54 protein-coding genes and 1 tRNA gene (1 of these 55 cut by a window edge) are annotated in these 55,282 nt (G+C 67.1%); 36 read left to right on the forward strand and 19 right to left on the reverse strand.

Annotated elements, in window-relative coordinates:
* Window positions 1-1,200: DNA mismatch repair endonuclease MutL (mutL, locus tag QQK43_RS08415; RefSeq protein WP_284307405.1), on the reverse strand; the 1,200-nt coding region annotated here is incomplete at its 3' end.
* A gap of 26 nt (window positions 1,201-1,226) precedes the next feature.
* On the opposite strand from mutL, the gene QQK43_RS08420 reads away from it, so the two are divergent.
* Both QQK43_RS08420 and QQK43_RS08425 read left to right on the forward strand, forming a co-directional pair.
* Entirely contained in the window at window positions 1,227-1,874 is a 648-nt protein-coding gene (locus QQK43_RS08420; protein WP_284307406.1) for a DedA family protein, read from the forward strand.
* Window positions 1,874-2,734, forward strand: coding sequence for a hypothetical protein (locus QQK43_RS08425; protein ID WP_284307407.1), 861 nt, complete (start codon window positions 1,874-1,876; stop codon window positions 2,732-2,734). The genes QQK43_RS08420 and QQK43_RS08425 overlap by 1 nt, the downstream gene beginning before the upstream one ends.
* Window positions 2,735-2,803: 69 nt before the next feature.
* Here the strand turns inward: QQK43_RS08425 and QQK43_RS08430 are convergent, their stop codons facing one another.
* Window positions 2,804-4,225 carry an N-acetylmuramoyl-L-alanine amidase gene (locus tag QQK43_RS08430; RefSeq protein ID WP_284307408.1) on the reverse strand — a complete coding sequence of 474 codons (1,422 nt, stop codon included), beginning with the start codon at window positions 4,223-4,225 and terminating at the stop codon, window positions 2,804-2,806.
* Entirely contained in the window at window positions 4,222-4,785 is a 564-nt protein-coding gene (tsaE, locus tag QQK43_RS08435; RefSeq protein WP_370465244.1) for a tRNA (adenosine(37)-N6)-threonylcarbamoyltransferase complex ATPase subunit type 1 TsaE, read from the reverse strand. The genes QQK43_RS08430 and tsaE overlap by 4 nt, the downstream gene beginning before the upstream one ends.
* On the opposite strand from tsaE, the gene queG reads away from it, so the two are divergent.
* The 4 genes from queG to QQK43_RS08455 all read left to right on the forward strand — a co-directional run bounded on the left by queG (window position 4,768) and on the right by QQK43_RS08455 (window position 8,489).
* Entirely contained in the window at window positions 4,768-5,856 is a 1,089-nt protein-coding gene (queG, locus tag QQK43_RS08440; RefSeq protein ID WP_284307409.1) for a tRNA epoxyqueuosine(34) reductase QueG, read from the forward strand. The genes tsaE and queG overlap by 18 nt on opposite strands.
* An 89-nt stretch (window positions 5,857-5,945) precedes the next feature.
* Window positions 5,946-6,752 carry an MlaE family ABC transporter permease gene (locus tag QQK43_RS08445; RefSeq protein WP_284307410.1) on the forward strand — a complete coding sequence of 269 codons (807 nt, stop codon included), beginning with the start codon at window positions 5,946-5,948 and terminating at the stop codon, window positions 6,750-6,752.
* A 13-nt stretch (window positions 6,753-6,765) separates the two neighbouring features.
* Window positions 6,766-7,788 (forward strand): MlaD family protein, encoded by a 1,023-nt coding sequence (locus QQK43_RS08450; RefSeq protein WP_234266006.1) that lies wholly within the window; start codon window positions 6,766-6,768, stop codon window positions 7,786-7,788.
* Window positions 7,785-8,489 (forward strand): hypothetical protein, encoded by a 705-nt coding sequence (locus QQK43_RS08455; protein WP_348533526.1) that lies wholly within the window; start codon window positions 7,785-7,787, stop codon window positions 8,487-8,489. Before QQK43_RS08450 ends, QQK43_RS08455 begins: the two co-directional genes overlap by 4 nt.
* 99 nt (window positions 8,490-8,588) lie before the next feature.
* Here the strand turns inward: QQK43_RS08455 and QQK43_RS08460 are convergent, their stop codons facing one another.
* The 6 genes from QQK43_RS08460 to QQK43_RS08485 form a co-directional block, all read right to left on the reverse strand.
* On the reverse strand, window positions 8,589-8,972 hold the full coding sequence (locus tag QQK43_RS08460) for a DUF4189 domain-containing protein (protein WP_234266005.1): 384 nt from the start codon (window positions 8,970-8,972) through the stop codon (window positions 8,589-8,591).
* 152 nt (window positions 8,973-9,124) lie between these two features.
* On the reverse strand, window positions 9,125-9,679 hold the full coding sequence (locus tag QQK43_RS08465; protein WP_234266004.1) for an NUDIX hydrolase: 555 nt from the start codon (window positions 9,677-9,679) through the stop codon (window positions 9,125-9,127).
* Window positions 9,680-9,741: 62 nt separating this feature from the next.
* Window positions 9,742-10,788, reverse strand: coding sequence for a TRAP transporter substrate-binding protein (locus tag QQK43_RS08470; RefSeq protein ID WP_234266003.1), 1,047 nt, complete (start codon window positions 10,786-10,788; stop codon window positions 9,742-9,744).
* A gap of 176 nt (window positions 10,789-10,964) precedes the next feature.
* Window positions 10,965-11,660: a fumarylacetoacetate hydrolase family protein gene (locus tag QQK43_RS08475; protein ID WP_234266002.1), complete on the reverse strand. Its 696-nt coding sequence runs from the start codon at window positions 11,658-11,660 to the stop codon at window positions 10,965-10,967.
* Between the two features lie 118 nt (window positions 11,661-11,778).
* Window positions 11,779-13,263 (reverse strand): glutamine synthetase family protein, encoded by a 1,485-nt coding sequence (locus tag QQK43_RS08480; protein WP_284307412.1) that lies wholly within the window; start codon window positions 13,261-13,263, stop codon window positions 11,779-11,781.
* Window positions 13,260-14,648, reverse strand: coding sequence for a Rieske 2Fe-2S domain-containing protein (locus QQK43_RS08485; protein WP_284307413.1), 1,389 nt, complete (start codon window positions 14,646-14,648; stop codon window positions 13,260-13,262). The genes QQK43_RS08480 and QQK43_RS08485 overlap by 4 nt, the downstream gene beginning before the upstream one ends.
* Window positions 14,649-14,744: 96 nt before the next feature.
* On the opposite strand from QQK43_RS08485, the gene maiA reads away from it, so the two are divergent.
* Both maiA and pgeF read left to right on the forward strand, forming a co-directional pair.
* Window positions 14,745-15,386, forward strand: coding sequence for a maleylacetoacetate isomerase (gene maiA / locus QQK43_RS08490; RefSeq protein ID WP_284307414.1), 642 nt, complete (start codon window positions 14,745-14,747; stop codon window positions 15,384-15,386).
* Complete coding sequence (gene pgeF, locus QQK43_RS08495; RefSeq protein ID WP_284307415.1) at window positions 15,386-16,198, forward strand: peptidoglycan editing factor PgeF; 813 nt, start codon at window positions 15,386-15,388, stop codon at window positions 16,196-16,198. Before maiA ends, pgeF begins: the two co-directional genes overlap by 1 nt.
* Here the strand turns inward: pgeF and QQK43_RS08500 are convergent.
* Entirely contained in the window at window positions 16,109-16,459 is a 351-nt protein-coding gene (locus tag QQK43_RS08500; protein ID WP_284307474.1) for a hypothetical protein, read from the reverse strand. The two genes, pgeF and QQK43_RS08500, sit on opposite strands and share 90 nt — an antisense overlap.
* 130 nt (window positions 16,460-16,589) lie before the next feature.
* On the opposite strand from QQK43_RS08500, the gene QQK43_RS08505 reads away from it, so the two are divergent.
* The 3 genes from QQK43_RS08505 (at window position 16,590) to phbB (ending at window position 20,608) form a co-directional block, all read left to right on the forward strand.
* Entirely contained in the window at window positions 16,590-18,428 is a 1,839-nt protein-coding gene (locus QQK43_RS08505; RefSeq protein WP_284307416.1) for a PHA/PHB synthase family protein, read from the forward strand.
* A 150-nt stretch (window positions 18,429-18,578) separates the two neighbouring features.
* Complete coding sequence (locus QQK43_RS08510) at window positions 18,579-19,757, forward strand: acetyl-CoA C-acetyltransferase (protein ID WP_284307417.1); 1,179 nt, start codon at window positions 18,579-18,581, stop codon at window positions 19,755-19,757.
* A gap of 113 nt (window positions 19,758-19,870) precedes the next feature.
* Window positions 19,871-20,608: an acetoacetyl-CoA reductase gene (gene phbB / locus QQK43_RS08515; RefSeq protein ID WP_284307418.1), complete on the forward strand. Its 738-nt coding sequence runs from the start codon at window positions 19,871-19,873 to the stop codon at window positions 20,606-20,608.
* Between the two features lie 53 nt (window positions 20,609-20,661).
* Here the strand turns inward: phbB and QQK43_RS08520 are convergent, their stop codons facing one another.
* Window positions 20,662-22,527: a sensor histidine kinase gene (locus QQK43_RS08520; protein ID WP_284307419.1), complete on the reverse strand. Its 1,866-nt coding sequence runs from the start codon at window positions 22,525-22,527 to the stop codon at window positions 20,662-20,664.
* Between the two features lies 1 nt (window position 22,528).
* Window positions 22,529-23,347 carry a transporter substrate-binding domain-containing protein gene (locus tag QQK43_RS08525; protein ID WP_234265992.1) on the reverse strand — a complete coding sequence of 273 codons (819 nt, stop codon included), beginning with the start codon at window positions 23,345-23,347 and terminating at the stop codon, window positions 22,529-22,531.
* A 189-nt stretch (window positions 23,348-23,536) separates the two neighbouring features.
* Between QQK43_RS08525 and dusA the strand changes: the two genes are divergently transcribed.
* Both dusA and QQK43_RS08535 read left to right on the forward strand, forming a co-directional pair.
* Entirely contained in the window at window positions 23,537-24,586 is a 1,050-nt protein-coding gene (gene dusA, locus QQK43_RS08530) for a tRNA dihydrouridine(20/20a) synthase DusA (RefSeq protein ID WP_284307420.1), read from the forward strand.
* A 30-nt stretch (window positions 24,587-24,616) separates the two neighbouring features.
* Entirely contained in the window at window positions 24,617-25,069 is a 453-nt protein-coding gene (locus QQK43_RS08535) for an FKBP-type peptidyl-prolyl cis-trans isomerase (protein WP_284307421.1), read from the forward strand.
* Between the two features lie 27 nt (window positions 25,070-25,096).
* On the opposite strand, the gene QQK43_RS08540 is transcribed toward QQK43_RS08535, so the two are convergent.
* Window positions 25,097-25,987, reverse strand: a complete 891-nt coding sequence (locus tag QQK43_RS08540; RefSeq protein ID WP_284307422.1) for a Dyp-type peroxidase — start codon at window positions 25,985-25,987, stop codon at window positions 25,097-25,099.
* Between the two features lie 74 nt (window positions 25,988-26,061).
* Window positions 26,062-26,697 (reverse strand): GntR family transcriptional regulator, encoded by a 636-nt coding sequence (locus tag QQK43_RS08545; RefSeq protein WP_284307423.1) that lies wholly within the window; start codon window positions 26,695-26,697, stop codon window positions 26,062-26,064.
* Between the two features lie 199 nt (window positions 26,698-26,896).
* Here QQK43_RS08545 and scpA point away from each other — a divergent pair, with 199 nt between their 5' ends.
* The 5 genes from scpA (at window position 26,897) to QQK43_RS08570 (ending at window position 34,478) form a co-directional block, all read left to right on the forward strand.
* On the forward strand, window positions 26,897-29,053 hold the full coding sequence (gene scpA / locus QQK43_RS08550) for a methylmalonyl-CoA mutase (protein ID WP_284307424.1): 2,157 nt from the start codon (window positions 26,897-26,899) through the stop codon (window positions 29,051-29,053).
* Entirely contained in the window at window positions 29,050-30,045 is a 996-nt protein-coding gene (meaB, locus tag QQK43_RS08555) for a methylmalonyl Co-A mutase-associated GTPase MeaB (protein ID WP_234265986.1), read from the forward strand. The genes scpA and meaB overlap by 4 nt, the downstream gene beginning before the upstream one ends.
* A 27-nt stretch (window positions 30,046-30,072) precedes the next feature.
* Complete coding sequence (locus tag QQK43_RS08560; protein WP_284307425.1) at window positions 30,073-31,605, forward strand: acyl-CoA carboxylase subunit beta; 1,533 nt, start codon at window positions 30,073-30,075, stop codon at window positions 31,603-31,605.
* Between the two features lie 315 nt (window positions 31,606-31,920).
* Window positions 31,921-33,972: an acetyl-CoA carboxylase biotin carboxylase subunit gene (locus tag QQK43_RS08565; protein WP_284307426.1), complete on the forward strand. Its 2,052-nt coding sequence runs from the start codon at window positions 31,921-31,923 to the stop codon at window positions 33,970-33,972.
* Window positions 33,969-34,478: a VOC family protein gene (locus tag QQK43_RS08570; RefSeq protein ID WP_284307427.1), complete on the forward strand. Its 510-nt coding sequence runs from the start codon at window positions 33,969-33,971 to the stop codon at window positions 34,476-34,478. Before QQK43_RS08565 ends, QQK43_RS08570 begins: the two co-directional genes overlap by 4 nt.
* A gap of 71 nt (window positions 34,479-34,549) precedes the next feature.
* Here the strand turns inward: QQK43_RS08570 and QQK43_RS08575 are convergent, their stop codons facing one another.
* Window positions 34,550-34,924: a cupin domain-containing protein gene (locus tag QQK43_RS08575; protein ID WP_234265982.1), complete on the reverse strand. Its 375-nt coding sequence runs from the start codon at window positions 34,922-34,924 to the stop codon at window positions 34,550-34,552.
* 187 nt (window positions 34,925-35,111) lie between these two features.
* Between QQK43_RS08575 and QQK43_RS08580 the strand changes: the two genes are divergently transcribed.
* Together QQK43_RS08580 and QQK43_RS23410 are read left to right on the forward strand one after the other, a co-directional pair.
* On the forward strand, window positions 35,112-35,453 hold the full coding sequence (locus tag QQK43_RS08580; protein ID WP_234265981.1) for a hypothetical protein: 342 nt from the start codon (window positions 35,112-35,114) through the stop codon (window positions 35,451-35,453).
* A gap of 104 nt (window positions 35,454-35,557) precedes the next feature.
* Complete coding sequence (locus QQK43_RS23410) at window positions 35,558-37,885, forward strand: methyl-accepting chemotaxis protein (RefSeq protein WP_348533527.1); 2,328 nt, start codon at window positions 35,558-35,560, stop codon at window positions 37,883-37,885.
* Between the two features lie 18 nt (window positions 37,886-37,903).
* Here QQK43_RS23410 and rsxB read toward each other — a convergent pair whose 3' ends face one another.
* Together rsxB and QQK43_RS08595 are read right to left on the reverse strand one after the other, a co-directional pair.
* A complete protein-coding gene (gene rsxB, locus QQK43_RS08590; RefSeq protein WP_284307428.1) occupies window positions 37,904-38,563 on the reverse strand; it encodes an electron transport complex subunit RsxB in 660 nt (219 codons plus the stop codon).
* A gap of 52 nt (window positions 38,564-38,615) precedes the next feature.
* Window positions 38,616-39,965 (reverse strand): polyhydroxyalkanoate depolymerase, encoded by a 1,350-nt coding sequence (locus QQK43_RS08595; protein ID WP_284307429.1) that lies wholly within the window; start codon window positions 39,963-39,965, stop codon window positions 38,616-38,618.
* Window positions 39,966-40,164: 199 nt separating this feature from the next.
* On the opposite strand from QQK43_RS08595, the gene ygiD reads away from it, so the two are divergent.
* Window positions 40,165-41,007: a 4,5-DOPA-extradiol-dioxygenase gene (gene ygiD / locus QQK43_RS08600; protein ID WP_284307476.1), complete on the forward strand. Its 843-nt coding sequence runs from the start codon at window positions 40,165-40,167 to the stop codon at window positions 41,005-41,007.
* A 66-nt stretch (window positions 41,008-41,073) separates the two neighbouring features.
* Here the strand turns inward: ygiD and QQK43_RS08605 are convergent, their stop codons facing one another.
* Window positions 41,074-42,270, reverse strand: a complete 1,197-nt coding sequence (locus QQK43_RS08605; protein WP_284307430.1) for an amino acid aminotransferase — start codon at window positions 42,268-42,270, stop codon at window positions 41,074-41,076.
* Window positions 42,271-42,518: 248 nt separating this feature from the next.
* Here QQK43_RS08605 and uvrB point away from each other — a divergent pair, with 248 nt between their 5' ends.
* The 14 genes from uvrB to QQK43_RS08675 all read left to right on the forward strand — a co-directional run bounded on the left by uvrB (window position 42,519) and on the right by QQK43_RS08675 (window position 53,539).
* Window positions 42,519-44,558 carry an excinuclease ABC subunit UvrB gene (uvrB, locus tag QQK43_RS08610; protein ID WP_234266027.1) on the forward strand — a complete coding sequence of 680 codons (2,040 nt, stop codon included), beginning with the start codon at window positions 42,519-42,521 and terminating at the stop codon, window positions 44,556-44,558.
* 196 nt (window positions 44,559-44,754) lie between these two features.
* Window positions 44,755-45,291 carry a Fe-S cluster assembly transcriptional regulator IscR gene (gene iscR, locus QQK43_RS08615; RefSeq protein ID WP_234265977.1) on the forward strand — a complete coding sequence of 179 codons (537 nt, stop codon included), beginning with the start codon at window positions 44,755-44,757 and terminating at the stop codon, window positions 45,289-45,291.
* Between the two features lie 92 nt (window positions 45,292-45,383).
* A complete protein-coding gene (locus QQK43_RS08620) occupies window positions 45,384-46,601 on the forward strand; it encodes an IscS subfamily cysteine desulfurase (RefSeq protein ID WP_284307431.1) in 1,218 nt (405 codons plus the stop codon).
* 138 nt (window positions 46,602-46,739) lie between these two features.
* Window positions 46,740-47,126: a Fe-S cluster assembly scaffold IscU gene (gene iscU / locus QQK43_RS08625; RefSeq protein ID WP_234265975.1), complete on the forward strand. Its 387-nt coding sequence runs from the start codon at window positions 46,740-46,742 to the stop codon at window positions 47,124-47,126.
* A gap of 4 nt (window positions 47,127-47,130) precedes the next feature.
* On the forward strand, window positions 47,131-47,454 hold the full coding sequence (gene iscA, locus QQK43_RS08630; protein WP_234265974.1) for an iron-sulfur cluster assembly protein IscA: 324 nt from the start codon (window positions 47,131-47,133) through the stop codon (window positions 47,452-47,454).
* Window positions 47,455-47,522: 68 nt separating this feature from the next.
* Entirely contained in the window at window positions 47,523-48,041 is a 519-nt protein-coding gene (hscB, locus tag QQK43_RS08635) for a Fe-S protein assembly co-chaperone HscB (protein ID WP_284307432.1), read from the forward strand.
* Window positions 48,042-48,102: 61 nt separating this feature from the next.
* Window positions 48,103-49,974: a Fe-S protein assembly chaperone HscA gene (gene hscA, locus QQK43_RS08640; protein ID WP_284307433.1), complete on the forward strand. Its 1,872-nt coding sequence runs from the start codon at window positions 48,103-48,105 to the stop codon at window positions 49,972-49,974.
* 4 nt (window positions 49,975-49,978) lie between these two features.
* The gene (gene fdx, locus QQK43_RS08645) at window positions 49,979-50,317 is read left to right on the forward strand and encodes an ISC system 2Fe-2S type ferredoxin (RefSeq protein ID WP_234265971.1); all 339 of its coding nucleotides are present in this window, start codon (window positions 49,979-49,981) and stop codon (window positions 50,315-50,317) included.
* A gap of 47 nt (window positions 50,318-50,364) precedes the next feature.
* Window positions 50,365-51,072 (forward strand): DNA polymerase III subunit epsilon, encoded by a 708-nt coding sequence (gene dnaQ, locus QQK43_RS08650; RefSeq protein WP_234265970.1) that lies wholly within the window; start codon window positions 50,365-50,367, stop codon window positions 51,070-51,072.
* Window positions 51,073-51,193: 121 nt separating this feature from the next.
* A tRNA-Val gene (locus tag QQK43_RS08655) sits at window positions 51,194-51,268 on the forward strand.
* Between the two features lie 93 nt (window positions 51,269-51,361).
* Complete coding sequence (locus QQK43_RS08660) at window positions 51,362-52,480, forward strand: NAD(P)/FAD-dependent oxidoreductase (protein WP_284307434.1); 1,119 nt, start codon at window positions 51,362-51,364, stop codon at window positions 52,478-52,480.
* A 66-nt stretch (window positions 52,481-52,546) separates the two neighbouring features.
* Entirely contained in the window at window positions 52,547-52,849 is a 303-nt protein-coding gene (locus tag QQK43_RS08665) for an ElaB/YgaM/YqjD family protein (RefSeq protein ID WP_284307435.1), read from the forward strand.
* A 7-nt stretch (window positions 52,850-52,856) separates the two neighbouring features.
* Complete coding sequence (locus QQK43_RS08670) at window positions 52,857-53,264, forward strand: phage holin family protein (protein ID WP_284307436.1); 408 nt, start codon at window positions 52,857-52,859, stop codon at window positions 53,262-53,264.
* Window positions 53,261-53,539 (forward strand): hypothetical protein, encoded by a 279-nt coding sequence (locus tag QQK43_RS08675; protein ID WP_234265966.1) that lies wholly within the window; start codon window positions 53,261-53,263, stop codon window positions 53,537-53,539. Before QQK43_RS08670 ends, QQK43_RS08675 begins: the two co-directional genes overlap by 4 nt.
* Before the next feature lie 47 nt (window positions 53,540-53,586).
* Here the strand turns inward: QQK43_RS08675 and QQK43_RS08680 are convergent, their stop codons facing one another.
* Window positions 53,587-54,669: a quinone-dependent dihydroorotate dehydrogenase gene (locus tag QQK43_RS08680; protein WP_284307437.1), complete on the reverse strand. Its 1,083-nt coding sequence runs from the start codon at window positions 54,667-54,669 to the stop codon at window positions 53,587-53,589.
* A gap of 40 nt (window positions 54,670-54,709) precedes the next feature.
* Between QQK43_RS08680 and rpiA the strand changes: the two genes are divergently transcribed.
* On the forward strand, window positions 54,710-55,282 hold the 5' portion of the coding sequence (gene rpiA, locus QQK43_RS08685) for a ribose-5-phosphate isomerase RpiA (RefSeq protein WP_284307438.1). 99 nt of this gene lie beyond the right edge of the window; the window shows 573 of its 672 coding nt (coding positions 1-573); it begins with the start codon at window positions 54,710-54,712; its stop codon lies off the right edge, out of view.

Consider the following 55,282-nt stretch of genomic DNA (forward strand, 5'->3'; position numbering starts at 1 on the left):
GGGCGCGCCAGCGGTCGGCATCCCGCCCGCTGGCGGCAGGGCGGGGGCCGTGGGCAGCACCGCATGCGCGGTCGAGCGCGGGGCGGCGAGGGCGCTTTCCACCGCGTGGCGCACGGCTTGGTGCACCTCGCGGCTGTCGCGGAAGCGGACTTCGATCTTGGTCGGGTGCACGTTCACGTCGACCCGGGTCGGATCGATGTGGACGTACAGCGCGTACACCGGCTGACGGTGGCCGTGCAGCACGTCTTCGTAGGCGCTGCGCGCGGCGTGGGTGATGACCTTGTCGCGCACGAAGCGGCCGTTGACGTAGGCGAACTGCCAGTCGGCGCGCGATCGCGCGGCGTCGGGCACGCCGGCGAAACCCCAGACCTGCAGCCGCTGCACGCCGCCCGCCAGTGCCGCTTCACCGGGCACGGCGTCGGCCGGCCAGTTCACGGCCACGGCCTGCTCGACGAAGTCCTCACCCAGCACGTCGGCCAGACGGCGGCGCAGCGCGTCCAGGGTGTGCTCGCCGCCGGCCAGGTCGGGCGCCACGGCGCGCCACTGCGCGACCAGCTTGCCGTCGTGCCAGATGGCAAAACCCACTTCGGGCCGCGCCAGCGCGTGGCGGCGCACGGCTTCGATGCAGTGCGCCAGTTCGGTGCTTTCCGATTTCAGGAACTTGCGCCGCGCGGGGGTGGCGAAGAACAGCTCGCGCACTTCCACGGTGGTGCCGCGGGTGCGGGCGGTGGGCTGCAGTTCGCCGCTGCGGCCGTCCAGCAGCCAGCCGTGCGCGGTGGCGCCGTCGTCGGTGCGGGTGAGGATGCTGACTTCCGCGATGGAGCAGATGGCCGCCAGCGCTTCGCCCCGGAAGCCCATGGTGTCGACCGCTTCCAGCTCCTGGAGGCTGGCGATCTTGCTGGTGGCGTGGCGCTTGAGCGCGGTGGGCAGTTCGTCGCGCAGGATGCCCACGCCGTCGTCTTCGACGCTGATCAGGCGCACGCCGCCGGCCTGCAGCCGCACGGTGATCTGGGTGCCGCCGGCGTCCAGCGCGTTGTCCACCAGTTCCCGCACCACCGAGGCCGGGCGCTCGACCACTTCGCCGGCCGCGATCTGGCTGATCAGTTCGTCGGGCAGCTCCCGGATGGGACGGCGGGGCGGGGCGGTCAGGGGCTGGGGTGCGTTCACGCGTTCATTGTAAGAACGGCGCACCGGGGCCATGGCCGCTGCAGGGATAATCGCGCGCCATGGAACTGGTAATGATGCTGATCGACTTCATCCTGCATGTGGATAAGCACCTGCAGGCGTTTGTGCAGACCTACGGCGCCTGGGTCTATGCGCTGCTGTTCCTGATCATCTTCGTCGAGACCGGGCTGGTCGTCATGCCCTTCCTGCCGGGCGATTCGCTGCTGTTCATCGTCGGGGCGCTGTGCGGCGCCGGGCTGATCGACTACCCGCTGGCGGCCGGCCTGATGCTGTTGGCCGCCATCGCGGGCGACCAGCTCAACTACAGCATCGGGCGCTATTTCGGCCCCAAGGTGTTCCAGTGGGAAAACTCGCGCTTTTTCAACAAGAACGCGTTCAACCAGGCGCACAACTTCTACGAGCGCTACGGCGGCGTGACCATCATCCTGGCGCGCTTCATGCCGTTCATCCGCACCTTCGCACCGTTCGTGGCGGGCGTGGCCGAGATGACGCGCAGCAAGTTCACCGCCTACAACGTGATCGGTGCCGTGATCTGGGTGATCGGTCTGACGGCCGCCGGTTACTGGTTCGGCAACCTGCCCTGGGTGCAGGCCAACCTGAGCAAGATCATCTGGGCGCTGATCTTCGTGCCGGGCCTGATCGCCATCATCGGTGGCTGGCGCGCCAGCCGCCAGAACAAGGCGGCCTGATGCGGCCCGCTGCCGCAGGCCATGGGGGGGCGTTACCGGCCAGCATCCTGCTGCTGGAGCACCCGAAAAGCCCGTCCCGAGACAGCACCTACCTGGCCCGTTTCCTCCTGGAGGCCTGGGAGCCGCGCTGCCGCGTGGTGCGCCATGCGGACCCGCGCGATGTGCCGGCGGCCGACCTGCTGTTCATGCACGTCGACCTGTCGGTGCTGCCGCGTGATTACCAGGCCGTGGCCGCCCGTTTTCCCGCGACCGTCAATGCAGGGCTCACCGACATCCGCAAGCGCCGGCTCAGTCACCACCAGGTCTTTCGCGGTGACGGCTACACCGGGCCGGTGATCGTCAAATCCAGCCTCAATTACGCGGGCCAACCCGAGCGCCGCGCTGCGGGGGAAACACCGCCGCCGCGGTCGGCCTCGGGCCATGTCATCAGCAGCAAGGCCGACTACCAGGTTCTGCCCTCGGCCGACGACGTTCCCGACGCCTGGTGGGACGATGAGCAACTGGTGATCGAGCGTTTTGTCCCCGAGCGCCACGACGGCCAGTATGTGCTGCGCGAGTGGTATTTCCTGGGCGACGCGGAATTCACCCGCGCAGAAACTGCCCCCTATCCGGTCATCACCAGCGGCGATTACCGGCCCGATCTGGTGCGCGAGATCCCGCCCAATCTGCGCCGCTTCCGGCGCCAGTGGCAGATCGACTACGGCAAGATCGACTTCGTGATGCACCAGGGCGAGGCCGTGATTTTTGACGTCAACAAGACGCCGACCGTGGCCCGGCCCGACACCGAAGCCGCGCGGCGCCTGGTTGACACGCTGGCGGCGGGACTCGGTTCCTTGCTGGCGCGGCAGCGCGCCGACTGATCGCGGCTTGGCCGCCTGCGTGCCGGGCGGGTGGCGGCGGCAACCCGGCGGTGATCGGCCGCCGGATGTTTACAGCGTGCGCGTGCGGGCCAGCGGCGGGTTTTGCTGGAAGTAGCGCACCACGCCGCGCAACAGGGCGTCGGCCAGGTCGTTCTGGTAGGCGGCGCTGCGCAGGCGGGTTTCTTCGTCGGGGTTGCTGATGAAGGCGGTTTCGACCAGCACGCTTGGGATGTCGGGGGCCTTGAGCACCGCAAAGCCGGCCTGTTCGACCTGGGGCTTGTGCAGCTTGCCGACGCGGCCGACCTCGCCGAGCATCGCGGTGCCGACCTTGAGGCTGTCCTTGATCTGGGCCGTGGTGCTCATGTCCAGCAGGGCACGCTGCACGGTGGCGTCCTTGCTGCGCACGTTGAGGCCGCCCACCAGATCGGCCGCGTTTTCCTTGTCGGCGATCCAGCGCGCCGCGGCGCTGCTGGCACCCTTGGTGCTGAGCGCATAGACACTGGCGCCTTGCGGGCGTGCCGTCATGAAGGCGTCGGCGTGGATGCTGATGAACAGGTCGGCCCGGACACGCTGGGCCTTCTGCACGCGCACATTCAGCGGCACGAAGAAGTCGCCGTCGCGGGTCAGGTAGGCGCGCATGGGGTTGCCGTTGATGCGGGTGCTGTTGATGCGGTCGCGCAGCTTCAGCGCGATTTGCAGCACGACGTCCTTCTCGCGCGTGCCGCCCGGCCCGATGGCGCCCGGGTCTTCGCCGCCGTGGCCGGGGTCGAGCGCCACGAGGATCAGGCGCTCGGTGCCCGATGAGCTGCCGGGGGGGGCGGTCTTGCCGCGGCGCGTGCTGGCGGGCGCCGCCGCGGATGGGGCTGCGGCGGCCGTGGCCGGTGGCTGCTGGCGTTCGCGCTCGGCGATCAGCTGACCCAGGGGGTCTTCGGCGGCAGGCGCACCGGCGGCGCCCGGTTCGCGCAGTGCCGACAGATCCAGGCCCAGCAGGCGCGCGGCGCGCTCGCTGCTGGCATCGGTGTCGCGCATGTACTGCGCCACCAACTGGTCCAGCGGGTCGACGGCGTGTTGCGGGTACAGATCGAGCACGAGCCGGTGCTGGTAGGCCGCCACCGGCGTGAGCTGGAACACCTGCGGTCGCACAGGCTGCTTGAGGTCGAGTGTGAGCCGGGCCACGCCCGGGCCGGCCGGTGCCACGCGCACGGCGGCCAGATTGGGGTCGTCCGTGCGCAGTTGGCTGGCCAGGCTTTGCAGGCTCTCGACCAGGTCCACCCCTTCGATGTCGGCGACCAGTTGGCGCGGGTTGTCGGTGCGTGTCGACCGTAGGCGCAGCGCGCCGTCGGATTCGATGGTGACGCGGGTGTAGTCGGGGGCGGGCCACAGGCGCACGGCGATGACGGTGGCACCCCAGGCGATGTGCTGCCGCCCGATCAGCAGGATCAGCAGGCCTGCGCGCAGCAGGTGGCGCCGTGCGGGCGGGGGTGCCGTCATGAGCGGGCGGCCTCCAGCAGTTGCTGGCCAGCCGGTGTGTGGGCGAGCAAGGTCACGCGGCGGGCGGGGGCTTCAGCGGTGTCCGGATGGGCCATGTCGTGATCGGGGGAAAGGGTCAGTTCGGCATCGACCACGCCCATCAGGCCGGTGGCGCGTTCGGGCCATTCCACCAGCTTGAGGCCGGGGCTGGCGAAAAGTTCGCGGAAACCGGCATCCTCCCACTCGCGCGGGTCGGTGAAGCGGTAGAAGTCGAAGTGCCAGATGGACAGCGTCTCGCCGGGCTGCAGCAACGGGCACGCGGTGCTGCTGTGCGGCTCGACCACCGCGTAGGTCGGGCTCTTGATGCGGCCCTGCACGCCCAGGGCGCGCAGCAGGTGGCGTACCAGCGTGGTTTTGCCGGCGCCCAGGTCGCCGTGCAGCACGAGGGTGGCGCGCACAATGGCCGGGCAGGCGGCCAGGCGCTGCGCGAACGCGGCGGTGTCGGCTTCGGTGGCCCATTGGGTGGACCACGCGGCCGGGGGCGTTTCTACAATGCGCGGGTCATGAAACCCGGTCTGGATGCTGCTCAACTCGTCTCACGGATTCAGGCCTGGGGCCGGGAACTGGGATTCTCCCAAATCGGCGTGGCGGGCGTGAATCTTTCGAGCGCCGAACCCGGTTTGCAGGCCTGGCTGGCGGCGGGCTTCCACGGTTCCATGGACTATATGGCCAGCCACGGGCTCAAGCGCGCCCGGCCCGCCGAGCTGGTGCCCGGGACCGTGAGCGTGCTCACGGCGCGCATGGACTACCTGCCGCGCGACGCGGCGCCGGACTGGACCGAGCGCGAGCTGGCGCGGCTGACGCGCCCGGGCGAGGCGGTGGTGTCGGTCTACGCCCGGGGGCGCGACTACCACAAGGTGTTGCGCCAGCGCCTGCAGAAGCTGGCCGAACGGCTGGCGGTTGAGGTGGGGCCTTTCGGGCACCGCGCCTTCACCGATTCGGCGCCGGTGCTCGAGGCGGAACTGGCGGCCCGCAGCGGCCAGGGCTGGCGCGGCAAGCACACGCTGGTGCTGCACCGCGAGGGCGGCTCCCTGTTCTTTCTGGGCGAGGTGTATGTGGACATCGCGTTGCCGCCCAGCGAGGCCGTGTCCTCGCACTGCGGGGCCTGCAACGCCTGCGCCGAGGCCTGCCCGACCGGGGCCATCGTCGCGCCGTACCGGCTCGATGCGCGCCGCTGCATTTCCTACCTCACCATCGAACACGCCGGGCCGATTCCGGCCGAACTGCGGCCGTTGCTGGGCAACCGCATCTACGGCTGCGACGACTGCCAATTGGTGTGCCCGTGGAACAAGTTTGCGCGGCGCAGCGCCTTGCCCGATTTCGACGAGCGCCCGGGTCTGGCCGGTGCGGATCTCGCCACCTTGCTGGGCTGGTCCGAGGCGGAGTTCCTGCAGCGCACCGAAGGCAGCCCGATCCGCCGCATCGGCCACGAACGCTGGCTACGCAACGTGGCCGTGGCCCTGGGCAACGCGCTGCGCCACCGCGAGGACGCGGCCTGGCGCACAGCGCTGGCCGCGCGCGCCAGGCACCCGAGTGCCCTGGTGCGTGAGCATGTGGACTGGGCGCTGGCGCAAAAGCCTGCCGGCGGCTGAGGCCGGCGGGCCGGCAGCATTTCACAATCGGTTGCCTTCTGCGGGGTTTCTGGGGGAACGGAGGGCGTGGCGCCGCTATCATCGTCTGCATGAACCTGCTCGCGTCGATGCACGATCTTTTGCTGCGCTGGGGGCAGCAGGTGCTGGCCGCCTGGCGCGCCTGGTGGCAGGTGATGCTGATCGGTGCCCAGATCGTGGTGCTGGCGCTGTCACCGTCCAGCTACGACAGCCCCGCCGAGCGCAGCGCGGTGCTGTCGCACCTGTACCGGGCCAGCGCGCCCTTGCTGACCTGGTTTCTGGTGCTTTCGGCCCTGGTCAGCCTGGTGCTGATCCGCATCGTCGTGGCCACCGCCTTCAGCTACGGGTTGTCGCAGTACGCGCTCGAAGTGCTGGTGCGCACCCTGGTGCTGGAGCTGATCCCGCTGTACACCGCGCTGTTCGTGGCATTGCGCTACACCATGCCGGAGGCCCAGCGCATCCGCCGGCTGCTGGCCGACCAGCACCGCCGCGGCGTGTATCACGAGCCGCAGACCCTGCTGCGCGAGCAGATGCTGCCGCGCGCGCTGGCGGGCGCGTTTTCGGTGTGGTTGCTGGCGGCCCTGAGTGGCCTGACGGCACTGGTGCTGACCTATCTGAACGTCTACGGTTTTTCGCCCTGGGGGCTGGCCGCCTACAACCGGGGCGTGGGCAGCGTGTTCACGCCGGCGGTGTCGCTGATCTTCGTGCTCAAGACCCTGTTCTTCAGCCTGGCGGTCGCCTTTGTGCCGATGGGATCGAGCGCGCAGCGCGACGTGCTGGGTGGCTATTCGCGCCGCAGCGACATTTCCGAGTTTGCCCGCCTGCTGTCGGTGCTGCTGCTGCTCGAAGTGGTATCGCTGCTTGGCAACTATTACTGACACCGACCCCCCCATGACCCAGCCACCTGCTTCCCCCGAACCCGGCACGCCCGAGTCGGTGCGCAACCTCGAATTCAAGGCGGCGTTGCTGCTGCTGCTCATGCTGCTGCTCGTGGCCGGTTCGGCGCTGTATGTCATGTACGCGCGTGGGGTGTTCGAGCGCACGCAGCGCCTGGTACTGATCTCCGACGATTCCGAAGGGGTGGCCACCGGCATGACCATGACCTTTGCCGGCTTTCCGATCGGCCGCGTCGCGCGCATCGATCTGGCGGACGACGGCAACGTGCGCATCCTGGTGGACGTGCCCACCCGCGACGCGCGCTGGCTGCGCACGTCCAGCATCTTCACGATGGAAAAGGCGCTGGTCGGCGGCACCCGCATCCGGGCCTATAGCGGGGTGCTGAGCGATCCGCCGCTCGAAGACGGGGCCGAACGGCACGTGCTGCGGGGCGATGCGGCGGCCGAGATCCCGCAACTCGTGGCGCAGGTGCGCGACCTGCTCACCAACCTCAACCAGATGACGGGCGCGGACTCGGCCCTCAACCAGACCCTTGCCAATGCCCTGGTGGCCACCGAGCGCCTCAAGGGGCCGCAGGGCGCGATGGGGCTGCTCATGGGCAACGAGGCCGACGCGCGCAAGGTGGGCGAGGTGATCGATCGCGCCAACACGCTGCTGGCGCGTGCCGACGGTCTGACCGCGCGGCTGGATTCGCTGGTCACCAACGCCGACCGGCAGGTCTTCGGCCAGGACGGTGGTGCGCCGGGCAGCGCGGCCGGCGGGGGGCTGGTGGGCGATGCGCGGGCCACCGTGCAGCAGCTCAACGGTCTGCTCACCGACACCCGCGGCAGCCTGCAGAAGGTGGATGCTCTGCTGGTGGAAGCGCAAGGCATCGCCAGCAACACCCGCGAAGCCACCGCCGATCTGGGCCTGCTGCGCGCCGATGTCGAGGCCAGCCTGCGCAAGGTCGAGGGCCTCATCAACGACCTCAACCGCAAATGGCCGTTCAAACGCGAAACGGAAATCACCTTGCCATGACCCCCATGCGCCCGAACACCTTTGGGCGGCTTGCCCTCGCCACACTCCTGACCACCTCTGTGCTCGCCGCCTGCAGCAGCTCACCGCCGCCGCCCGACTGGCAGATGAACGCCCAAAGTGCGGTCGAGCGGGCGGCCGATGCCTGGCTTGCGGGCAACGACCGGGTGGCGCAGGCCGAGATCACGCGCGCGCGCAGCGAGGTGGCGCGCACCGGCCAGCCAGCGCTGGCTGCGCGGCTGGAACTGGCGCATTGCGCCACGCGGGTGGCGGCGCTGGTTTTCGACGCCTGCGAAGCCTATGCACCGCTGGCCATTGATGCGGCGGCGCCGGAGCAGGCCTATGCCCGTTATCTGCAGGGCGAAGCGGGCAGTGCCGACGCCGAGCGCTTGCCGTCCGCCCAGCGCCCGCTGGCCCAGGCCAGCCTGGCGGGGGCGGGCACCGATCTGGCGCCTGCACTGGCCCGCATCGATGACCCGCTGTCGCGCCTGGTGGCGGCCGGTGTGCTGCTGCTGCGTGGACAGGCCAGCCCGGCGGTGGTGGCCGATGCCGTGGCGACCGCTTCGGCCCAGGGCTGGCGCCGGCCTTTGATGGCCTGGCTGCGTGTGCAGCAGGAGCGCGCTCGCAGCGGCGGCGCAGAGGACGATGTGCAGCGGCTGCAACGCCGGATCGATCTGGTCGGTGGGCCATCGCCGACGAAGTAAGCCCCGGCCCGTCGTACCGGCGAAAGAAAACCCGGCGCCTGGGCAGGGGCCGGGTGGAGAGGCATCTGCGGTGTGGGCAGATGCGGGGCTGGTGCTGGCTCAGCCGTTGCAATCGCCCCGGACAGCGGCCGGGATGTAGCAGCTGGAGCCACCTTTGGCCTGGCAATTGGTGACAGCACCCACTTCCGCTTCGGCGTCGGAATCGTCCTTGGCGACGCCAATGACGCCATTGGCGCTCAGGGCAATGGCACCGCAGACGCCGTCACCCGAGAAGGTCAGAACCACGTCGCAAGCGGTGGTGCCGCAGTTGCGAACCGCTTCGGAACGGGCCTGGCCTTCGGTGGTCGCATTGACGTAGATCGCGGCATCCCCGGTGGCGGGGTTGTAGGCGATGGCCCCGTTGGGGGTGCCTTCGTTGCTGCCGCCGCAGGCGACGAGAAGGCTGGCGGAGGCGGCCAGTACGGCCCATTTCAAGCTTGGCATCACGGTGCGAACTCCTCTGTGACAGTTGTGTGTTCCGGTAACTCGGCTGGGCACATTGTCGCCCAGTCGGGGAGGTGGTCAACCTTTGCGGGGCGCTTCGGGGTGATGCGACCGGCCAAACGTGGTGGCACCGCATCATCGGGCCGGTTTTGTCAGGCGATGTCGAGGGTGTGGAAGCCGAAGCGGCCCTGGCGGCGGTCGGCGAAATAGTGAATCAAGGTTTCGCGCACCGTGCGAAAGGCGATTTCTTCCCAGGGAATCTCGGCTTCGGTGAACAGGCGCGCTTCCAGTGTCTCGTGGCCGGGGTTGAAGCGGTCGCTGAGCAGGCGGGCGCGGTAATACAGGTGCACCTGCCCCACACGCGGCACGTTCATGAGCGTGAACAACTCGCCCATCTCGATGAGCGCGCCGGCCTCTTCGTCGGTTTCGCGCCGGGCCCCCTCGGCGGTGGTTTCGCCCAGTTCCATGAAGCCGGCCGGCAGCGTCCACTTGCCCCAGCGGGGTTCGATGTTGCGCTTGCACAGCAGCACGTACTCGCCCTGTTCGCCCCAGACCGGCACGGTGCCGACCACATTGAGCGGGTTCTCGTAGTGAACCGTCTGGCACACCGTGCAGATGGCCCGTGGTTTGGTGTCGCCGTCGTCGGGCAGCCGGTAGACCACGGCGGCGCCGCATTCCCGGCAGTGTTTGATGGGGTTGCGCTGCATGCCAAGGAGTGTAGGGGCAAAAAAAAAGGGACCTTGCGGTCCCTCGGAAACAGCGCGAAGGCTCAGGCCTTCTTGCCGTGTTTTTCGATCAGGGCCTTGGCGGTTTCCAGCAGTTGTTTGCCGTTGAAGCCACGCTTGTCCATGTCCTGCACCCACTCGACCTCGACCAGACGCGCCTTGCGCTTGAATTCCTGGGCTTCGGAGGCGGGGATGGTGTAGATGGTGTTGCCTTGTTTGACCGCTGCTTCGCGGCCGGCGGCGTCACCACCTTGCTGCACCTTGCCCAGCCAGGCCGAGGTCTCGATGCCGGAGTTCTTGTCGATGATGGCCTTGAGGTCGGGCGGCAGCGAAGCGTACTTGCCCTTGTTCATCGCCATCACGAAGGTGGTGGTGTAGAGCGCGCCGCCTGCCGGCTCGAATTCGCTGTGGAACTTGGCCAGCTCGTGCACCTTGACCGAGGGCACGACTTCCCAGGGGATCACGCAGCCGTTGATCACGCCCTTGGACAGCGCGTCGGGGATTTGCGGCAGCGGCATGCCCACGGGTGTGGCACCCAGGTAGCCCAGCATCTTGGTGATCTGGCGGGTCGGGCCGCGCACCTTGGAGCCTTGCAGGTCGGTGGCGGTCTTCACCAGCTTGTCGCGCATGTGGAACATGCCGGGACCATGCACCTGCAGCGCGATGGGGTGGACGTCCTTGAACTCGTCCGCCGCCACGGTCTGAACGTATTCCCAGTACGCGCGGGACGTGGCTTCGGCGTTGTTCATCATGAACGGCAGCTCGAACACCTCGATGCGGGGGAAGCGTCCCGGGGTGTTGCCCGGCAGGGTCCAGACGATGTCCACCACGCCGTCCTTGGCCTGGTCGTACAGCTGCACCGGTGAGCCACCCAGCTGCATGGCGGGGTAGGCCTCGAACTTGATGCGGCCATCGGAGTCCTTGGTGACCTTGTCCATCCACGCCTTGTGCATGTTCAGCCACACGTTGGACTGCGGTGCCATGAAGGTATGGAACTTGAGGGTGACGCTTTGCTGGGCGAAACCCACCAATGCCGGCGCGCCCAGGGCAAAGGCGGCGCCAGATTGGAGAAGGGTGCGGCGTTGGATCATCGAAGGTGTCTCCTGAGGGGTCCGGGTGGACCGGTTGGTGAGGCAATTTACCCGTGCCGATTCACTGGCGGTAGAGGTCAAACCCTTGGAGAAGGGTGGATAGGCCGTTTACCGATGAGAAATGAATTCGGATAGGTGAAATTATGTCCGAACGCTGCCGCGGGTAAACCCTTGGTTCAGCGAATCGAGACCACCAGGCTTTCCAGGCCCTGCACATGGGCCTGCAGCACGTCACCGCTGACCACCGCTCCAACCCCCTCGGGCGTGCCCGTGTAGATCAGGTCGCCCGGTTGCAGCGCCCAGGCCCGTGACAGGTGTTCGATGGTCTCGCCGATGTTCCAGATCAGCTTGGATACCGTGCTGCGCTGCCGGTCCTGGCCGTTGACCTGCAGCCAGATCGGCGCCTGGGCCACGTCGCCGGCGTCGGCCACCGGCGTGATCGGTCCGATCGGTGCCGACTGGTCATAGGCCTTGCCGATGCACCAGGGGCGGCCCTGCTTCTTCATGTCGTTCTGCAGGTCGCGGCGGGTCATGTCCAGGCCGACGGCGTAGCCGAAGATGTGGCGCTGGGCATCCTGTGCCGCGATGTTGCGCCCACCCTGGCCGATGGCGACCACCAGCTCCACCTCGTGGTGCAGGTTGTGGGTCAGGCTCGGGTAGTCGATGGCGATGGTCTGCCCGGCTTCGGCCGCCACGATGGCGTCGGCCGGCTTGAGGAAGAAGAACGGCGGCTCGCGGCCGGTGAAGCCCATTTCCTTGGCATGTTCTTCGTAGTTGCGGCCGACGCAGTAGACGCGGTGCACAGGGAAGCGCTCGGTGCGGCCCATGACGGGCACGGAAACCACCGGTGAAGGGGCGAAGACGTAGCTCATGAAGGGGCCTTTCGGGTAACCCGGGTGTCTGGGGAGAAGGGGCGTGAGAAGGACGGCGCGCGATCCGCCCGGCCTGCGCGCCAGTATAGGCAGCCGCTGGGGCGCACGGGTGCGGGCATCAGCTGCGCGCGAAATACTCGCGCCGCTCGAATTCCACCTGATCCTCGGCCTGGGCATGGCGCTCGGCTTCGTGGCGCTTGATGCGGTCCAGGTAGGTCACGAAGGCCGGCCCCAGTCCGCGCACCAGCACCGGATCGGCGGCCATCGCCGTGAGGGCGTCGGGCAGGTTGGTGGGCAGCAGGCTGCCGTGTTCGGCATAGGGCGTGAGCGTGGCCGGTGGTGGCTCCAGGCGGCGCTGCAGGCCGTCGAGGCCGGCGTGGATCTGGGCCGCGATGTAGAGGTAGGGGTTGGCGGCCGGCTCACCCGCCCGGTTTTCGATGCGCGTGGCGGTGTCGCCGGCGGCCCCGACCACACGCAGCATGGCGCCGCGGTTGTCGGCCCCCCAGATGGCCGACTGCGGTGCCAGCGCATTCGGCCGGAAACGCGCGAAGCCGTTGACCGTGGTGGTGCACAGCGCGGTCATGCCATGGGCGTGGTCCAGCAGGCCGGCCAGCCAGTGGGCGCCGGTGTCGGCCAGGGTGTGGCGGGCGTCCAGCGGCGTGCTGCCGGAGGCCGGCTGATCGCGCACGAAGGCGTTGCCGCCGGAGGCCAGATCCGTCAGCGACTGGTGCAGGTGCCAGCCGCTGGACATGATGTTCGGAAACGGCGGCCGGCACATGAAGGTGGCGTGGTAGCCGGCACGTTGCAGGGCCTGGCGCACGCCGTTGCGGAACAGCACCATCTGGTCGGCCGCGGTGAGCGCGTCGGTGGCGTCGAACACGGCCTCCACCTGGCTCGGCCCGAGCTCGATTTCCAGCGATTGCAGCGGCAGCCCGAGTGCCTGGGCAGTGCGCATGACGATGGCCAGCGGCTCGTCGGCCATGTCCGAGAGCGCCTCGGCGTGCAGGTTGTAGCCCGGGTGGATCATGGCCACTTCGGGCGCGGGGCCGGGCCAGGCGGCCGCCTGCGGCGACAGTGCAGCGGGCGTTTCCAGCAGGCGATAGATGTGGAACTCCACCTCCAGCCCGGTGCGCAGGCCATGGCCGGTGCCCGCCAGGGCGGCCAGGGCGTCCTGAAGCACGCGCCGGGTGTCGAGCGGCACAGGCGTGCCGTTGGCGAACCAGGGCTGGCAGCGCAGCCAGCCGGTGCCCGCCTGCCAGGGCAGGGCCACGAAGCTGTGTGGATCGGGCAGCAAGACGAGGTTGGCCGCGCCAGCGAAGCCAGGCAGATCGTCCATACCGCCAGCCTCGAAGACCTTCCAGGCGGTGCGGTCGGCGGTGTCTTTGAGCATCAGGGTACCGACCATGCCCACGCCTTCGCGCAGGGCCCGCACGGCCGCGTGGGCCATCAGGGTCTTGCCGCGCAACTGGCCGTGCACGTCGCACCAGCTCAGGCGCACGCGGTCGATGCCAGAAGCCTCGATCAGGGCCGCCAGTTGGCGGCAGGCAGCTTCGCGTGCGCTGTCGTGGATGCCGCAGCGTTCGGCGAACGAAGGCGCACTCATTTCGCCGGGGCCAGGTCTTCGGCGGGCGTGTGGACGGCCGGGTTCTGCCACGGGGCCTGCGCGCGCCGGCGCTGCACCGTCTGCTGCCACCAGGCTTGCCAGGCCTGGGCCGGTGCGAAGCCGTCGACCGTCTCGGGGCCGTGGATGAGGCCGTGCAGCGCGGGATCGGCCTGGCCGGGCGGCGTGCCGCCAGCGGCCACGGTGTCGATGGCGTCCAGCAGCATGCGCCGGTGCGCCGCAATCACCTTGTCGGTGGTGCCCAGGTGTTCGCGTGTGCGGTCCTGGATGGCGCCCATGCTTTCGCAGGCCCACTGGTCGTGCACGTTGATGTCGTCTTCCCCCATGCCCAGGTAGGTGCGGCTGGCCTGTTCTTCGGGGTTGAAGCCCCAGTCGTTGTGCCGTCCGGTTTTGGGCACGAAGCCCGGCAGGGTGACGCTGCCCAGGCGCTGGTTGCGCATGGTGGTCTTGTCCACCGGGTCGGTGAAGCTGGTGAAGAAGGCGTACCAGTAGTTGTGGGTATCGTCCACGGGCACGTGCATCTGAGTGATCGTCATGGTCTCCGACAGCGGGATCACGAAGGTCTGCGGGAACACCGCATTGGTGACCCGCACGTGCGTCAGCGCGTCGGTCATCGGGCGCAGGGCCGTCAGTTGCAGGCCATAGGGCCGGGCTTCGCAACGGATTTCGGGGCGCCCGAATTCGCGCATCACCCGGGTCATGGGCCAGCGCTCGCCACCCACCTCGCCAGCGCTGGCACCGCGAAACTGTTTGCCGTAGGTGTCGTCGAGCGAGCCGTCCTCAAAGAACCGGTGCAGGTAGGACGCATGCGCCGGGTCGATGCCCACTTCGAAGGCCTGCAGCCAGTTGCAGTGCCACAGGCCCTTGAAGGCAAAGGTGTGTGTGCCCGGGGCTTCGAAGCAGTCCAGCGCTGGCATGGGCGGAGGCGTCTGGCCTTCGGGGCCGAACCAGCCGAACAGCACGCCGCTGCGCTCGGTCAGCGGGTAGCTGCGCTGGCGGATGCGGGTGCACAGCGTGCTGCCCAGCGGCTCGGCCGGGGTTTCGGTGCACTGGCCCGTGACGTCGAATTTCCAGCCGTGGAAGGGGCAGCGCAGACCGTCGCCTTCGTTGCGCCCGTAGGCCAGGTCGGCGCCCCGATGGGGGCAGTCGCGGTCGAGCAGGCCGAAGCGGCCCTGGGCGTCGCGGAACAGCACGAAGTCCTGGCCCAGCACCCGCACGGCCTTCACGGGGCGCACCGCCATGCGCGGGTCGAGGGCCGGATCGAATTCATCCAGCAGGGCCACGGGTTGCCAGTAGCGGCGCAGCAGTTCGCCGCCGGGGGTGCCCGGGCCGACCCGGGTCAGCGTGTCGTTCTGTTCGGCTTTCATGAGCCTTGTCTCCGTCTGTGTATCGAGGGTGTGCACCCGAAGCGCGCAGTGTGCCCCAGGGGCTGGGTTTCTGCTGTCCCGGTTTATCCTATCCGCATGAAGCTGTACAACTACTTCCGCTCCTCGGCGTCGTTTCGTGTGCGCATCGCGCTGGAGCTGAAAGGGCTCGCCTACGACTACGTGCCGGTCCATCTGGCCAAGGGCGAGCACCGTCAGCCGGCCTACGCCGCACTGGCCGCCGACGGCCTGGTGCCGCTGCTGGAACTGGCCGATGGCACGCGCTTGTCGCAGTCCATGGCCATCATCGAATACCTCGACGAGACCCATCCGGCTCCGGCGCTGCTGCCAGCCGATCCGGTGGCGCGCGCCCGGGTGCGGGCGCTGGCCCAGACGGTGGCTTGCGAAATCCACCCCCTCAACAACCTGCGCGTACTCAAGTACCTGGTGGGGGTGCTCAAGGTGGAGGACGAAGCCAAGAACACCTGGTACCGGCATTGGGTGCGCACCGGCCTGGAGGCGTTCGAGCGCCAACTGGCCCAGGGGCCGTCCGCGCCGTTCTGCCATGGCGAGACGCCCACGCTGGCCGACTGCTGCCTGGTGCCGCAGATCTTCAACGCCCGCCGTTTCGATAGCCCGCTGGACGGGCTGCCGCTGACCATGGCGGTATTCGAAGCCTGCATGGCTTTGCCGGCTTTCCAGAAAGCCCAGCCTTCGGCCTGCCCGGACGCGGAAGCCTGATGGCCGGTTCCGATATGGCCGCTGGTCGGGCCTGGACCGGCATCGGTATCGTGCCGGACTGGCCGGCGCCAGCCAATGTGCATTCACTGTTCACGACGCGCGAAGGCGGGGCTTCGGCAGCACCCTTCGACAGTTTCAATCTCGGCGACCATGTGCGCGACGAGCCGCTGGCCGTGCAGGCCAATCGCCAGGCGCTGGCGGCCAGGCTGGGGGCACGTCCGGTGTTCCTGCAGCAGGTGCACGGCGATGGCGTGGTCCGGCTCGGGGCAGGCACCCCCGATGGCATGCAGGCCGATGCCTGTGTGGCGACGGAGGCCGGCATCGTCTGCACCATCATGGTGGCCGATTGCCTGCCCGTGCTGTTCACCGATGTGCGCGGGGCCGTCGTGGCCGCGGCGCACGCGGGCTGGCGCGGGCTGGCCGGTACCGACGGCCAGGGCGTGCTGGAGGCCACCGTGGCCACGTTGACCGAGGCCGGAGCCCGTGCCGACGAGCTGCTGGCTTGGCTGGGGCCGTGCATCGGGCCTGCGCAGTTCGAGGTGGGGCCGGAGGTGCGGGCCGCCTTCGTGGCGGCCGGTGCCGCAGCCCACGCGGCGTTCGTGCCTTCGGCGCGCGAAGGCAAGTTCCTGGCCGATCTGCCGGTGCTGGCCCGGCAGCGCCTGCGGGCCTTGGGGGTCACGCGCCTCTATGGCAACGATGGCACCGACCCCTGGTGCACCGTGTCACAGGCTTCGCGGTTCTTCTCGCACCGGCGTGACGCTGCCCGGCTCGGCAGCACCGGCCGCATGGCCGCCTGCATCGGGTTGGCCTGAACGGGCTTCGTGCGCTTCGGGACCTCCGGCTTCTGGCATGGCGCTTGCTGCCTGTCTGGCCTGTTCCTCAGCCGCTTCGCGGGCCCGGATGGCCCGTTTGCGGTGGGGGGTGTTCATCAGGTAAACCACCAGTCCCAGCGGGAGCAAACCGTAAAGAAAAAAGGTGACAATGGCTCCGAGCACACTCCCGGTGGTGTTCGATGCTTCGGCCACTGCCATCATCAAAACCACATAGAGCCAACCGATCACGACGAGATACACATCACCACCTGCACAACGGGGAGAAAAACCGTCAGCTTGCTGGAAGCTGCGGCGCCCACACTGGGGAAAACCCGGAATCTTTCCCAGCGGGAAACGATCATAAGGCGCAGGCCTTGCACGGAGACAACGCATGAACACATCAGGGAAATCCTCTCACCAGCCGTGGCTCGACGCGGCACAGCAGTTCCAGCAGGGTTTGCTGAACCAGTGGCAGCAATGGGCCCAGGGTGGCCAGGGTGCGGGCGCAACGCCCGGGGCGTCGGGGGCTGATCCGCTGGCGATGTTCCGCGCCTTCATGCCCTCGGGCAACGGCCAGGCCAACCCGTTCGGCATGCCGCTGGGCGGGATGGGCATGCCGGCCATGGGTGACCTGTTTCAGCAGGTGGCGGGCCAGTCGGTACGGTTCGATCCGGCCCGGTTGCTGGAAATCCAGAACAGTTATCTGCAAGAGGTGGCGCTGCTCTGGAACCAGGGGCTGGACGCCAAGCCCCAGGGCGACCGCCGCTTCGCCAGCGATGCCTGGGCCAGCAACCCGGTCGCGGCGTATTCCGCCGCCGTCTACCTGCTGAATGCCCGCACGCTGATGGCGCTGGCCGAAGCGGTGGAAGGGGACGGCAAGACCAAAGCCCGGGTGCGCTTTGCGGTGCAGCAGTGGATCGACGCGAGCGCGCCGAGCAACTTCCTGGCGTTCAATGCCGAAGCGCAGAAGAAGGCGCTGGAGACCCAGGGTGAAAGCATCGCCAAGGGCGTGGCCAACCTGCTGCACGACCTCAAGCAGGGGCACGTGTCGATGACCGACGAAAGCGTGTTCGAGGTCGGCAAGAACGTGGCCACCACCGAAGGGGTGGTGGTGTTCGAAAACGAGCTGTTTCAGCTCATCGAATACAAACCGCTGACGGCCAAGGTGCACGAGCGGCCGTTCCTGCTGGTGCCGCCCTGCATCAACAAGTTCTACATCCTCGACCTGCAGCCCGACAACTCCTTCATCCGTTATGCGGTGGAGCAGGGGCACCGCACCTTCGTGGTGAGCTGGCGCAACCCGGACGAATCGCTGGCGCACAAGACCTGGGATGACTACATCGAAGACGCGGTCATGCGCGCCATTGCCGTGGTGCAGGACATCGCTGGTGCCGAGACCATCAACGCGCTGGGCTTCTGTGTCGGCGGCACCATGCTGGGCACCGCCCTGGCCGTGCTGGCAGCGCGTGGCGAACAGCCGGTGGAAAGCGCCACCTTCCTGACCACGCTGCTCGACTTCAGCGACACCGGCGTGCTCGACCTCTTCATCGACGAGAACTTCGTCAAGTTCCGCGAAGTGCAGTTCGCCCAGGGCGGCCTGATGCCCGGGCGCGACCTCGCCACCACCTTCAGCTTCCTGCGCCCGAACGACCTGGTCTGGAACTACGTGGTGGGCAACTACCTCAAGGGCGAGACCCCGCCGCCGTTCGACCTGCTGTACTGGAACAGCGACAGCACCAACCTGCCGGGCCCCTGGTACGCGTGGTACCTGCGCAACCTGTATCTGGAAAACCGGTACACGAAGCCGGGCACGGCCACCGTCTGCGGCGAGAAGATCGATTTCCGCCAGGTCAAGCTGCCGGTCTACATCTACGGTTCGCGCGAAGACCACATCGTGCCCATTGGCGGCGCCTACGGCAGCACGCAGCTGCTGCCGGGCAAGAAACGTTTCGTCATGGGCGCTTCGGGCCACATTGCCGGGGTGATCAACCCGGCGGCCAAGGGCAAACGCAGCCACTGGATCGGACCGGCGGGCAAATTCCCGGCGAAGGTCAGCGAGTGGATCGCCACCGCCACCGAACACCCGGGCAGTTGGTGGGGCGACTGGGCCGCCTGGCTCAAGGGCCACGCCGGCAAACAGATTGCCGCCCCCAAGACTTGCGGCAAGGGCAAGACCTACGCGGCCATCGAACCCGCACCTGGGCGTTACGTCCAGGCCAAAGCACAGTGAAGCCACGCTTGGCGCACTGAGCGGCTGCTCTGTCCGGGTTTCGACCTCGACAGGAACGCTCCGGCGGACCGGTGAAGCCGGTCCCGCGGGGCCCCGGACAGCCGGTAGGCCGCTCACCTCCCCCTTCATCGACCCTCAAGGAGCCACACCATGGAAGACATCGTCATCGTTTCCGCCGCCCGCACCGCCGTCGGCAAATTCGGCGGCTCGCTGGCCAAGACGCCGGCCACCGAACTGGGCAGTACCGTCATCAAGGCGCTGTTGGCGCGCTCAGGCTTGCCGGCCGACGCCATCGGCGAGGTGATCATGGGCCAGGTGCTGGCCGCGGGTGTGGGCCAGAACCCGGCCCGCCAAGCCATGATGAAAGCAGGCCTGGCCAAGGAAACCCCGGCGCTGACCATCAACGCCGTCTGCGGCTCGGGCCTGAAGGCCGTGATGCTGGCGGCCCAGGCCGTGGCCTGGGGCGACAGCGAGATCGTGATCGCCGGCGGCCAGGAAAACATGAGTGCCAGCCCGCACGTGCTCAACGGCAGCCGCGATGGCCAGCGCATGGGCGACTGGAAGATGGTCGACACCATGATCGTTGACGGCCTGTGGGACGTCTACAACCAGTACCACATGGGCATCACGGCCGAGAACGTGGCCAAGGCCCACGGCATCACGCGCGAGATGCAGGACGCGCTGGCGCTGGGCAGCCAGCAGAAGGCCGCTGCCGCACAGGACGCCGGCAGGTTCAAGGACGAGATCGTCGACGTGCTGATTCCGCAGCGCAAGGGCGACCCGCTGGTGTTCAACACCGATGAGTTCATCAACAAGAAGACCAGCGCCGAAGCCCTGGCGGGCCTGCGCCCCGCTTTCGACAAGGCCGGCTCGGTGACGGCCGGCAACGCTTCCGGCATCAATGACGGTGCTGCCGGCGTGGTGGTGATGAGCGCCAAGAAAGCCGCCGCCCTGGGCCTGACGCCGCTGGCCCGCATCGCCGCGTTCGGCACCAGCGGTCTGGACCCGGCCACCATGGGCATGGGCCCCGTGCCGGCCACGCAGAAAGCCCTGGCCCGCGCGGGCTGGAAGGCGGCGGACGTGGACCTGTTCGAGCTCAATGAAGCTTTCGCTGCCCAGGCCTGTGCGGTCAACAAGGTGCTGGACATCGACCCGGCCAAGGTCAACGTCAACGGTGGCGCCATCGCCATCGGCCACCCCATCGGCGCATCCGGTTGCCGCATTCTGGTGACGCTGCTGCACGAGATGCAGCGCAGCGGTGCCAAGAAGGGCGTGGCCGCGTTGTGTATTGGTGGCGGCATGGGGGTTTCCCTTGCTGTCGAGCGCTGAGTTCACGGTTACAGTGATTTGAGGCGGCCTTTCTCAGAAAGCCGCCACACGCCGATTCAACGCTACCCATTTCATAGCAATCGGTCCGAGAGGGCCACAGAGGAGCACACACCATGAGTGAGAAGATCGCATACGTCACGGGAGGCATGGGAGGCATCGGCACCGCCATTTGCCAGCGCCTGCATCAGGAGGGCTTCAAGGTCATCGCCGGCTGCGGCCCGACGCGCGATGCCCAGAAGTGGCTGGACGAGCAGAAAGCGCTCGGCTTCACCTTCTACGCCTCGGTCGGCAATGTGGCCGAGTGGAATTCCACGGTCGAGGCTTTTGCCAAGGCCAAGGCCGAACACGGCCCCATCGACGTGCTGGTGAACAACGCCGGCATCACGCGCGACCGCATGTTTCTGAAAATGTCCAAGGAGGACTGGGATGCGGTGATGAGCACCAACCTCGACTCCATGTTCAACGTGACCAAGCAGGTCGTGCCCGACATGGTGGAAAAGGGCTGGGGCCGCATCGTCAACATCAGCTCGGTCAACGGCGAGAAGGGCCAGGCCGGTCAGACCAACTACTCGGCGGCCAAGGCCGGTATGCACGGCTTCACGATGGCCCTGGCGCAGGAACTGGCCACCAAGGGCGTGACGGTCAACACCGTGAGCCCCGGCTACATCGGCACCGACATGGTCAAGGCCATCCGGCCCGACGTGCTGGAAAAGATCGTGGCCACGGTGCCGGTCAAGCGCCTGGGTGAACCGCGTGAAATCGCCTCCATCATTGCCTGGCTCGCCAGCGAGGAGGGCGGTTATTCCACCGGCGCCGATTTCTCCGTCAACGGCGGTCTGCACATGGGTTGAGGCCCGCAGGCATCGGTCCCAAAGCCCCGCTTCGGCGGGGCTTTTTTGTGCGCTTATCGGCCGCCGGGTACCGGTGGCGACGCCGAGCCGGTTTGCTGGGCGGGCTGACCGGGCAGGGTGAAATAGATGGTGGCGCCCACATCCACCTGCCCCTGCGCCCAGATGCGGCCACCGTGCCGCAGCACGATACGTCGTACGGTGGCCAGGCCGATACCGTCGCCCGGGAATTCGCGGGCCGAATGCAGCCGCGTGAAGGGCTGGAAGAGCTGGTTGGCGCGGGCCATGTCGAAGCCGGCGCCGTTGTCGCGCACATGGAACACCGTCGTGCCATCGTCCTGCGTGACAGCGCCGACTTCGATGCGGGCCGGATCGCGTCCGGCGCTGTACTTCACCGCGTTGTTGATCAGGTTCTGCAGCACGCTGCGCACCAGGTGTTCGTCGGCCCAGGCACTCATGTCGGGGGCGACCTCCCACTGCAGATGGCGCTCCTTCTGGTCGACGGCGAACGCCATGCAGATGTCCCGCGCCATGCCCGACAGATCGAGCCAGGTGCGCTGCACCGGCATTTCGCCGATGCGGGAGAGGTTGAGCAGGCTCTCCACCATGTGAGCGAGCTGATGGGCCGATTTGCGCGCGCGTTCGAGCAGGTCGCGGGCACCGGGCTGCAGACAGGAGCCCGCTTCTTCCAGCGCGAGTGCCATATAGGCTTCCACCGCCCGCAAGGGCGCACGCAGGTCGTGCGAGACGGTGTAGTTGAAGCGGCGCAGCTCTTCGGCCGCATCGTGCAGTTCGCGTGTGCGCTCTTCCACCCGGTGTTCCAGCTGTTCGTTGAGCACGCGCAGCGCCTGCTCGGTCTCGATATGGCGGGTGACGTCGCGCGAGATCCAGAGCACCCGGTCGGGCGCCGGCCGGGTGCTGGGCTCGGGGGGCTCGTCGACGGGCACGACCGCCTCGATGGGGGCGACGCGGGCTTCGAACCAGCGCAGACGGCCCTGCATGTCCGCGACCTGGGTCGAGAGGGATTGCACGCCGCGCGATTCCAGTGCCGCGCTGATCGTGGCGACGATGCGCTCGGCCATTGCGGGTGCACGGTGGGCGCTGACCGGGTCTCCCACCGGAATGGGGGGTGGGCGATCGGGCAGGGCGGAGTGCCCCAGGTTTTCGAGCACCACGCCGTGGGCATCCAGGATGTAGGCCGGATCCGGCACGGCGTCGGCGTAAGCCCGCAGCCGCGCTTCGCTGGCGTGGAGACGGTCGAAGGCGCTGCGCACCCGGGCCCACATCCAGAACATGGCGAGCACGGCGGCGGCCATGAGTACACCGGTGGCGGTGATGGCCAGCAGATCGAGCCGTTGCTGGATGGTCAGCTCCTTGCGCAATTGCGCCAGTACCGCCTGTTCCAGGCGGTAGGCCACCTGGTGGATCTGCATGAGATCGCGCTGAAGGCCCAGCAGCGAGCCGGCGGTCATGGTCAGGCCATCGGCATGCACGGTCTGCAAGCGTGCAGCCCCGTCGCGCAGCTGCAGGGCCAGACCGCGGGCTTCTCCTTCCAACTGGCGGCTTCGGGGCATGCCCGCCAGACCGCCTTCGCCGTCGAGCAGGCGTTGTGCCGCGCCCGCGACGCTGCGCATGAGGTGGGGCACCTCGCAGATTTCGGCCTGGTTGTCGGTGTGGCAGTCGTTGTGGCCGGTGGGAAGTTGCTGCTTGGCCCGCTCGAGCGCCTGCGAGGTCAGGCGTTCCATCATCACGAGTTCCTGCATGGGTGCCACGCCGCTGTCGAGCACCCGCTGGGACGAGGTGACGGCCATCACCAGCATCAGCAGCATGACGCCTCCGAACGCCAGCACCATGAACACGGCGGTGCGGAATGGGCGGGCCAGTTGCTGGTGGCTCAGACCGGTGATTTCGACCGGGGCCATGTCAGGGGGCTCCCTGGGCAGAGGGGGGCAGTTCGTCGATCGAAAAACCGAAGCGCTCGACCAACTGGCGGTGTTCCTGTGTGCCGAGGAATCGCGCCAACTGCTGGTTCATGGCGTCGCGCAGGTCGGTGTCGTCAAGCCGGAAGGCAAACGCGGGCAGTCCCGGCGGTGCGTCGACCAGGGTCCGCACCTCCAGCGCCTCGCCCGGATGCTGCGCCACCAGATGGCGGGCGGTGACGGCCGAGATGGCGAACGCGTCGACGGTGCTTTCCTGAACGGCCTGCAGCGCCCGCTGGGCGCCGGGGATGCTCACGATCCGTTGCGGGCCTACCCCGGCGCCGCGCAGCAGCTCGTTTTCCGCCGCGTCGTGGATCGTGGCCAACTGCAGCGGCGCGGGATCGCGCAGGGATTCCAGCGTTGGCCGCAGAGGCAGCCGGCGTTCTCCCTGCCGCACCACGAGGGCAGCGCGTACACGTGCGGTCGGTAGGGAAAACACAGCCAGCTTCTGCCGGGCGGGGGTGATGAAGAGGCCGGAGGCGATGGCGTCGATGCGGCCCAGCTGGAGCTCGGGCAGCAGTTGCGCAAAATCGAGGCGGACCCAGTCGATGCGCTGGATGCCCATGCGCCGGGCCAGCAGGCGAAAGGTCTCAGGGGCTTCACCGGTCACCTCGCCATCGGCGTCGTAGAACGCATAGGGGGCTTCCGGGGCAAAACCCACGCGCAGCGAGCCGCCCTGTCGGACGTGTTCGGCCGTGCCGGGCGGGTGCGCGGCCATCACCCGCCACAGTGCCAGCAGCGTGAGCACCGTGATGAGCATCATGGCTGTACCCAGTAGCCGCTGATGAGGCTTCAACCGCATCCTCCTTGTTCAGACTCGCAATATAAGACGAGAACGCCGCTGTGAGAATCGGTATCTTTTGTCACCACCTGTGGTCGTTGCCCGAGGCCTGATCACCGGGAATTCGGCCATTTCTCGGTCAACCTGAGGGTGGCTGGGATAATTCTGCCCATGTCACCGCCTTCTCCCCCAGCAGAACACCCCACGGCATTTCCGGCGCCCGAGCGTTGGCGGCTGTCGGTCGCGCCCATGATGGGCTGGACCGATCGCCACTGTCGCTACCTGCACCGCCTGCTCAGCCGCCGCACGCTGCTCTACACGGAGATGCTGACCACGGGCGCACTCATCCACGGCAACGCGGCGCAGCATCTGCAGTTCAATCCCGAAGAGCACCCGGTGGCCTTGCAGTTGGGTGGCAGCGAGCCGTCCGATCTGGCCCGTTGCGCGGTGATGGGGCAGGAGCGCGGCTACGACGAAATCAACCTCAACTGTGGCTGCCCGAGTGAGCGTGTGCTGCGTGGTGCCTTCGGTGCCTGCCTGATGAACGAGGCGCCGCTGGTGGCCGACTGCGTCAAGGCCATGGTGGATGCGGTGGACATCCCGGTCACGGTCAAACACCGCATCGGGATCGACAAAATCGAGAGCTACGACTTCGCGGCGGACTTCGTGGGGACCGTGGCCGAGGCCGGTTGCCGCGTCTTCATCGTGCACGCGCGCAATGCCTGGCTCAAGGGGCTGAGTCCCAAGGAGAACCGGGAAATTCCCCCGTTGCGCTACGACATCGTCTACCGACTCAAGCGCGAATTTCCGCATCTGACGATAGCCATCAATGGCGGTGTCCGGACCAGCGACGAGATTGCCGAACATCTGAAGCACGTGGACGGCGTGATGGTTGGGCGCGAGGCCTATCACAACCCCTGGCTGATGATCGATTGGGACGAGCGCTTCTATGGTGAAGCCCCCGGTGTGCAGGACCGTGAAGCGGTGGAGGCCGCCATGGTGGCCTACATGGAGCGTGCCCATGCGGCCGACGGGGCACCCTGGTATTCGGTGGCCAGCCACATGCTGGGCCTGCGCAATGGCCTGCGTGGTGCGCGCAAGTGGCGCCAGGTGTGGAGCGACCACCGCCTCAAACCCCAACCGCCGCGTGCGGTCTGGGCCCTGGCCCAGACGCATGGGGTTCGGGATGCGGACGATCTGGCGCAGGCCACCGCGGCCTGATTGCTTTTGTTTTTGGAAGGACACCTCAAGATGAACCGAATGACCTGGCGTGCCCTGGCGCTGTCGGCCGGCCTGGCGGGCCTGGCGGCGCTGCCGGTGCAGGCCCAGAACGCCGTGCTGGACGCCGCTGCCAAAGAACCCGGTGCGGTGGTGACCGCGTCGGGTCTGGTTTTCCGCGCGCTGCAGGAGGGCCAAGGGGCCAGTCCGTCGGCGACCGACACCGTGCGCGTGCATTACCGTGGCCTGTTTCCCGATGGGCGCGAGTTCGACAGCTCATACACCCGGGGCGCGCCGGCTTCGTTCCCGCTCAATCGCGTGATTCCCTGCTGGACCGAAGGCCTGCAGCGCATGAAGGTGGGGGGCAAGGCCCGCCTCACCTGCCCCAGCCAGATCGCCTATGGCGAGCGCGGGGCCGGGGGCGTCATCCCGCCTCACGCCACGTTGCTGTTCGACGTGGAATTGCTGGGCGTCGGCGGGCGCTGACGGCTCTTGGGCGGCCGGGCGGCCGGCTCAGAGCCCGATGGCTTGCAGGCTGACCAGCCCGCCTTGCACCGGCGGGCACCAGAAGTAAGCGCCGGTGCGGGGTTCGGTGAAGCTGTAGAGCGCGTCGACGATGCCGTCTTCAGCGCCCGACATGCGCCGGAGTTGGGCTTCGAAGGCGTCGAAGCTGTGGCCGAAGGCGGTGAACACCAGGCCGCCCTGGTTGCTCTCTGCCCAGGGCATGGAGCGGCGCAGCACGAAGGCTTCGGGATCAAAGCTCTCCTGAGCGGTGCGCTTGACGTGGGCGGAGGCCGGCGCGTCGTCGATCTCTTCGTTGGAGTCGCGCTCCCGTCCGATGGTCAGATCCTGCTGCTGGCGGGGCATGGCCTCGAAGCGGCTCATGTGGTGGTGCCAGCGTTGCACGGCCACAAAGCTGCTGCCGGCGAGGGCGCCGGCCCCTTCGGGCAGCAAGGCGGCGGTTTCGGCTTCGGCACCCTCCGGGTTTTCCGTGCCATCTTCATAGCCGGTCAGATCGCGACCGTGGGCGTGACGGAAGGCGTCGGTGATGTCCTGCACGTCGAATGCCGGCGCGAGCAGGGTTTCCAGGTGGCGGCTGGCGATGAGCAGATCGCCCCGGTCCTCGCCCCGCAGCCAGAGCCACAGGTCGGCCGGGGTGGCCGGCAGCTTGGTGCGGGCGCCTTCGATGCCCGCAAAGCAGCGCAGGCCGGGCACCTCTGCGCCAATCTCCCGCACCAGCGACGCCCCCAGGCCCACCACCGTGTGGCGGCCATCGGCTTGCGAGGCCAGACGGCGCAGGACCGTGCGCGGATCGGCGCCGACGCGCAACTGGCAGGTCAGGTAGCGGCCGTGCGCGGGGATGTTCTCAAGAATGCCGGGCTGGGCGCGGTCGGAAACGGGCATGCAGGGGCTCCGAGGTGCTGGTGGGCGGGGACTTTATCAGGCTCGCCGCGTTGCGCCCGCTCGGGGGGCGGCGTTCAGGTCGCGGCTTCCAGCCCGTGCTGGAAGTGTTCCTGCATGCGCTGCATGGTCAGCGGGGCGTTGCCGGCCAGCAGGGCGGCCATGATGGCGCGGTGCTCGGCGAGCGATTCGTCGATGCGGCCACTCTTGAACAGCGAGTTGTGGCGGTTGAGTTTCATGACCTTGCGCAAATCGGTCACCATCTGCTGCCGCCAGCGGTTGTCGGCCAGCTCCAGCACGCGCATGTGGAAGCGCTCGTTGATGGCGAAGAAGCGGTCCCGGTCGCCGGCCGCCGCTTCCAGCTCGGCGTGCAAGGCCTGCAGTGCCTCCAGCGCAGCCGGCTCGGCCCGGCTGGCCACGACACCGGCCGCGTCGGATTCCAGCAGGGCCAGCAGGTGGTAGACGTCGGCCAGGTCCTTTTCGGACACTTCGGTCACGTAGGCTCCGCGCCGGACCTTCATGGTGACCAGGCCTTCGGCCGCCAGCACTTTCAGTGCTTCCCGCAGGGGCGTCCGGCTGATGCCGTATTCCTCGGCAATCTTGAGTTCGTCGATCCAGCTGCCCGGCTCGAGCTCGCGCCGGAAGATGCGCTGCCGAAGGCGTTCGGCCACTTCTTCGTACAAGGCGCGGGGTGCGAGGGAGGCGTCGGTCATGCGGTGATCGGCGTGTCGGAGCCCCGTAGGGCAGGCAGGGACGGGCGATTGTAAAGCGTCAGGTCAAGGCAATATTTTGCATCAATAATTATGAATGACGTAAAATAGACCGGTTATGGTGTGGGCGTCACAGCGCCCGGCCGACGGCCGGCAAGCCGGCTTTTTTCCAACGACGCCACCGAAGTCTTTGCGAGCGCCCATGAGTTCCCAACACCCCGAATTCACCCCCGCCACCCTTGAAGCCTGGACGAAAGCGGCCCAGAAGTCCGCGCCGGGGGGCGATCTGGACGCGCTCAACTGGGTCACACCCGACGGCATCACCGTCAAGCCGCTGTACACCGCCGAAGACACGAAAGACCTGCCTTACGCCAACACGCTGCCCGGTCTGGAGCCTTTCATCCGCGGCCCGCAGGCCACCATGTACGCGGTGCGGCCGTGGACGATCCGGCAGTACGCGGGCTTTTCCACCGCCGAAGAATCCAACGCTTTCTACCGCAAGGCGCTGGCCGCCGGGGGCCAGGGCGTGTCGGTGGCGTTCGACCTTGCCACCCACCGCGGTTACGACAGCGACCACCCGCGTGTGACGGGCGACGTCGGCAAGGCCGGCGTGGCCATCGACAGCGTCGAAGACATGAAGATCCTGTTCGACGGCATTCCGCTGGAGAAGGTGTCGGTCTCCATGACCATGAACGGTGCGGTGCTGCCCATTCTGGCCGGCTACGTGGTGGCGGCCGAGGAGCAGGGCGTTTCCCAGGACCAACTGAGCGGGACCATCCAGAACGACATCCTCAAGGAGTTCATGGTCCGCAACACCTACATCTATCCGCCCGAGCCGTCGATGAAGATCATCGGCGACATCATCGAGTACACGGCGCAGAACATGCCCAAGTTCAACTCGATCTCAATCTCGGGCTACCACATGCAGGAAGCGGGCGCCAACCAGGCGCTGGAGATGGCCTTCACGCTGGCCGATGGCAAGGAGTACGTGAAGACCGCCATCGCCAAGGGCATGGACGTGGACGCCTTCGCTGGCCGCCTGAGCTTCTTCTGGGCGGTGGGCATGAACTTCTATCTGGAGATCGCCAAGATGCGCGCCGCGCGCCTCTTGTGGACCCGGATCATGAAGGGCTTCGGCCCGAAGAACCCCAAGAGCCTGATGCTGCGCACGCACAGCCAGACCAGCGGCTGGAGCCTGACCGAGCAAGACCCGTACAACAACGTGGTGCGCACCACCATCGAGGCCATGGCGGCGGTGTTCGGCGGCACGCAATCGCTGCACACCAACGCGCTGGACGAAGCCATCGCGCTGCCCACGGAATTCAGTGCCCGCGTTGCGCGCAACACGCAGCTCATCATCCAGGAAGAGACGCACATCACCAGCGTGGTCGACCCCTGGGCCGGCAGCTACATGATGGAAACGCTGACCCAGCAGATGGCTGACGAGGCCTGGAAGATCATCGAAGAGGTCGACGCCATGGGCGGCATGACCAAGGCGGTGGACAGCGGCTGGGCCAAGCTCAAGATCGAGGCGGCGGCGGCCGAGAAGCAGGCGCGCATCGACTCGGGCAAGGACGTGATCGTCGGCGTCAACAAGTACAAGCTCGCCAAGGAAGACCCGGTCGAGATTCTGGAGGTGGACAATGTGAAGGTGCGCGAAAGCCAGATCGCGCGCCTGCAGCAGATCAAGGCCACGCGCGACGGCGCGGCCGTGCAGGCCGCGCTGGACGCGCTGACCGCAGCCGCCGAGAGCGGCCAGGGCAATCTGCTGGATCTGGCGATCAAGGCCATCCGACTGCGCGCCACGGTGGGCGAGGTGTCCGATGCGCTGGAAAAGATCTTCGGGCGCCACCGCGCCGACACACAAAAGGTGACCGGGGTGTACGCAGCCGCTTACGACAGCGCCGAGGGCTGGGAACAGCTCAAGCAAGAAATCGCCGACTTCGCCACCGCACAGGGCCGCCGCCCGCGGGTGATGATCGCCAAGCTCGGCCAGGACGGCCATGACCGTGGCGCCAAGGTGGTGGCCACGGCTTTTGCCGACCTGGGTTTTGACGTCGACATGGGCCCGCTGTTCCAGACACCCGAAGAATGTGCCCGCCAGGCGATCGAAAACGATGTGCACGCCGTGGGTGTGTCCACCCTGGCCGCCGGGCACAAGACCCTGGTGCCGGCCATCATCGCCGAGCTGAAGAGGCAGGGCGCCGACGACATCATCGTGTTCGTGGGCGGCGTGGTGCCGCGCCAGGACTACGACTACCTCTACGAAGCGGGCGTCAAGGGCGTTTACGGCCCGGGCACGCCGATTCCGGCCAGCGCCAAGGACGTGCTGGAGCAGATCAAAAAGGCCGTGGCTTGACCCCAGAGCAGATTCTGGCGGGCATCGTCCAGGGGACGTCTGCTGCCCAGCGCCGCGCCATGGCCAAGGCCATCACGCTGCTGGAGTCCACCCGCGCCGACCACCGCACGCAGGCCGATGCGCTGCTGACCGCGCTGCTGCCGCACACCGGCCGGTCGCTGCGGCTGGGCATCAGCGGCGTGCCGGGCGTGGGCAAGAGTACCTTCATCGAAGCGCTGGGCCTGCACCTGATCGCGCAGGGCCACCGCGTGGCGGTGCTTGCCATCGATCCTTCGTCGTCGGTGTCGGGAGGCTCCATCCTCGGCGACAAGACGCGCATGGAACACCTGTCGGTGCACGAGAGTGCCTACATCCGCCCCAGCCCGAGCAGCGGCACGCTGGGCGGCGTGGCCGAAAAAACGCGCGAGGCCATGCTGGTCTGCGAGGCTGCCGGCTATGACGTGGTGATCGTAGAAACCGTGGGCGTGGGCCAGAGTGAAACCGCCGTGCACGGCATGACCGACATGTTCTGCCTGCTGCAACTGCCCAACGCGGGCGACGACCTGCAGGCGATCAAGAAGGGCGTGATGGAGCTGGCCGATCTGGTGGTCATCAACAAGGCCGACATCGACCCCGACGCCGCCACCCGTGCGCGCGCGCAGATCACCTCGTCGCTGCGGCTGCTGGGCATGCACGGCAATCCGGAGCATGGCAGCGCATTCTGGCAACCGCAGGTCATCCAGATGAGCGCTCTGCATGGGCAGGGCGTGGACAGCTTCTGGGCCGCCGTGAGCCAGTACCGCGATCTTCAGACCGCCAACGGCCGCCTCGGTGTGCGCCGCCAGCAGCAGGCCCGCGCCTGGATGTGGGAGCGCATCGACGCCGGCCTCAAACAACGCTTTCGCGAGCACCCGAAGGTGCGCGAGGCGCTCGAATCGACAGGCCGCGCCGTCATCGAAGGCCGGCTGCCGGCGTCGACCGCCGCCCGCCAATTGCTCGAACTGTTCGACTAGATCCCCGATTTCACCGGAGCACACACCATGCAAGACATCCTGGACCAACTGGAAAAGAAGCGTGCGGCCGCACGCCTGGGCGGCGGGCAAAAGCGCATCGACGCCCAGCACGGCAAGGGCAAGCTCACCGCGCGTGAGCGCCTCGAAATCCTGCTCGACGAAGGTACCTTCGAAGAGTGGGACATGTTCGTGGAACACCGCTGCACCGACTTCGGCATGCAGGACACCAAGATCCCCGGCGACGGCGTGGTCACCGGCTACGGCATGATCAATGGCCGTCTGGTGTTTGTCTTCAGTCAGGACTTCACCGTCTTCGGCGGCGCGCTGTCGGAGGCCCACGCCGAGAAGATCTGCAAGGTGATGGACCAGGCGATGAAGGTCGGCGCGCCGGTGATCGGCCTGAACGACTCGGGCGGTGCCCGCATTCAGGAAGGCGTGGCCTCGCTCGGCGGTTACGCCGAGGTGTTCCAGCGCAACGTGATGGCCAGCGGCGTGATTCCGCAGATCAGCATGATCATGGGGCCCAGTGCCGGCGGTGCGGTGTATTCGCCGGCCATGACCGACTTCATCTTCATGGTCAAGGACTCGAGCTACATGTTCGTGACCGGCCCCGAGGTGGTGAAGACGGTGACGCACGAGGAAGTGACCGCCGAAGAACTGGGTGGCGCGATCACACACACCACCAAGAGCGGTGTCGCCGACGGTGCTTTCGACAACGACGTCGAGGCCCTGCTGATGCTGCGGCGCCTCTACAACTACCTGCCGCTGAACAACAAGGAAAAGGCGCCCGTGCGCCCCAGCGGTGACCCCATCGACCGCGCCGATGCGAGCCTGGACACCCTGGTGCCCGAGAACCCGAACAAGCCCTACGACATGAAGGAGCTGATCCTCAAGACGGTCGACGACGGCGACTTCTTCGAGATCCAGCCCGACTACGCCAAGAACATCCTCACCGGCTTTGCCCGCATGGACGGCCAGACGGTGGGCATCGTGGCCAACCAGCCGCTGGTGCTGGCGGGCTGCCTGGACATCAAGAGCTCGATCAAGGCCGCGCGTTTCGTGCGCTTCTGCGATGCGTTCAACATCCCGGTCATCACCTTTGTGGATGTGCCCGGCTTCATGCCCGGCACCTCGCAGGAATACGGCGGCATCATCAAGCACGGCGCCAAGCTGCTGTACGCGTATGCCGAATGCACGGTGCCCAAGATCACGGTGATCACGCGCAAGGCTTACGGTGGCGCCTACGACGTGATGGCTTCCAAGCACCTGCGCGGTGACGTGAACCTGGCCTGGCCCAATGCCGAAATCGCGGTGATGGGGGCCAAGGGCGCGGTCGAGATCATCTTCCGCGAAGAAAAGAAGGACCCGGCCAAGCTCGCTGCCCGCGAAGCGGAATACAAGTCCCGCTTTGCCAATCCCTTCGTGGCCGGCGCGCGCGGCTTCATCGACGACGTGATCCTGCCGCACGAAACCCGCAAGCGCATCTGCCGCTCGCTGGTGATGCTCAAGGACAAGAAGATCGACAACCCGTGGCGCAAGCACGGGAACATGCCGCTGTGATCCATCTTTCTGCCGTTGTTGCGCGCCGGATCGGCTCGGGTGGTGGGAGCGTTTTGCTCCGTGTCCCCCGGCCTTCGGCCTCCTCCTTTACCTGCGCAAAACGCTCCCGCCACCCGAGCGTGTGGGGCGTGTTCCATGCGGCCATCCCGTTGAGTCCTTCGCAGCGAGGAGTGGGGCGGGTGTGCCGCAGCGAAGTCAAGGAGGAGCCGGCCGCAGGCCGGCGGGGGACATGAGCGGAGGCGCACACGCTCCGCTCCTTGCGGGCACAGCAACAACGGCCAGCCAAAACCACTGACTTCTGCAATGGAGAATTCCATGTTCAAGAAAATCCTGATTGCGAACCGCGGCGAAATCGCCTGCCGAGTCATCGCCACTGCCCGCAAGATGGGCATCGCTACCGTGGCCGTTTATTCCGAGGCCGACAAAGAAGCGCGCCACGTGCGCCTGGCCGACGAGGCCGTGCTGCTGGGCCCGGCGCCCTCGCGCGAGTCCTACCTGGTGGCCGACAAGATCATCGAGGCTGCGAAAAAGACCGGTGCCGAAGCCATCCACCCCGGCTACGGCTTCCTGTCGGAAAACGAAGCCTTCGCCGAGCGTTGCGAGAAAGAAGGCATTGCCTTCATCGGCCCCAAGGCCCATTCCATTGCGGCCATGGGCGACAAGATCGCTTCGAAGAAGCTGGCCAACGAGGCCCAGGTCAACACCATCCCCGGCTACAACGACCCCATCCCCTCGGCCGAGCAGGCCGTGGAGATCGCCAAGGGCATCGGCTACCCGGTGATGATCAAGGCCTCGGCCGGCGGCGGTGGCAAGGGCCTGCGCGTGGCCTTCAACGACAAGGAGGCGCTCGAAGGCTTCACCGCCTGCCAGAACGAAGCCCGCAACAGCTTCGGCGACGACCGCATCTTCATCGAGAAGTTCGTCGAGCAGCCGCGCCACATCGAGATCCAGATCCTCGGTGACAGCCACGGCAACGTGATCTACCTGAACGAGCGCGAGTGCTCGATCCAGCGCCGCCACCAGAAGGTGATCGAAGAGGCGCCGTCGCCCTTCATCTCCGACGCCACGCGCAAGGCCATGGGCGAGCAGGCCGTGGCCTTGGCCAAAGCGGTGAAGTACCAGTCGGCCGGCACGGTGGAGTTCGTGGTCGGCAAGGACCAGGACTTCTACTTCCTGGAAATGAACACCCGCCTGCAGGTGGAGCACCCGGTGACGGAGTGCATCACCGGCCTGGACCTGGTCGAGCAGATGATCCGCGTGGCGGCTGGCGAGAAGCTGGCCTTCACGCAGGCCGACGTCAAGCGCGACGGCTGGGCCATCGAGTGCCGCATCAACGCCGAGGACCCGTTCCGCAATTTCCTGCCGTCCACCGGCCGGTTGGTGCGCTTCACGCCGCCGGTCGAAACCATGTGGCAGGCCGACACGGCCCACAAGCAGGGCGTGCGCGTGGACACCGGCGTGTTCGAAGGCGGCGAGATCCCGATGTTCTACGACTCGATGATCGCCAAGCTCATCGTGCACGGCAAGGACCGCAACGATGCCATCGCCAAGATGCGCGAGGCGCTCAACGGCTTCGTGATCCGCGGCATCAATAGCAACATCCCGTTCCAGGCCGCGTTGCTGGCGCACCCGGACTTCGTCTCGGGCGCTTTCAACACCGGCTTCATCGCCCAGCACTACGCGAACGGCTTCCGTGCCGAGGACGTGCCGCACAGCGATGCCGATTTCCTGGTCGCGCTGGCCGCCTTCGTGCGCCGCAAGAGCCGCGAACGTGCCACGGGCATCTCGGGCCAGTTGCCGGGTTACGGCGTGAAGGTGGGCAGCGACTACACCGTGATCAGTCTGGCGGCCGATGGCCAGCACCGCTACACGCCGGTGCACGTGGACGAATTCGTGGGCGAGACGGGTTATGCGTCGGTGCAGGTGGGTGAGAAGCGCTACAAGATCAGTTCGCCTTCGCGCCTGAACGACATCGTCATCACGGGCGAGGTCAATGGTCAGGCCTTCGTGGCCCAGATGGAGCGCGGCTCGGCCAAGAACCCGCTGGCCCTGGTGGTGCAGCACAACGGCACCAAGCTGGAGACCATGGTGGTGTCGCCACGCATGGCCGAGCTGCACCAACTCATGCCGTTCAAGGCCCCGCCGGACATGAGCAAGTTCGTGCTCTCGCCCATGCCGGGCCTGCTGGTCGATGTGGCCGTGCAGCCGGGGCAGAAGGTGCAGGCCGGTGAGCGCGTGGCCGTGATCGAGGCCATGAAGATGGAAAACGTGCTGTTCGCGGCGGCCGACGGTGTCGTGGGCAAGGTGCTCGCGAGCAAGGGCGAGTCGCTGGTGGTGGACCAGCCCATCGTGGAGTTCGAGCAATGAGCCCCAACACTTCCGCGCTGCGCCCTGAGCGGCCGTTCAAGGTGCTGGGCATCCAGCAGATCGCCATCGGCGGCCCTGACAAGCTCAGGCTGCAGAAGCTCTGGGTCGACATGCTCGGTCTGGAGGTCACCGGCACCTTTCGCAGCGAACGCGAAAACGTGGACGAGGACATCTGCGCCATCGGCACCGGCCCCTTCAAGGTCGAGGTCGACCTGATGCAGCCGCTGGATCCGGATAAGAAGCCGGCGGTGCACACCACGCCGCTCAACCACATCGGTCTGTGGATCGATGATCTGCCGGTGGCGGTGGCGTGGCTGAGCGCGCAAGGGGTGCGGTTCGCGCCCGGCGGCATCCGCAAGGGGGCGGCGGGTTTCGACATCACCTTCCTGCACCCGAAGGGCAACGACGAATTCCCCATCGGCGGGGAAGGCGTGCTGATCGAGCTGGTGCAGGCGCCGCCCGCGGTGGTGAGCGCGTTTGCCCAACTGGCGGCACAGCCGGCTTGAGCGTAGCCGGCCGCTTTTTTTAAGAGCCTGAGGAGACAGGCCCCGCCGGCAGACCGCCGAGCGGGGCTTTTTTATTCGCAGATCATGTAGGTCTTGGTCAGGGGCTCCAGCACCTCAAAGGCTCCCGCGAAGCCCGGTGGAATGTAGATGGCCTCACCTGGTCCGGCTTCCTCGAAGCCACCCCGTTCATCGTGCACCCGGCAGCGGCCTTGTAGCACCGTGAACAGCTCGCGTTCGGTCGGGCCCATGGCGATGCGCCAGTGACCGGGCTCGCAGCGCCAGACCCCGCAGTACACCTGGCCGGCCACCAAAGGGTCGTCCACCCGGTTCCAGGTTTCGCGCAGCGGGTTGCCACGGATCAGCCGCTCCGGGCGGGGGTGATCGGTGTCGGGCGTGCCGGCGGGTTGTGCGTCCAGTTTGATGAGGCGGGTGGTCGGGGAAGTCATGGTGGTGATTGTCGGGGACACGATCATGGACCGGGGCGCCCGGGCGTTCCGGCGCTCTGTGCGAACCGGGGGACTGCGGGGAAATGGCCCGTCTGTTCCGGGCACCGGAGTCGGGCGCTGCGCTCTACAGTGATCTCCTGTGGTGGGGAACTCTGGGTGGAGGCCCCTGACCCGCAAGGAGCGCACGATGAACCCCTGGAAGCCCCCTGTCCCGACAGCCGCCGAAGAGACCCGGCCGGTGGTCCTCGCGCAGGCCGACTCGGGGGGATGGCACGCCCAGGCAGCACGCTGGCGCGGGCACGATGCGGCCCGGTTGCCCTGGTCCGCATCGGTGCTGGATGAGTTTTCCTGGCGCATGGCCCGCCATGGTCTCAGCGTGCACCGTGCATCGATGCGGGGCGACCGCTGCTATGCCTTGGCCCAACTTTCGGCCGCCAGCGATTTGCCCGACGACACCTTGCGGCTGCTGGCGACGCAGCTCTTCCGGCAGTTTGTGACGCAGCGCCCAGGCCTGCCGCCCATGCACTGACGTTGCCCATCGGGGTTTCCCCGGGGTTTTCTCAATCCGCAGGCCCGGTCGCCGATAGGAATGCCAGGCGCGTCGCGTCCCCTGGCGCCCATGGAGACCTTTGCATGATCCTGCTCAACCCCTTGCGAATCGGCACGCGATTGATGCGCCGGTTGCATCTGCCGACCAAACTGGGTCTGCTGGCGCTGGTGCTGTTCGTGCCCCTGGTCATCATCAGCCTGACCCTGACCCATCGCCTGAACAGCACGATCCGTATCACGGCGGCCGAGATCGATGGCATGGCCCTGGCCCAGCGGCTGGCGAGCGTGACCACCGAAGTGCAGAAGCACCGTGGGCAGACGCTGCTGCTTGCCGCCGGCGACGCTGGGGCGCAGGCGGCCCTGGTTCAGACCGGCGAGCGGCTGCGCGCCGCGCTGGAGGCCATGGACACCGCGGTGACCGCCCGGCCCGATTTCGATCTGGCGACGGAATGGGGGCGGCTGCGCGCGCAACTGGCGGGCCTCGGGGACGCCGGGAATGCCTCGGCGCAGCAGGCCTTCGACCGCCACACGGCGGCGCTGCGGGCGCTGCGGCTGTTTCTCTACACCACCGCCGAACGGTCGAGCCTGCTGTTCGATCCCGACCCGGCCAGCTATTTTCTGATGGACCTGACCGTGAGCCACTTGCCGCGCTGGGCCGAGCTGGTGGCTCAGGTGCGTGGGTTGGGCGCCAGCCAGGCTGGGTTGGCTGAGCGCGATCCGGTCTGGCGGACGCGCATCGTCAGCAGCATCACCGATGCGCGCGAGGCCACCGCTGACATCGCGTATCTGCAGGGGTTCCTGACGCGGTACGGGGTGTCCGACCTGCACGGCGCGGAGGCGATGAAGGGGGTGGAGGCGTTTCTGGCCGAATCCGGGCGTGCGTTTGCCGATTCCGGCGCCCCGGCGATGACCGGTGCGCAGTACTTCGAAGCCGGCACGCGTGCCATGGCGCCGGTGACCGCCTTCCAGGCGGAAGTGCAGGACCGTCTGCTCACTCTGTTGCAGGCACGCCTGGCCAGCGATAAGCAGTTGCGCCTGTACAGCCTGGTGGCTGTGGCGGTGGGGATCGTGCTGGTGGCGTTCCTGATGCTGTCGTTCTATTGCAGCTTCGTGACCGACTTCCGGCGAGCCATCGATGTGATGCGGCAGACGGCCACCGGCAACCTGCGCACCCACATCGCTGTGCACGGCCGCGACGAACTGGCCGAGCTGGCGGGTCTGCTGGACCGCATGAACGCCAACCTATCGGCGATGGTGGCCGAGGTGCGCAGCAACTCGGCCCTGGTGGCGTTTGCCGGCAAGAGCCTGGCGGCCGGCAACCGCGACCTGGCCGACCGGACCGAACAGCAGGCCGCCAGCCTGGAGCAGACCGCGGCCAGCGTGCAGGAGCTGTCCAGCACGGTGCAGCAGAACGCGACCACCGCCGTCGACTCCGATGCCCAGGCCGCGAAGGTGCGCGACGTGGCCGAGTCCGGCGCCCGCAGCATGGGTGAAGCGGTGAGCTCGGTCGAGGTGATCCAGAAGAGCGCCCAGCAGATGGACGAGATCATCGGCGTGATCGACAGCCTGTCCTTCCAGACCAATATCCTCGCGCTCAATGCGGCGGTCGAGGCAGCCCGGGCGGGCGAACAGGGCCGTGGATTCGCGGTGGTGGCCAGCGAGGTCCGCTCGCTGGCCCAACGCTCGGCGGCCGCAGCGCGTGAAATCCGGGTGCTGATTGAAACCTCGTCGAACCAGGTGGCGCACGGTGTGCGACAGATCCGCAGCGCCGGCGACAACATCCGGCAAATCGTCGACGGCGTGCGCGGGGTGGCCAGCAACATGTCGCTCATCTCGGCCGCCAGCGCCGAGCAGAGCAGCGGGCTGTCGGAGATATCGTCCGCTGTGCGCCAGCTCGACACCATCACCCAGCGCAACGCCCAGATGGTCGAGCGTGCGGTGGAGCAGGCCAACCGGCTGGAGGGGCGGGCCTCCCACTTGGCGCGGGCGGTGTCGTCGTTCCTGTTGCAGCAAGGCACGGCCGAAGAGGCCGTGCAATTGGTGGACCGCGCGCTGGAGCACCGCCGCCGCCATGGTACGGGCGCCTTCGCCCAGGCCATCACCGATCCGGCACAAGGCTTCCATGATCGCGACATGTACGTGTTCGCGCTCGACCGGCAAGGCACCTACCGGGCCTTCGGGGGCAAGCCGGAAAAGGTCGGGTCGAGCGTGCACGACATTCCCGGCGTGGACGGTCAGGCGCTGCTGGAAGACATCGTGGCGCAGGCGGAGCAGGAGCCGGGCTGGGTGGAGTACAACATCGTCAATCCGGTGACCGGCGCGCTGCAGACCAAGATGTCGTACGTGACCCGCGTGGACGATCTGTACGTGGGCTGCGGCATCTACAAAACCGGCATCTCTCGCACGGCCTGACGGCGGAAGCGAGGGGCTCTAGCCGGAGGGGCTCTCGCGCCGCGCCCGTGCGCGGGCCAGGGCGGCCTCGATCACGGCCCTTTTCTTGTCGAGCACGGCCGGGTCGGTGTGCAGCGAATGGGCGGCCAGGTCGGCCAGCTTCATGCGCGCCTTGTCTTCCAGGCGGGCCTCGTGTTCCTTCTGCTCCCGCGCGAGACGCTGCCGCCGCCGGTGGTAGCGGTCGCGCGCCTGATCGGCCAGCGCGGCCGGCCAGGCCGCCCAGCCGGAGGCCTGGCCGACCGGTTCCAAACCGATGCAATCCACCGGACACACGGGAATGCACAGCTCGCAACCGGTGCAGTAGGCGTCGATGACGGTGTGCATGGTCTTGTTGCTGCCCACGATGGCATCGGTGGGGCAGGCCTTGATGCACAGGGTGCAGCCGATGCACCAGCTTTCGTCGATGACGGCAACGGTCACCGGGCCTTCCACGCCGCAATCCGGGTCCAGCGGCTGCACCGCCCGGCCGGTGAGGGCGGCCAGCCGTTCCACCCCTTCCTGGCCTCCGGGCGGGCAGCGGTTGATGGCGGTTTCGCCGGCGGCGATGGCTTCGGCGTACGCGGCGCAATCGGGGTAACCGCAGCGTGTGCACTGCGTCTGGGGCAGGGCATCGTCGATGCGGCGGGCCAGTTCGTTCATGAGCCGACTATACCGGCGCAGGCACGCGGTGCAGCGGCCGGTCGGGTGGGTTTCAGGCCGTCTTGGCCGGCACCGCGCGCTTGCGCGCCGGGGTCTTCCGGGCAGGGGCTTGCGCCGCCGCGTCGGGCGCGGAGGGGCTGGGTTGGTGCGCCAGGATGAAGGCCTTGACTTCCGGGTAGACCAGATCGCGCCAGCGCTTGCCGCTGAAGATGCCGTAGTGCCCGGCCCCCTTGGCTTCGTAGTGCTTGCGCTGGGCCGCCGGGATGCCGGTGCACAGCGCATGGGCCGCTGCGGTCTGGCCCGAACCGGAGATGTCGTCGAGCTCGCCTTCCACCGTCAGCAAGCCGCTGTGCACGATGTCCTGCGGGCGCACGCGCTCGACGCGGCCCTGCTCGTTGCGCACGTCCCAGGTGCCGTTGACCAGTTTGAAGTCCTGGAAGACGGTGTGGATGGTTTCCAGGTAGTAGTCGGCGTCCATGTCGAGCACCGCGTTGTATTCGTCGTAGAACTTGCGGTGCACCTCGGCGCTGGCGTCGTCGCCCTTGATGAGGTTCTGGAAGTAGTCGTAGTGGCTGTTCAGGTGGCGGTCGGGGTTCATCGCCACGAAGCCGGTGTGCTGCAGGAAGCCCGGGTAGACGCGCCGGCCGGCACCGGGGAATTTGTCGGGCACGCGGTAGATGACGTTGTTCTCGAACCAGGCGAAGCTGCGCTGCGTGGCCAGGTTGTTGACCGCCGTGGGCGACTTGCGCGCGTCGATCGGGCCACCCATCATGGTCATGGACAGCGGCGTCGTCTCGCCGCGCGAGGCCATCAGCGATACCGCAGCGAGCACGGGCACCGTGGGCTGGCACACGCTCATCACGTGGCAGTTGCCGTAGGTCTTTTGCAGGTAGCGGATGAACTCCTGCACGTAATTGATGTAGTCGTCCAGGTGGAATTCACCCTCGGACAGGGGCACCAGGCGGGCGTTCTTCCAGTCGGTGATGTAGACCTTGTGGTCCTTGAGCATGGTGCGCACGGTGTCGCGCAACAGCGTGGCGTAGTGACCCGACAGCGGGGCCACGATGAGCACCACCGGCTGGCCCTTGAGCTTGCCCAGGGTGGTCGTGTCGTCGGAGAAACGCTTGAACCGGCGCAGTTCGCAGAACGGCTTGTCGATTTCCACGCGCTCGTGGATCGCCACGTCCACGCCGTCCACATCGACGGTATGGATGCCGAATTCGGGCTTTTCGTAGTCTTTGCCCAGGCGGTGCAGCAGGTCGTAGCCCGCTGCCATGCGCTGCGCCAGCGGCAGGTGGCCAAGGGGAGACAGCGGGTTGTTGAGCAGCTTGGACGTGACCGAGGCCAGGTCGGAAAACGGCTCCATGATGGAACGCTGGGTCTCGTAGATCTGATACAGCATGGGGGAGGCGATTGGTTATGTTGCAGTGCAATATATCAGCATGCCCCTGGGGCCGTGAGGGGGCAAACACCTAATTTGCCTCGCAGACCTGTCACCTTCGTGAAAGAATTCCGCGGGTATTTCCTTTCCGTTTCCGCGTCCAATTGAGGGTTTTTCCGTGAACGATTCCGACACTTCCGTGCCCGCCACGGACCTGGGCATGCTGGCAGACTGGCCGGAAACGCCACCCCTGCCGGTCCTCTTTGTGGGTCACGGCAGCCCGATGAATGCCGTGGAAGACAACGCTTGGCGGCGCCAATGGCAGTCGCTGGGCACGGAATTGCTCGATGGCTGGGAGCGCCCGCGCCTGATCCTGTGCATTTCGGCCCACTGGATCACGCAAGGCTGGCACCTCACGGCCATGGAACGGCCCAGAACCATCCACGATTTCGGCGGCTTTCCCCAGATCCTGTTCGATCAGCAGTACCCGGCGCCGGGAGCCCCGGCCATGGCCGAGGCCATCGGCACGGCCCTGAGCCAGCCCGGATCGGGTGAGCCGCTGGGGCTGGACACCGGCGAATGGGGGCTCGACCACGGCGCCTGGTCGGTGCTCAAGCCGATGTTTCCCGCCGCCGACATTCCGGTGATCCAGCTCAGCATGGACTACGGCCAGCCGCCCGAGGCGCATTTCGCGCTTGGCCAGCAACTGGCTGCCTTGCGGCGCAAGGGGGTGCTGATCGTGGGCAGTGGCAACGTGGTGCACAACCTGCGCGCCCTCAATTTCGGCGCTGGCGACCACCAGGCCTACGACTGGGCCATCGAGTTCGACCGCTTTGTCGCGGACGCGGTGGCCCAGGGGCGTCTGGGTGACCTGTCCGGGTTCCGGCAACAGGGCCGCACCGCGCAGCTGGCGCACCCCAGCTGGGATCACTACCTGCCTCTGCTCTACGCCGCCGGTGCGGTGGTGGGGGAGGAGGGCTCCGGCAGCGAGGCGCCGGTGCGATTCTTCAACGAGGGCTTTCAGGCGGCCTCGATATCGATGCGCTCCATGCTCTGGCGCTGAGAGCCGCCACGAAAAAGGCCGCTCGGTGAGCGGCCTTTTCAGCGAGATGACGGGCGCGGACGGCGCTCAGATCACCTTGGCGATGGCCTGGCAGACGTAGTCGATGTTCTTGCTGTTGAGCGCGGCCACACACATGCGGCCGGTATCGGTGCCGTAGATGCCGAATTCGCTGCGCAGGCGCACCATCTGGTCCTTGCTCAGGCCCGAGTAGCTGAACATGCCGATCTGGGTGGTGATGAAGCCCATGTCCTGCTGCACGCCAGCGGCCTTCAGGCCATCGACCAGCTTCTGGCGCATGGCCTTGATGCGCACGCGCATTTCGGCCAGTTCCTTTTCCCACAGGGCGCGCAGTTCGGGGTTGTTGAGAACCGCCGCCACGACCGCGCCGCCGTGCGTGGGCGGGTTGGAGTAGTTGGTGCGGATGACGATCTTGAGCTGGCTCAGCACGCGGGCGGCTTCGTCCTTGTCGGCCGCGACCACCGACAGCGCACCCACGCGCTCACCGTACAGGCTGAAGCTCTTGGAGAAGCTGGTGGAGACGAAGATGTCCAGGCCGGCGGCCACGAACTTGCCGATCACGGCGCCGTCTTCGGCGATGCCGTGGCCGAAGCCCTGGTAGGCCATGTCGAGGAAGGGCGTCAGGCCCTTGGCCTTGACGACGGCGATCACCTGGTCCCACTGGGCCGCGGTGATGTCGTAGCCAGTGGGGTTGTGGCAGCAGGCGTGCAGCACGGCAATGGTGCCGGGCGCGGCCGCGTTCAGGTCGGCCAGCATGCCGTCAAAGTTGACCGAACGCGTGGCGGCGTCGTAGTAGGCGTAGGTACCCACCTCGAAACCGGCGTTGGTGAAGATGGCGCGGTGGTTTTCCCAGCTCGGGTCCGAGATCAGGACCTTGGCGTTCGGGCTGACCTTCTTAAGGAAGTCGGCACCGATCTTCAGGCCGCCGGTGCCGCCGATGGCCTGCACCGTGGCGACACGGCCGCTTTTGACCACGTCGGACTCGGCGCCGAAAACCAGGCCCTTGACCGCGTTGTCGTAGGCCACGATGCCGTCGATCGGCAGGTAACCACGGGCGGTGGGCTTTTCCATCATGGCCTTTTCGGCCGCCTGCACGCACTGCAGCAGCGGCAGCTTGCCGTTGTCGTCGAAGTAGACGCCAACGCCAAGGTTGACCTTGTGGGGATTGGTATCGGCGGCGAATTGTTCGTTCAGACCCAGGATCGGGTCGCGCGGAGCCATCTCGACGGCGGAGAACAGAGACATGGTGCGTGTGGTCGGTGCGGGATTGGAGGGGCGGGCGGATCGCGTTCGGCGCAGCCGAAGCCGGCGACAGCCCAACCCGGCATTCTACCGGCGGCCCTGCGCGGGCGGTGCACGGTCCCGGCATGCGCCGTACACTCATCGGTTTGTCCTGCCCCCTGGAACCGAACGCCGTGAACGCCTCCCGCTCAGCGCCCCTTTCCGACAGCGCACCGGCGCGCGCCGAAGCGTCGCCGCCTGCGGGCGAATTCGTGCGCTTTCCCGATTCGCCGTTCGAGCTGTTCCAGCCGTTTCCGCCGTCGGGCGATCAGCCCACGGCCATTGCGCAGCTGGTCGAGGGGATTCAGGATGGCGAGGTGTTCCAGACCCTGCTGGGCGTGACCGGATCGGGCAAAACCTTCACGATGGCCAACGTGATCGCCCGGCTGGGCCGGCCGGCCATCGTTTTTGCCCCCAACAAGACGCTGGCCGCTCAGCTCTACAGCGAGTTTCGCGAATTCTTCCCGAAGAACGCCATCGAGTACTTCGTCAGCTACTACGACTACTACCAGCCCGAAGCCTACGTGCCGCAGCGCGACCTGTTCATCGAAAAGGACAGCGCGATCAACGAGCACATCGAGCAGATGCGGCTGTCGGCCACCAAGAGCGTGCTGGAGCGGCGCGACGTGGTCATCGTGGCCACCGTGAGCGCGATCTACGGTATCGGCACGCCCGAGGACTACATGCAGATGCGGCTGATCATGCGCAACGGCGACAAGATCGGCCAGCGCGACCTGATTGCTCAGCTCATCCGCATGCAGTACACGCGCAACGAGCAGGACTTCGCCCGCGGCACCTTCCGTGTGCGCGGCGACGTCATCGACGTGTTTCCGGCCGAACACTCGGAGATGGCGGTGCGCATCGAGCTGTTCGACGACGAGATCGAGTCGCTGGCGCTGTTCGACCCGCTGACGGGCCACGTGCGCCAGAAGGTGCCGCGCTTCACGGTCTATCCGTCGAGCCATTACGTCACGCCCCGCGAGAAGACCCTGCGTGCGGTCGAGACCATCAAGCAGGAACTCGACGCCCGGCTGAAGGAACTGGTGGGCATGGGCAAGCTGGTGGAGGCGCAGCGGTTGGAGCAGCGCACCCGGTTCGACATCGAGATGCTCAGCGAAGTGGGGCACTGCAAAGGCATCGAGAACTACACCCGCCACCTCTCGGGCGCGCAGCCGGGCGACCCACCGCCCACGCTGACCGATTACCTGCCGCGCGACGCGCTGATGTTTCTGGACGAGAGCCACCAGATGATCGGCCAGCTCAACGCCATGTACAACGGCGACCGCGCGCGCAAGACCACGCTGGTCGAATACGGTTTCCGGCTGCCGAGCGCCATGGACAACCGACCGCTCAAATTCGCCGAGTTCGAGCAGCGCATGCGCCAGTGCATCTTTGTCTCGGCGACGCCGGCCGAATACGAAAAGACGCACGCCGGCCAGGTGGTGGAGCAGGTGGTGCGGCCCACCGGCCTGGTCGATCCGGTGGTGGAGGTGCGCCCGGCCACGCACCAGGTCGACGACGTGCTGCAGGAGATCCGCCTGCGTGTGGAGCGCAACGAGCGCGTGCTCATCACCACGCTGACCAAGCGCATGGCCGAGCAGCTCACCGACTACCTGACGGAAAACGGCGTCAAGGTGCGCTACCTGCATTCGGACGTGGACACGGTCGAGCGGGTCGAGATCATCCGCGATCTGCGCCTGGGCGCTTTCGACGTGGTGGTGGGTATCAATCTGTTGCGCGAAGGTCTGGACATTCCCGAGGTCTCGCTGGTGGCCATCCTCGATGCCGACAAGGAAGGCTTCCTGCGCGCCGAGCGCAGCCTGATCCAGACCATCGGCCGCGCGGCGCGCAACGTGAGTGGCACGGCGATCCTGTACGCCGACCGCATCACCGATTCCATGCGCCGCGCGATGGATGAAACCGAACGGCGGCGCGCCAAGCAGATGGCCTACAACGAGGCCCATGGCATCACGCCGCGCACCGTCGTCAAGCGGGTGAAAGACCTGATTGACGGGGTTTACAGCGAAAAGTCGGGCAAGGAAGCGGAGCGTCTGGCCACCGAGGCCGCAGCGCGCGAACAGGCCGAGGCCATGAGCGAAAAGGATCTGGCCCGGGAAATCAAGCGGCTGGAAAAGCTCATGATGGAGCACGCCCGCAATCTGGAGTTCGAAAAGGCGGCAGCCGTTCGCGACCAGTTGCACCAGCTCAAGGCCCGGGTGCTGGGCGCCGCGGGCGACGACGCCCTGGCCTGAGGCTGGGTCGGGTTAAGTCGAGTATTCCACTTGGCTATTGTGGTATACTCGATAAAAACAGTCGGGAACCTTCGGCGAAACCTTTGAACCAAGCACCACGGACACCGTGGTCGGGTGGGTGGAGAAGCGGTCGTCAGGAGTCAAGGCTCCCGGCAACCATCCAACGACGGTCAAGCCACATACAAGGAGCTTGAAGATGCGCCTCACGACCAAAGGCCGCTTTGCGGTCACCGCCATGATCGATCTGGCCCTGCGCCAGAACAACGGACCTGTGACGCTGGCCGCCATCAGCCAGCGCCAGCAGATCTCGCTGTCCTATCTGGAGCAGCTGTTCGGCAAGCTGCGTCGGCACGAGCTGGTGGAATCCACCCGCGGCCCCGGCGGCGGCTACACCCTGGGTCGCAAAGCGGCCGAAATCACCGTCGCCGACATCATCGTGTCGGTCGACGAGCCCATCGACGCCACCCAGTGCGGCGGCAAGGAAAACTGTCTGGGCGAAGGCAATCGCTGCATGACCCACGAGCTGTGGGCGGCGCTGAACGCCAAGATGGTCGACTTCCTGGATTCCGTGACGCTGCAGTCGCTGGTCGACGAGCAGATCGCCAAGGGCGTGGTGGTGGAAAACGCCCCCATGATCAAGCGCGCGATCTCCAGCACCCCGGTGGTCAAACCGATCCGTGTGAACGCCCCCAATTCGGTGTTTGCCCTCGGCGGCACGGCACTGACCAAGTGAGCGGGCGCGCCGGCGCAGTGCCGGCCCTGCCGTGCCGCTGAGGCGGCGCAGGGCGGCAGACACGTTCAGAACATTCCAGCATCCGAGACCCCATGAGCACACCGCACTTTCCCATCTATCTGGACTACAGCGCCACGACGCCCTGCGATCCGCGCGTCGTGGACGCCATGATTCCCTGGTTGCGCGAGCATTTCGGCAACCCGGCCTCGCGCAGCCACGCCTGGGGCTGGGAAGCCGAGAAGGCGGTGGAAACCGCGCGGGGCCATGTGGCCGCCCTGATCGGCGCCGACTCGCGCGAGATCATCTGGACCAGTGGTGCCACCGAATCCAACAACCTGGCGCTCAAGGGCGCGGCCCATTTCTACCAGGGCAAGGGCAAGCACATCATCACCGTCAAGACCGAGCACAAGGCCGTGCTCGACACCTGCCGCGAACTGGAGCGCCAGGGCTTTGAGGTCACCTACCTGGACGTGCAGTCCGATGGCTTGGTGGATCTGGCGGTGTTCAAGGCCGCCATCCGGCCCGACACCATCCTGGCCTCCGTGATGTTCGTGAACAACGAGATCGGCGTGATCCAAGACATCCCGGCCATTGGTGCCATCTGCCGCGAAAAGGGCGTGATCTTCCACGTGGACGCTGCACAGGCCACCGGGCGCATCGACATCGACATGGCTTCGCTGCCGGTCGACCTGATGAGCCTGACGAGCCACAAGACCTACGGCCCCAAGGGCATCGGCGCGCTGTTCGTGCGTCGCAAGCCGCGCGTGCGCATCGAGGCGCAGATGCACGGTGGCGGCCACGAGCGCGGCATGCGCTCGGGCACGTTGCCGACGCACCAGATCGTGGGCATGGGCGAGGCCTATCGCATCGCCAAAGCCGAGATGCACGAAGACAACCGCCGCATCCAGGCGCTGCACGATCGCCTGCTCGACGGGCTCAAGGGCATCGAGGAAGTGTTCATCAACGGACACGAAACCCGCCGCATTCCGCACAACCTGAACATGAGCTTCAACTACGTCGAAGGCGAGTCGCTGATCATGGGCATCAAGGGGCTGGCGGTGTCTTCGGGCTCGGCCTGCACCTCGGCCAGTCTGGAGCCCAGTTACGTGCTGCGCGCCCTGGGCCGCAGCGATGAACTGGCCCACAGCAGCCTGCGCATGACCATCGGCCGCTGGACGACCGAAGAAGAAATCGATTACGCCATCGGCACGATCAAGGAAAACGTGGCCAAGCTGCGCGAGCTCTCGCCGTTGTGGGAGATGTTCAAGGATGGCGTGGACCTGTCCACCATCCAGTGGGCGGCGCATTGAAGAATTCCCCCCCCCCCCCCCGCGCCGCTTCGCGTCTCCCCCAGGGGGCAACGCTGGCGGCCCGGCAAAGCCGGTTCCGCGGCGTTCTGGATGTTGGAACCTCCGAACACACGTGGCCGGAGCATTTAGGAGATTGAAATGGCTTACTCTGAAAAAGTGGTGGACCACTACGAAAACCCCCGCAATGTCGGCTCTTTCGACAAGGGCGACGAAACGGTGGGCACCGGCATGGTCGGCGCACCGGCCTGCGGTGATGTGATGAAGCTGCAGATCAAGGTCAATGCCGACACCGGCGTGATCGAGGATGCACGCTTCAAGACCTACGGCTGCGGCTCGGCCATCGCGTCGAGCTCGCTGGTGACCGAATGGGTCAAGGGCAAGACGCTGGACGAAGCGATGGCGCTCAAGAACAGCCAGATCGCCGAAGAGCTGGCGCTGCCCCCGGTCAAGATCCACTGCTCCATCCTGGCCGAAGACGCCATCAAGGCGGCGGTCGAGGACTACCGCAAGAAGCGGGTGAACTGATCCCATGGCCGTCACCGTCTCCGAAGCCGCCGCCCGGCACGTGAACCGCTACCTGGCCAAACGAGGCAAGGGGGTGGGGGTGCGCCTGGGCGTCAAGACGACAGGCTGTTCCGGCCTGGCCTACAAGCTGGAGTACGCCGACGAGATTGCGCCTGAGGATGTCGTGTTCGAGGACAACGGCGTGAAAGTGCTGATCGATCCGAAGAGCATGGCCTACATCGACGGGACGCAGCTGGACTACGTGCGCGAAGGGCTCAACGAAGGTTTCCGCTTCAACAACCCGAACGAGCGCGATCGCTGCGGTTGCGGCGAGTCGTTTCGCGTCTGATACCCTCGGGCACAGCCTGAGCCAGCCGCCAGTGCCTTGCGTGCTGGCGGCTTTTCTTTGAACGTGCCATGAACCTGCAGTCCAACGATTTCGAGATCTTCGGCATCGCGCCGGCTTTTGCGGTGGACCGGGCGGCGCTCGACGAGCGCTGGAAAGCGCTGCAGCGGGAGGCCCATCCGGACCGGCATGCGTCCGCCGATGCCCAGACCCAGCGCCAGGCCATGCAGTGGTCGGTGCGCATCAACGAAGCCTACCAACGCCTGAAGGACCCGCTCAAGCGCGCCGCCTACCTGTGCGAGTTGCATGGCGTGGCGATCGAGGCCGAAAACAATACCGCCATGCCGGCGGCTTTTCTGATGCAGCAGATGGTCTGGCGCGAAGCGCTGGAAGAAGCGGGCTCGGCCGCTGCGGTGGAGGATCTGGCCGACGAGGTGGCCGCCGCGCGGCGCGCCATGCTGGCCCAGTTGCAGGTGACGGCCGACGAGCTGCACGACTTTGCTGCCTTGGCCGGCCAGGTCAGAGCCCTCATGTTTGTTGAGCGTTTTGCCCACGACGTCGAGGCCCGCCTCGATCAACTGGGACAATAACGGGTTGCCGCAGGCCCCAGGGCCGCGACCGATTCCCCGTTCTTCGCGTATTTCTGTATCCATGGCACTTCTGCAAATTTCCGAGCCCGGCCAGTCCCTCGATCCGCATCAGCGGCGCATTGCCGTGGGGATCGATCTGGGCACCACCCATTCGCTGGTGGCGGCTGTGCGGCACGGGGTGTCCGAATGCCTGCCCGATCTGCAGGGGCGTGTGATCCTGCCCAGCGTGGTCCGCTACCTTGATCCGCAGGCCGGCGGTGCGGGCCGACAGGTGGGCTTCGAGGCGCTGGCCGCCCAGATTGGCGATCCGGCCAACACCATCAGCTCCGTCAAGCGGCTCATGGGCCGCAGCCGTGCGCAGGTGGCCGATGTCGACAAGCTGTCGTACACCGTGGTCGACGACCAGGGCATGGCCGTGATCGACACCGTGGCCGGCCGCAAGACCCCCATGGAGGTCAGCGCCGAAATCCTGGCCACGTTGCGCTACCGTGCCGAAGACAGCTTCGATGACGAACTGTTCGGTGCCGTCATCACCGTGCCCGCCTATTTCGATGATGCCCAGCGCCAGGCCACCAAGGACGCGGCCCAATTGGCGGGCATTCCGGTGCTGCGCCTGATCAACGAGCCCACGGCCGCTGCCATTGCCTATGGCCTGGACAACGGCGCCGAAGGCGTCTACGCCATCTACGACCTGGGCGGCGGGACCTTCGACATCTCCATCCTGCGGCTGACGCGGGGCGTGTTCGAGGTGCTGGCCACGGGCGGTGACTCGGCGCTCGGCGGTGACGACTACGACCAGGCGCTGGCCGACTGGGTGTTGCAGGCGCAAGGTTTGGGGCCGGTGGCCGACGCGGCCGAGCGCGCCGCCCTGCACCGCGAGGCGCGCCGGGTGAAGGAGCAGCTTTCGGCGCACGCCGAGGTGGTGTTCCATACGGAAGTCGAGGGCCGGCCGCTGAACCAGCGGGTGAGGGTCGAGGACTTTGAGGCCTGTACCGCCGCGCTCACCGCACGCACACTCGCTGCCGTGCGCAAGGTGCTGCGCGACGCCGGTGTCGGCAAAGACGAGGTGCAGGGCGTGGTGATGGTGGGCGGGTCGACCCGCATGCCGGTGATCCGGCGCGCTGTGGGTGAATTCTTCGGCCGGGAGCCGCTGACCGATCTCAACCCCGACGAGGTGGTGGCGCTGGGCGCTGCCGTGCAGGCCAATGCGCTGGCTGGCAACAGCCGCGAGGGCGATCTGCTGCTGCTCGACGTGATTCCGCTGTCGCTGGGCATCGAGACCATGGGCGGCCTGGTTGAACGCATCGTGCCGCGCAACAGCACCATTCCCACGGCGCGGGCGCAGGACTTCACCACCTACCAGGACGGCCAGACCGCGCTGGCACTGCATGTGGTGCAGGGCGAGCGCGATCTGGTGGCCGACTGCCGGAGCCTGGCGCGTTTCACGCTGCGCGGCATTCCGCCCATGGCGGCCGGCGCGGCCCGCATCCGCGTGACTTTCACCGTCGACGCCGACGGCTTGTTGGCGGTCTCAGCCCGCGAGCAGGTTTCGGGCGTGGAGGCCAGCATCGACGTCAAGCCCGCCTACGGCCTGAGCGACGAACAGATTGCCACCATGCTCCAGGACAGTTTTTCCACCGCCCAGCAGGACATGGCCGCGCGCGCGCTGGTGGAGGCCAAGGTCGATGCCGACCGCATGATCGCCGCGACGCGCAGCGCGGTGGCCGCCGATGGCGATCTGCTGGAGCCCGCCGAACGCGCCGCCATCGACCGCCTGGTCGATGCCTTGCAGGCCCTGCTGCCGGCCGGATCGGCGGCCGAGATCGAGGCCGCCACCGATGCGCTGGCCAAAGGCACCGAGCCGTTTGCCGCCCAGCGCATGAACCGCGGTATCCAGCAGGCGCTGGCCGGACGCAAGGTCGAAGAAGTCTGACAACATGCCCACCATCAAAATCCTTCCCCATCCCGAATACTGCCCGCAGGGCGCGACCATCAGCGCGCCGGCTGGCACCTCGATCTGCGAGGCCCTGCTCGACCACCAGATCAAGATCGAGCATGCTTGCGACATGAGCTGTGCCTGCACCACCTGCCACGTGGTGGTGCGTGAAGGTTATGCCAGCCTGAACGAGGCCGACGAGCAGGAAGAAGACCTGCTGGACCGCGCCTGGGGCCTGGAGCCGCAGTCGCGCCTGTCTTGCCAGGCCATCCTGGCGCAACAGGACGTGACGGTGGAAATTCCCAAGTACAGCATCAACCACGCCAAAGAGAATCATTGAACCCCTGCGGCCCGCCCTTGCGCGGACCGCATCGAAGCCAAGACACCATGCGACAGATTGTTCTCGATACCGAAACCACCGGCCTCTCGGCCGAGAGCGGCGACCGCATCATCGAGATCGGTTGCGTCGAGCTGCTCAACCGCAAGCTCACGGGTCGCAATCTGCACCACTACATCAATCCCGAGCGGGACAGCCACGAGGACGCGCTCAAGGTGCACGGGCTGACCACCGAGTTCCTGAGCACCAAACCCAAGTTCGCTGCCATCGCGCACGAACTGGTCGAGTACCTGCGCGACGCCGAGATCATCATCCACAACGCGCCGTTCGATGTGGGTTTCCTCAACAAGGAATTCGATCGGCTGGGGCTGCCGCCGGTGACACAGATCGTCGACGGCGTGCTCGACACCCTGGTCATGGCCAAGGAGCTGTTCCCCGGCAAGCGCAACGGGCTGGACGCGCTGTGCGACCGGCTCGGGGTCGACAACTCGGGCCGGACCCTGCACGGCGCCCTGCTGGATGCCGAACTGCTGGCCGACGTCTACATCAACATGACGCGCGGCCAGGACGCGCTGCTCATGGACGAGGGCGGCAGCACCGAAGAAGGTCCGGCACACGAGGCGGTTGACCTCAGCCGCTTCGAGCTGCCCGTGTTGCTGGCCAATGACCAGGAACTGGCCGCGCACGAAGGCGTGCTCACCGGGATCGACAAGGACAGCAAGGGCAAGACGGTCTGGCGCGCCTGTGCAGCTGCCTGAGGTCGGTTGTCGATGCTCTTTTGAAGAGACTGGATCAAAGCGCCAAAAACACGCTATAATGCGAGGCTTCCGAACGTTCGGAACGCTGAACAAGTCGACCAGCTTGTCAGCCAGAACATTCGGGCGGTTAGCTCAGTGGTAGAGCACTGCCTTCACACGGCAGGGGTCGCAGGTTCGAACCCTGCACCGCCCACCAGCACCAAGCCCCAGGTTTCGCACCTGGGGCTTTTTGTTTTGGGGTGCCCGTTATGCTGTTGGCGGGTGACACAAGGCAGGCAAGGAGCCGTGGATGGAACAGGTCGATGCGGTGGTGATCGGGGCCGGCGTGGTCGGGCTGGCGGTGGCGCGTGCGCTGGCACGGGTCGGACGCGAGGTGATGGTGCTCGAACAGGCTGAGGCCATCGGCACCGGCACCAGTTCGCGCAACAGCGAAGTGATCCACGCCGGCATCTACTACCCGGCGGGTTCGCTCAAGGCCCGGTTGTGCGTGCAGGGCAAGGCGCAGCTCTATGCCTACTGCGCAGAGCGCGGCATTGGCCACCAGCGCTGCGGCAAGCTCATCGTGGCGACGACGCCCAGCCAGCGCGCGGCGTTGCCTGCCATCGTGGAAAAAGCGCGCGCCAACGGGGTGGACGATCTGCGCCTGATCGACGCTGCCGAAGCCCAGGCGCTCGAGCCCGCGCTACGTTGCCTGGGGGCCGTGCTTTCGCCTTCGACGGGCATCGTCGACAGCCACGCGCTGATGCTGGGCCTGCTCGGCGACGTGGAAAACGCCGGTGGCTTGCTGGCCTGCCATTCGGGGGTCAAACGCCTGGCGGTCGCGACCGGTGGCATCGAGGTCGAAACCGTGGATGGAACCCGGCTGCAGGCACGCACCGTGATCAACGCTGCCGGTCATGGCGCCTGTGCGCTCGCGGCCGGTATGGCGGGGCTCGATGCGCGCCATGTGCCGCAGCCCTGGCTGGCCAAGGGCAGTTATTTCACGCTCGCCGGGAGGGTGCCGTTTGCCCGGCTGATCTACCCGGCGCCCGAACCCGACAAGCACCTCACCGGACTGGGGGTGCATCTCACGCTGGACCTGGGCGGGCAGGCCAAATTCGGACCGGATGTGCAATGGGTTCAGGCGCAGGACGATCTCCAGGTTGACCCGGCCCGCGGCGAAGCCTTCTACGCAGAGGTGCGCAGGTATTGGCCGGCGCTGCCCGAAGGGGCGCTTCAGCCCGGTTATGCGGGGTTGCGGCCCAAGATCAGCGGCCCGAACGAGCCGGCTGCCGATTTCCGCATCGATGGGCCAGCGGTGCACGGCGTGCCGGGGCTGGTCAACCTCTTCGGCATCGAATCGCCGGGCCTCACCAGTTGTCTGGCGATCGGCGACGCCGTCGTCGCAGCGCTGGGCTCGGGTATGTAGATCTGGTTACAGGTGACTGCGAACCGGCTGGTACGATGAAAGGCCACTGTTTCCAGGAGAACTTTGATGCCGAGAAAATCTGCCGCAGCTTCCCAGACCGAACTGGAAAACCTGATCGCCGACCTGCGCGACGTGCTGGCCCGCAAAGAGCTGGATGTGCTGCCCGAAATCTCCAGCCTGCGTGAGCGCCTGGAAGACGGGGTGCACACCGTGCGTGAGCGCGCCTCTCAGGTGGCGCACGACGCCGCCGAACACGCGCGCGACGCGGCGCACCGTGTCGACACCTATGCGCACGACGAGCCCTGGCGCGTGGCCAGCGTGGCACTGGCCGTGGGTGCGGTGTTCGGTTTCCTGATCGGTCGCCGCTGATCCCCGCATGACGTCCCTCGCACGCTGGCTGTCCCTGTTGGGGGGCGGTTCCCTGCGGGCCCAGGCCCGGCTGGCGGCGGCCGAAGGCTCGGCCGCACTGGCCGAGCGTCTGGAACTGGCGGCCATCGAGTGGGAGGCCGTGCGCCGCCGCTGGCTCTGGCTGCTGCTGCTGTCGGTGCTGCTTGCGGTGTTTCTGCTGGTGTTGCTGCTGGCGGGATCGACCGCGGTGGTGGTGCATTACTGGGATACCGAGCACCGGGTGGTGGCAGCGTGGGCTGTGGCCGGTTTCTGGCTGTTCGCCTGGCTGGCCGCGCTGTGGGCCCTGTGGGCCGTGGCCGTGAGATCGGCGCCGGCTTTTGAGCTCACACGCGCAGAGCTGGCCCGCGACTGGTCTTTCATCCGGGAGTCGCTGTGAGCCGATCCGCTGATATCGAGAAGCGCAAGGCCGAGTTGTGCGCCCGCATCGCCGTGCGCCGTGAGCGCTGGAAGGCGGCGGTACCGGCCCGTGCCGACAAGGCGTTTGAGGCCGAAGGCGGTGCACCCGCAGCGTTTCCGCGCAGCCTGACGCTGCGCCTGCTGCTGGAGCGGCCCGCGCTGGGACTGGCTGCTGCCGCTGCGCTGGCCATTGCAGGGCCGAGGCGGCTGCTGCGCTGGGGTTCGTGGCTGCTGCCTCTGCTGATGCAGCGTTGACCGCAACGGGGAGGCCCTTGCAGCCGGGGGCGCTTCCCCTGCCGGCTTCAGCGGCCGTGGGCCTGCAGGGCCTTGGCCGCTTCGCGAACCAGGGCCGGGCCGCGGTAGATCAGGCCGGTGTAGATCTGCACCAGGTCGGCACCCGCTTCGCGCTTGGACACCGCGTCCGCACCGCTGAGCACGCCGCCCACCCCGATGATGGGGAACCCTGAGCCCAGTTGCGTGCGCAAGGCGCGGATGACCTGGTTGCTCGCGGCCAGCACCGGCGCACCCGACAGGCCGCCTGTTTCCTCGGCGTGCGGCAGCCCTTGCACGGCATCGCGGCTGAGGGTGGTGTTGGTGGCGATGACCCCCAGTTGCTGCGAGGCACTGCCATCGGCGCGGCAGCCGTAGCGCTTCAGCGTCGCCGCGATGACGCCGATCTGGGCCTCGTCGAGATCCGGCGCGATCTTCAGGAACACAGGGGATTGTTTGGCGTGCCGCTGTGCGAGCTGCTCACGCCGCTCCATCACGGCGCCCAGCAGCGCGTCCAGGGCTTCGTCACTTTGCAGGCTGCGCAGGTTTTTCGTGTTCGGGCTGGAGATGTTGACCGTCACGTAGTCGGCGTGTGGGTACACGCCGTCCAGGCAGGTGAGGTAGTCGCTGGTGGCCTGTTCGATCGGGGTGGCGGCGTTTTTGCCGATGTTCAGCCCCAGCAGCATCGGTGTGTCGCCGCTCTGGTGGCGAAAGCGGGCTCTCTGCACATGGGCCACGAAGGCTTCCAGCCCGTCGTTGTTGAACCCCAGGCGGTTGATCAGGGCTTGCCGCGCGGGCAGTCGGAACATGCGGGGCTTGGGGTTGCCGGGCTGGCCCAGGGGCGTGACGGTGCCCACTTCGACAAAGCCGAAACCCATGGCGGCCAGCCCGTCGATGCAGCGGGCATTCTTGTCGAGGCCGGCCGCCAGGCCCACGCGGTTGGGAAAACGCAGACCGGCCACGGTAACGGGGTCGGCGACCCGGCGTTCGCCGTACAGGCAGGTCAGTGGTGTGCCCTGCAGGCGGGCCAGGGCGTCGAGGGTGCGTTCGTGGGCGGTTTCCGGATCCATCCCGAAGAGGACAGGGCGGGCCAGGGCGTAGGGCAGGAGCGACATCGGATAATGGGAAATTCTCAGCAACCGCAGATTGTCGCAAATGACCCAGGACGAACTCAAAGCGCTGGTCGGGCAGGCCGCACTGGCTTACGTGGTGCCCGGCGAAATCGTGGGGGTGGGCACCGGCTCCACCGTCAACAAATTCATCGACGCGCTGGCCGCGCTCAAGGACCACATTCCCGGGGCGGTGTCCAGTTCTGAAGCGTCGACCGCACGCTTGCAGGCACTGGGCATTCCGGTGTTCGAGGCCAATACCGTGGGCGAGTTGGCGGTCTATATCGACGGGGCCGACGAAATCGATCCCGCGGGGCACATGGTCAAGGGCGGCGGCGCTGCGCTGACGCGCGAAAAAATCGTGGCCGCACAGTCCCGCCGGTTTGTGTGCATTGCCGACGAATCCAAGGTGGTGCGCACGCTGGGCGCCTTCCCGTTGCCGGTGGAGGTCATTCCGATGGCCGCCGCCCGCATCGCACGCCAGTTTGCGGCGCTCGGTGGGGATGCGCGGGTGCGTCTCAAGGATGGCGTCCCGTTGGTCACCGACAACGGCCAGCACATTCTGGACGTGACCGGACTGCAGATCAGCGATCCGCTGGCGTTCGAGAGCCAGGTCAAT

Source organism: Hydrogenophaga electricum, assembly GCF_030160815.1.
GTDB lineage: Bacteria > Pseudomonadota > Gammaproteobacteria > Burkholderiales > Burkholderiaceae_C > Hydrogenophaga > Hydrogenophaga electricum.

Coding starts and splice junctions, on each gene's coding strand:
- QQK43_RS08420 (WP_284307406.1), top strand. CDS start 1,227: ATGGAACTGGTAATGATGCTGATCGACTTCATCCTGCATGTGGATAAG.
- QQK43_RS08425 (WP_284307407.1), top strand. CDS start 1,874: ATGCGGCCCGCTGCCGCAGGCCATGGGGGGGCGTTACCGGCCAGCATC.
- QQK43_RS08430 (WP_284307408.1), bottom strand. CDS start 4,225: ATGACGGCACCCCCGCCCGCACGGCGCCACCTGCTGCGCGCAGGCCTG.
- queG (WP_284307409.1), top strand. CDS start 4,768: ATGAAACCCGGTCTGGATGCTGCTCAACTCGTCTCACGGATTCAGGCC.
- QQK43_RS08445 (WP_284307410.1), top strand. CDS start 5,946: ATGAACCTGCTCGCGTCGATGCACGATCTTTTGCTGCGCTGGGGGCAG.
- QQK43_RS08450 (WP_234266006.1), top strand. CDS start 6,766: ATGACCCAGCCACCTGCTTCCCCCGAACCCGGCACGCCCGAGTCGGTG.
- QQK43_RS08455 (WP_348533526.1), top strand. CDS start 7,785: ATGACCCCCATGCGCCCGAACACCTTTGGGCGGCTTGCCCTCGCCACA.
- QQK43_RS08460 (WP_234266005.1), bottom strand. CDS start 8,972: ATGCCAAGCTTGAAATGGGCCGTACTGGCCGCCTCCGCCAGCCTTCTC.
- QQK43_RS08465 (WP_234266004.1), bottom strand. CDS start 9,679: ATGCAGCGCAACCCCATCAAACACTGCCGGGAATGCGGCGCCGCCGTG.
- QQK43_RS08470 (WP_234266003.1), bottom strand. CDS start 10,788: ATGATCCAACGCCGCACCCTTCTCCAATCTGGCGCCGCCTTTGCCCTG.
- QQK43_RS08475 (WP_234266002.1), bottom strand. CDS start 11,660: ATGAGCTACGTCTTCGCCCCTTCACCGGTGGTTTCCGTGCCCGTCATG.
- QQK43_RS08480 (WP_284307412.1), bottom strand. CDS start 13,263: ATGAGTGCGCCTTCGTTCGCCGAACGCTGCGGCATCCACGACAGCGCA.
- QQK43_RS08485 (WP_284307413.1), bottom strand. CDS start 14,648: ATGAAAGCCGAACAGAACGACACGCTGACCCGGGTCGGCCCGGGCACC.
- maiA (WP_284307414.1), top strand. CDS start 14,745: ATGAAGCTGTACAACTACTTCCGCTCCTCGGCGTCGTTTCGTGTGCGC.
- pgeF (WP_284307415.1), top strand. CDS start 15,386: ATGGCCGGTTCCGATATGGCCGCTGGTCGGGCCTGGACCGGCATCGGT.
- QQK43_RS08505 (WP_284307416.1), top strand. CDS start 16,590: ATGAACACATCAGGGAAATCCTCTCACCAGCCGTGGCTCGACGCGGCA.
- QQK43_RS08510 (WP_284307417.1), top strand. CDS start 18,579: ATGGAAGACATCGTCATCGTTTCCGCCGCCCGCACCGCCGTCGGCAAA.
- phbB (WP_284307418.1), top strand. CDS start 19,871: ATGAGTGAGAAGATCGCATACGTCACGGGAGGCATGGGAGGCATCGGC.
- QQK43_RS08520 (WP_284307419.1), bottom strand. CDS start 22,527: ATGGCCCCGGTCGAAATCACCGGTCTGAGCCACCAGCAACTGGCCCGC.
- QQK43_RS08525 (WP_234265992.1), bottom strand. CDS start 23,347: ATGATGCTCATCACGGTGCTCACGCTGCTGGCACTGTGGCGGGTGATG.
- dusA (WP_284307420.1), top strand. CDS start 23,537: ATGTCACCGCCTTCTCCCCCAGCAGAACACCCCACGGCATTTCCGGCG.
- QQK43_RS08535 (WP_284307421.1), top strand. CDS start 24,617: ATGAACCGAATGACCTGGCGTGCCCTGGCGCTGTCGGCCGGCCTGGCG.
- QQK43_RS08540 (WP_284307422.1), bottom strand. CDS start 25,987: ATGCCCGTTTCCGACCGCGCCCAGCCCGGCATTCTTGAGAACATCCCC.
- QQK43_RS08545 (WP_284307423.1), bottom strand. CDS start 26,697: ATGACCGACGCCTCCCTCGCACCCCGCGCCTTGTACGAAGAAGTGGCC.
- scpA (WP_284307424.1), top strand. CDS start 26,897: ATGAGTTCCCAACACCCCGAATTCACCCCCGCCACCCTTGAAGCCTGG.
- QQK43_RS08560 (WP_284307425.1), top strand. CDS start 30,073: ATGCAAGACATCCTGGACCAACTGGAAAAGAAGCGTGCGGCCGCACGC.
- QQK43_RS08565 (WP_284307426.1), top strand. CDS start 31,921: ATGTTCAAGAAAATCCTGATTGCGAACCGCGGCGAAATCGCCTGCCGA.
- QQK43_RS08570 (WP_284307427.1), top strand. CDS start 33,969: ATGAGCCCCAACACTTCCGCGCTGCGCCCTGAGCGGCCGTTCAAGGTG.
- QQK43_RS08575 (WP_234265982.1), bottom strand. CDS start 34,924: ATGACTTCCCCGACCACCCGCCTCATCAAACTGGACGCACAACCCGCC.
- QQK43_RS08580 (WP_234265981.1), top strand. CDS start 35,112: ATGAACCCCTGGAAGCCCCCTGTCCCGACAGCCGCCGAAGAGACCCGG.
- QQK43_RS23410 (WP_348533527.1), top strand. CDS start 35,558: ATGATCCTGCTCAACCCCTTGCGAATCGGCACGCGATTGATGCGCCGG.
- rsxB (WP_284307428.1), bottom strand. CDS start 38,563: ATGAACGAACTGGCCCGCCGCATCGACGATGCCCTGCCCCAGACGCAG.
- QQK43_RS08595 (WP_284307429.1), bottom strand. CDS start 39,965: ATGCTGTATCAGATCTACGAGACCCAGCGTTCCATCATGGAGCCGTTT.
- ygiD (WP_284307476.1), top strand. CDS start 40,165: ATGCTGGCAGACTGGCCGGAAACGCCACCCCTGCCGGTCCTCTTTGTG.
- QQK43_RS08605 (WP_284307430.1), bottom strand. CDS start 42,270: ATGTCTCTGTTCTCCGCCGTCGAGATGGCTCCGCGCGACCCGATCCTG.
- iscR (WP_234265977.1), top strand. CDS start 44,755: ATGCGCCTCACGACCAAAGGCCGCTTTGCGGTCACCGCCATGATCGAT.
- QQK43_RS08620 (WP_284307431.1), top strand. CDS start 45,384: ATGAGCACACCGCACTTTCCCATCTATCTGGACTACAGCGCCACGACG.
- iscU (WP_234265975.1), top strand. CDS start 46,740: ATGGCTTACTCTGAAAAAGTGGTGGACCACTACGAAAACCCCCGCAAT.
- iscA (WP_234265974.1), top strand. CDS start 47,131: ATGGCCGTCACCGTCTCCGAAGCCGCCGCCCGGCACGTGAACCGCTAC.
- hscB (WP_284307432.1), top strand. CDS start 47,523: ATGAACCTGCAGTCCAACGATTTCGAGATCTTCGGCATCGCGCCGGCT.
- hscA (WP_284307433.1), top strand. CDS start 48,103: ATGGCACTTCTGCAAATTTCCGAGCCCGGCCAGTCCCTCGATCCGCAT.
- fdx (WP_234265971.1), top strand. CDS start 49,979: ATGCCCACCATCAAAATCCTTCCCCATCCCGAATACTGCCCGCAGGGC.
- dnaQ (WP_234265970.1), top strand. CDS start 50,365: ATGCGACAGATTGTTCTCGATACCGAAACCACCGGCCTCTCGGCCGAG.
- QQK43_RS08660 (WP_284307434.1), top strand. CDS start 51,362: ATGGAACAGGTCGATGCGGTGGTGATCGGGGCCGGCGTGGTCGGGCTG.
- QQK43_RS08665 (WP_284307435.1), top strand. CDS start 52,547: ATGCCGAGAAAATCTGCCGCAGCTTCCCAGACCGAACTGGAAAACCTG.
- QQK43_RS08670 (WP_284307436.1), top strand. CDS start 52,857: ATGACGTCCCTCGCACGCTGGCTGTCCCTGTTGGGGGGCGGTTCCCTG.
- QQK43_RS08680 (WP_284307437.1), bottom strand. CDS start 54,669: ATGTCGCTCCTGCCCTACGCCCTGGCCCGCCCTGTCCTCTTCGGGATG.